Here is a 44042-nt window from a genome sequence, read left to right on the forward strand (position 1 = left end):
GCCTGGGGTGTCGAGCGTTTCGAGATCCGCTCCACCCGTGACGGCGTCATCAAGGTCGTCCTGGGATCGGTTCCGGGATGGCTGTGGCGCCGCCTGATCCGTTTCGCCCAGAGCCACGACTGCAGCGGGAACCCACCGGAGCGGCTCTCCTTCGACGCCGCGAGCGGCAGTTTGAAGCCCTACACACCCGAGATCGGCCCGACCCTGGACAGCGGCTATCACGCGTTCATCAGCGCAGACGAAATCGATCACGATGCTTCCTCCGTCGACCTGATCTGGGATCTCATAGGCGTCGAGGACGGAACCCCATTCTCTTCCCGCGGCCTCTGGACCTGCGGGATGACTTTCAACTGGCTGCGGGACGAATTGATGCGCGCAGCGCTACCGGGCCGACAGCGCCGCTGGTGGCAGTTTCACGCACCTCGGGAGGGCATCGACATGTCGGACCTGCTGACCGACCGCAGGTCTCCGGACCTGCGCGCTCTCCTCCACATCACGGACCTGGACGAGTTCAAGATTCTGATCGACGAAATCCAAAACCTCCTGAACCGGGCTTCCCTCAACAATCCGGTACTTTTCCCGGCCACGGACTACCGACGGGTTTTGAGTGTCATCGCGGACGCCACTGAGAATCTGAGGCCGGCACATGTGGGTTACGCCGCTTCAAGGACCGAGGTCGAAGTGGACGATCCAACAAACCCCGATACACTGACCGAGGCCATTGAAGGCAAGCCGGGGCAACTGGATGACGATCCCGTTACCTGCCGCGCCATTGACCTCGCTCTCTGCGCCTTATCGGACGTGATCCTCCAGGCGACGGTGGCGCCGCCGGCTACGATAGCCGAACGCCTGCGTACAGCGCTCACTCCACTCCTGCCTCGGTTCGAGGAGATCCAGTTCGTACTTCGTCACATGCCTGGGAAGCACTGATGGCAGGAGTGATCAACGAGCCCATCTGGTGTTCCTTGGCCAGCAGCCCCGACGCAAGCATTATCGCCCCCACCTGCCCAACGCTTTATCGCCCTATATCCACATCAGTCACGGCAATGACCCCAAAGCCGACACCGGGGCATGTGACGAACCGACCCGCTGGTTGCTAGCCCGACCAGATCCCGGCCCGGGCGCATTGCCCGTTGGCCGTAAACCACTGATATCTCTGGGAAAGGATGGTGGGCGCGACTGGGATTGAACCAGTGACCCCTACGATGTCAACGTAGTGCTCTCCCGCTGAGCTACGCGCCCATCCTTACTTCCGCGGGGCTTGCCTTGGCATCGCCCCGCCGCGGTGGATGCGGGGTTTACCATTGCCCGCCGGGGGCCGCAACAGCAAATTTCGACCCCGCGCCGAATTTTCCGGCAGCCCACCGGCGCACCGGCGCGTTCCACAGTTCTGCCGCGATCTCTCTGCATGGTCGCCCGCCGGATGGGCTGACAGCCGGCTCGCGCTCCGCTAAACCAGACCGGTCATGACGCATCACGCCGCAGCCGCAAACGCAGACGGGAACGACGAGGTCTACGAGATCCTCCGTCCGGCCGAACAGTCGCTCCCGCTCGTCCTCGCCTCGCCTCACAGCGGCACCCGCTACCCGCCCGACTTCCTGCAGGCGAGCCGGCTCGACGACCGGGCGCTGCGCAAGTCCGAAGACACCTATGTCGATGAGATCTTCGCCCAGGCGCCCGCCCTCGGCGCCCCGCTGCTGCGCGCCCTGTTCCCGCGCGCCTTCCTGGATGCCAACCGCGAGGCGTACGAGCTCGATCCCGCCATGTTCGCGGATCGTCTGCCGCCCTGGGCCAACACCCGCAGCCCCAGGGTCGCGGCGGGGCTCGGGACGATCGCGCGGGTCGTCGCCAGCGGCGAGGAGATCTACCGCGCCAAGCTCGACCTCGCCGACGCCTTCGCGCGCATCGACGGCTTCTACCACCCCTACCATGCGGCCCTGTCGGCGCTGATCGAGGACACCCGGCGCCGCTTCGGCTTCTGCATCCTGCTGGACTGCCATTCCATGCCCTCATCCAGCGGCCCGCCCGAGACCGGCGGCCGCCTGCACGTCGACTTCGTGCTCGGCGACTGCCATGGCAGCGCCTGCTCGCCCTTCCTGATCGACGCCGCCGACGACTACCTGCGCGGCCTGGGCTATCGCGTCAACCGCAATGCCCCCTACGCCGGCGGGTTCACGACGCGCCATTACGGCCAGCCGAAGACCGGGCGCCACGCGCTCCAGATCGAGATCAACCGGGCGCTCTACATGCATGAGGCGACCTACGAGCGCAAACCCCACCTGGAGGCGCTCGCCCGCCAGATGTCCGACCTGATAGCCCTGCTCGGCACGCTCGAACCGCGCTGATCCGCGCTGATCCGCGCGCAAAAAAAGGGGCCGGCACGAGGCCGGCCCGGAGTCTAGGGAGGAAACGCCCAAGAAGTGCGTTACGACACCGACCTTGTCGGAGACACCATCGATGTCGCACTGCACAATATGATCGCCGGACCGGGCCCTGGCAAGCGCAAAATCCAAAGACCTCAATCACAACAAATGCTTACAAACTCGGCAGCCGCGCCCACAAAACGTTCAGACCCGCAGGTTTTGCTGCACAGCAGCAGGACGGATGCACCTCAATGGAAATTAAATTTTCTCCGAAGGAGATATTAAGAAATAATTTTCCGCTACCACCCCGCAATCCGCGTGGAACATGGCCGGCATGCCCATGACGCAATGCAGCAATCCGGAGCGGGCCCGGTGCCGCAGCCGTTCTCGACGGGTCCCACCGTGCCGGGCCTTCGCGTAAAGTGTTGGTCCGTGAAGACGAGACAACCGGAACGGAGACGTCATGCCGCCGCCCGCCCCGCTCACCGATCTGCCGCTCGACCGCCGGTGGGCGCTGTTCCTGGATTTCGACGGCACACTGGTGGACATCGCCCCGCGCCCCGACGCTGTCCGGGTCGCCGACGGGCTGCCGGACCTGCTGGCGGAACTGGGCGCGCGGCTGGGCGGCGCGCTGGCGCTCGTCTCGGGGCGGCCGATCGCCGAGCTGGACCGGTTCCTGGCGCCGGCCCTGCTGCCGGCCGGGGGCCAGCACGGCCTGGAATGGCGCGACGCCGACGGCGCGCGCCACGAGGCGGAGATCGACCGCGCCGCGCTGGCGGAGATCCGCGCCGAGCTGGAGGCCTTCGTCGAGGATGCGCCGGGCACGCGGCTCGAAGCCAAAAGCATGAGCGTCGCCCTCCACTACCGGCAGGCCCCGGAGTTCGAGGCGGCCGCGCTGGAGGTGGTGGAGCGGCTCGCGACGCGCTACGCCGAGGGCTTCCACGTCCAGGGCGGCAAGATGGTGCTGGAGGTCAAGCCCCGCGGCGCCGACAAGGGCACGGTCGTCGAACGGTTCCTGGCCGCGCCGCCCTTCGCCGGCCGCGTCCCCGTCTATGTCGGCGACGACCTGACCGACGAGCACGGCTTCGTCGCGGTGGAAGGGCGCGGCGGCATCGCGATCCAGGTCGGCGCGCGCGAGCCGACGGTGGCGCGCTGGCGCACCCCCACGGTCGGGGACCTGCATCTCTGGCTCGGCAGCCTCGCCGCGCATCTGCGCGAGAGCTGACGCGATGGGCAACCTGGACCTCGCGCTGATCGGCAACTGCAGCTTCGCGGCCCTCATCGATCCCAAGGCGCGGATCTGCTGGACCTGCCTGCCCCGCTTCGACGGCGATCCGGTCTTCCACTCGCTGCTCGGCGGCGGGGACGAGGCGGAAACCGGCTTCTACGACGTGCGGATCGAGGACTTCGAGCGCGCGGAGCAGCGCTACGTCGACAACACCGCCGTGGTCGAGACCGTGCTGCACGACCGCCACGGCAACTCGGTCGCGATCCTCGACTTCGCGCCGCGCTACATCCACTACCGCCGGTCCTACCGCCCGACCACGATCGTGCGGGTGCTGCGCCCGCGCTCGGGCAGCCCGCGCATCCGCGTCCTGCTGCGGCCGCGCTTCGGCTGGGGCGCGATCGAGCCGCAGGTGACCCGCGGCAGCAACCACGTCCGCTGGGTCTCGCCGGAAATGGTGCTGCGCCTGACGACCGACGTCCCTATCGCCTACCTGCGCGAGGAGATCCCCTTCGTGCTGGAAGAACCGAGGACCCTGCTGCTCGGCCCGGACGAGCCGCTGCGCGACGCGGTCGGGGAGGAGGGCGAGCGCCTGCTCCGCCTCACGCTCGACTATTGGCGCGACTTCTCGCGCTACCTGGCACTGCCCTTCGAATGGCAGGACGCCGTGATCCGCGCCGCGATCACGCTGAAGCTCTGCACCTTCGAGGAGACGGGCGCGGTGATCGCGGCCGTCACGACCTCGATCCCCGAGGCGCCGGACACCCAGCGCAACTGGGACTACCGGTTCTGCTGGCTGCGCGACGCCTGGTTCGTGATCAACGCGCTGAACCGCCTCGGCGCGACGCGGACCATGGAGGACTATCTCGACTACATCATCAACATCGTGTCGGCCGCCCCGGACGGCTACCTGCAGCCCGTCTACGGCATCGCCCTGGAACGGCGCCTGCACGAGCGCGTGGTCGACACCCTGCCCGGCTACCGCGGCATGGGGCCGGTCCGCGCCGGCAACGACGCTTGGCGCCAGGTCCAGAACGACAGCTACGGCGCCGTCGTGCTCGCGGTGGCGCAGACCTTCTTCGACCACCGCCTCCAGCATCGCGGCGACGAGCGCCTGTTCGCGCGGCTCGAGCGCCTCGGCGAGCAGGCGGTCCGGCGCTACGCCGAGCCGGACGCCGGGCTGTGGGAGTTCCGCGGCATGGCGCGCCCGCACACCTTCTCCGCGGCGATGTGCTGGGCCGCCTGCGACCGCCTGGCCCGCATCGCCGCCGGCCTCGGCCTGGGCGAGCGCGGCCGCTACTGGGCCGGGCACGCGCGGCGCATCCACGGCGAGGTCCTGGAGCGCGCCTGGAACCCCGGGCTCGGCAGCTTCGTCAGCAGCCTGGACGGCGACGACGTCGACGCCAGCCTGCTCCTCCTCCAGACGCTGGGCTTCGTCGCCGCCGACGACCCCCGGTTCCACGGCACGATCGCGGCCGTCGAGCGCCGGCTGAAGCGCGGCGACCTGCTGTTCCGCTATGCCGAAACCGATGATTTCGGTATCCCGGAAACGGCATTTACCATATGTACCTTCTGGTACATAGAAGCGCTGGCCGCGGTGGGAAGACGCGACGAGGCCCGATCCCTGTTCGAGCGCATGCTCGCGCGCCGCAACCCGCTCGGCCTGCTCTCGGAGGACGTCGACCCGTCCTCCGGCTCCCTGTGGGGCAACTTCCCGCAGACTTATTCGATGGTTGGCCTGATCCACGCGGCGATGCGGCTGAGCACATCCTGGGAGGAGGCGTTTTGACGAGACTGGTCGTAGTGTCCAACCGCGTCGCACCGATCGACGAGGGCAAGCAGGCGGCGGGCGGCCTCGCGGTCGCAGTCCTCTCGGCCCTCAAGAAAAGCGGCGGGATCTGGTTCGGCTGGAGCGGTGAGGTCGTCGCGACCCCGCCCGGCGACCCCGAACTGACGGAAGCGGGCAGGCTGACCTACGCCACGCTCCACCTCACGCGCCGGGACTTCGAGGAGTACTACAACGGCTTCGCCAACTCGACCCTGTGGCCGCTGTTCCACTACCGCCTCGGCCTCACGAACTTCTCGCGCAGGACCTGCGAGGGCTACGAGCGCGTGAACGCCCTCTTCGCGCGCAAGCTGGCGCCGCTGCTGCATTCCGAGGACATGATCTGGGTCCACGACTACCACCTGATCCCGATGGCGGAGGAACTGCGCCTGATGGGCCACGGCCAGCGCATGGGCTTCTTCCTGCACACCCCCTTCCCGTCGCCCGAGATCCTGGTGGCGCTGCCGAACCATGGCAAGCTGATGCGCGGCCTGTGCGCCTACGACGTCGTCGGCTTCCACACCGAGGTCGACCTGCGCTGCTTCGCCAACTACATCCACTACGAGGCCGGCGGCCGGATCGAGGACCGCGGCCCCGGGCGCGGCATCATCGTCGAGGCCTACGGGCGCCGCCTGCTCGCCCGCGCCTTCCCGATCAGCATCGACACCGACAGCCTGACGGCGCTCGCCCAGTCGGCGGCGAACGCGCGCCAGACCGAGCGGCTGAGGGAAAGCCTGGTCGGGCGCGACCTGATCATCGGCGTCGACCGGCTCGACTATTCCAAGGGCCTGCCCCAGCGCTTCGAGGCGTTCCACTGCCTGCTGGAGACCTATCCCGCCAACCGCGGCCACGTCTCGTTCATGCAGATCGCGCCGCCGTCGCGCACCGACGTCCCGGAATACCAGGCGATCCGCAAGGAGCTGGAGGCGTCTTCCGGCCATACCAACGGCCGCTTCGCGGAGTTCGACTGGGTGCCGATCCGCTACCTCAACAAGAGCTTCACCCGCCGTACCCTGGCGGGGTTCTTCCGCGTCAGCCGGATCGGCCTCGTGACGCCCCTGCGCGACGGCATGAACCTCGTCGCCAAGGAATACGTTGCCTGCCAGGACCCGGAAGACCCCGGCGTGCTCGTGCTGTCGCGCTTCGCCGGCGCCGCGCAGGAACTGTCGGCCGCCCTGATCGTGAACCCGTACGACGTCGAGGGGGTCGCCGAGGCGCTGCAGCGCGGCCTGTCCATGCCGCTGGAGGAGCGCCGGGAGCGCTACCACGCCAACATGGAGGTGCTCAGGACGCACGACATCGCGAAATGGCGCGACGACTTCGTGGGCTCGCTGACCGCGGCGCCCTACGACGCTTGAGAACCGAAGCAGCGAGCGAGGGGACATGACCGGACCGGACGCGCTCGTCGCCGACATCGGCGCCACCAATGCCCGTTTCGGCCTGCTGGACCGGGACGGCACCGTGCTTCACCACCAGACCCTGGCCTGCGCGGACTACCGCAGCCTGGAGGACGCGGCCGAGGCCTATCTCGGCATGGCGGCGCCGGCGACGGCGCCGGCGCGCGCCGCGGTCGCCATCGCCGGGCCGGTGACCGGCGACGTCATCCGCATGACCAACCATCCCTGGGTCTTCTCGGTCGAGCGCGCGCGCGAGCGGCTCGGCTTGGACCGGCTCGTCGCGGTCAACGACTTCACCGCGGTCGCGATGGCGGTGCCCCTGCTCGCCCCGGCCGACCGGCTGCAGGTCGGCGACGGCGCCCCCGTCCCCGGCGAGGTGATCGGCGTGCTCGGCCCCGGTACCGGGCTCGGCGTGTCCGGCCTGGTGCCCGGGCGCAACGGCGGCTGGCGGGCGCTGTCGGGCGAGGGCGGGCACATCACCATGGCCCCGGTCTCCGACCGCGAGGGCGCCGTGCTCGCGCAGCTCCGCAAGCAGTACGACCACGTCTCGGCCGAGCGCATGCTGTCGGGCATGGGGCTGGTCAACCTCTACCGGGCGGTCTGCCTGCTCGACGGCCGCGAACCCGAGGACCTGCGCCCGCGCGACGTCACGGCGCAGGCGCAGGACGCCGGCAACCCGCATTGCGTCGAGGCGGTGGAGACGTTCTGCGCCATGCTCGGCACCGTGGCCGGCAACCTCGCCCTGACGCTGGGGGCGCGGGGCGGCGTCTTCGTGGCCGGCGGCATCGTGCCCCGCCTCGGCGGCACCTTCGTCCATTCGCGGTTCCGCAAGCGCTTCGTCGAGAAGGGCCGCATGCGCGACTACCTGGCGCCCATCCCGACATATGTCGTGACCCACGCGCTGCCCGCCTTCCTGGGGCTGAAGGGCGTCCTCGACCAGCCGGCGGACTGAGGGAGGCGGAATGACCGAAGAGACGCTGCATTTCCGGGTCCAGGCGCTGCGGCGCGTCGCCGAGCGCGGCGTCGCGACCGCCGCCATCCGGCAGATCCTCGCCGGCGGGGACGCCGTCGTCGCGTTCCCCGAGGAGGGTGAGCGCATCGTGCTCGGCTGGGCGGGCGGGTGCCCGCTGCACGTCCAGGCGGCCGACCAGGCCGGGGCCACGCTGGTGCTGTCGGTCTACGAGCCGCAGGCCCGGTCCTGGACCGGCGGCTTCCGCTGGAGGGCCGGGGGATGAACTGCGCGATCTGCCGCCTCGGCGAGACCGCGCCCGGCACGGCTACCGTGACCCTGGAGCAGGACGGGGCCATCCTCGTGGTCCGCGGGGTCCCGGCCGAGGTATGCGCGAACTGCGGCGAGGAATACATCGCCGAGCCGGTCGCCGCCCGCCTGCTGGACGCGGTCGCCCGCACGGCGCGGGACGGCGGCCGGTTCGCGCTCTCGGACTGGCGGGAGGAGGAACCGGGACCTTAGGTGCGGGAGGCTAGCGGCGCTCGACGCCCAGGCGTTCCCCCGGGCCGTCCGGCCGCTTGGCCCGCGCGGCGACCCGGCGCAGGCGGAGCATCAGCTGGTCGAGCTCGGCCCGGTCGACGCGCAGGTCGCCATGCACGAGGTGGACGGCGCTCGCGACCAGCGGCGGGACGTCGAGGCGCGCCAGGCGCTCGCAGCCCTGCACCGCCTCAGTCACGGCGCGGATCGCGGTCGCGACCGCCGCCGGGCTGGGCTTGGTCGAGACGGCGGCGAGCTGGAGCACGGCGTGGCAGCGCGCGGTGCCCTGGGGCGTTCCGGTCATCACCGGCTTGGCGCCTTCGCGGCGCTGGAGGTCGGCGAGCTCGCGCGCGGTGGCGAGGCCGTCGGCGCACAGCGTCGACAGTCGCCGGGACACCTCCCGGTCGCCGACCACCGCCGCGGCCGCTTCGCAGACGGCGGCGGTGTCGAGGACGAAGGAGATCAGGCGGTTCAGCACCCAGTGCGTCATGGTGCCCCGGTCGGGATGTGTCGGCGGTTTTTCAACGGAATTTCAACGCCGCGTTCGCCGCGAAGGTTCCTGCTCTCGGATGGGGAGGGGCCGTTTACCCGTTGTTGCCGGGACGGTCCTGGGCTATGTCCGGACCGTCGCCACAGCAGCCCCAGGTGGAGCATGACGATCGACGTCGCCCGAGCCCGGGCGGAGACCCCGGGAACCGCCCACGTGGCCCATTTCAACAATGCCGGGTCGAGCCTGCCGCCCTCGCCGGTGCTCGACGCCGTGCACGGCCATCTCGACCTCGAGGCCAGGATCGGCGGCTACGAGGCGGAGGCGGAGGCCGCTCCCCGGCTGGCGCGGACCCGCGCCGCGGTGGCCGAGATGCTGAACTGCGGCACCGACGAGGTGGCGCTGGTCGAGAACGCGACCGTCGGCTGGGACATGGCGTTCCATTCCCTCTCCTTCGGCCCCGGCGACCGCATCCTGACCAGCGTCTCGGAATACGCGAGCAACTACATCGCCTTCCTCCAGGTGGCGCGGCGCACCGGTGTCGTGGTCGAAGCGGTGCCCAACGACGCCGACGGCCAGCTCGACCCGGAGGCGCTGGAGCGCATGATCGACGGCCGGGTCCGGCTGATCGCCGTGACCCATGTCCCGACCAATGGCGGGCTCGTCAACCCCGCGCGCGAGATCGGCCGCGTCGCGCGCGCCCATGGCATCGTCTACCTGCTGGACGCCTGCCAGTCCGCGGGCCAGATGCCGCTCGACGTCGAGGAGATCGGCTGCGACCTGCTGTCGGCGACCGGACGCAAATACCTGCGCGGCCCGCGGGGCACCGGCTTCCTCTACGTCCGCCGCACGCTGCTCGACCGGCTGGAGCCGCCCTTCGTCGACCTGCACGCGGCGACCTGGGTCGCGCCCGACCGCTACGAGCTGCGCCCCGACGCCCGCCGCTTCGAGAACTGGGAGAGCAACGTCGCGGGCCTGGTCGGCCTCGGCGTCGCCGTGGACTACGCCCTGTCCTGGGGCCTGGACGCGATCCGCGACCGGGTCGTCCTGCTGGCCGAACACCTGCGCGGCCGCCTGGAAAGCGTGCCCGGCGTCGTCGTCCGCGACCTCGGCCGCGAGCGCTGCGGCATCGTCGGCTTCACGGCCGACGGCCGGCCCGCCGACGCGGTCAAGGCGGCGCTCGCCGCGCGCGGCATCAACGTCTCGATCTCGACCGCGGGCAGCACGCGCCTCGACATGGAGGCGCGCGGCCTGGACGAGCTCGTGCGCGCCTCGGTCCACTACTACAACACCGAGGAGGAGATCGAGCGCCTGGTCAGCGCTCTCCGGTAGGTCGCGGACGCAGCTCCGCGCTTGCCGTCATCGCGAGCGCGCCGTCCGGGCCGGCGGCCCACAGCTCCACCCGCCCGTCCGGGCCGGGGCGCCCCGCGAGCGTGAAGGGCGCGGTGTCGAACAGCGTGCCGACCGAGCGGAACTCGAACCTAGCCAGGGTGCCGCCGGCGTGCTGGCGCGCCAGGTCGAGCAGCAGGGTCGCCAGCAGCGGGCCGTGCACGACCAGGCCGGGATAGCCCTCGACCCCGGTCGCGTAGGTGCGGTCGTAGTGGATGCGGTGGCCGTTGAAGGTCAGCGCCGAGTAGCGGAACAGCAGCACCGGGTCCGGCGTCACCGTCCGCGACCAGGCGGCTCCCTCCGGCGCCGGCCTCGGCTGCGGCCCGGCCTCGCCCGGTGCGCGATCGCCCCGGTAGACGATGTCGTGCTCCTCGACCAGGGCCGGGCCGTCGCCGGTCGACACCGTGTGGCGCACCGTCACGAAGACGAGCGGGCCGGTGCGTCCGTCGCGAAGGCGGATGTCGGCGACCTCCGACACGCGCTCGGCCTCCTCGCCGATCCGCAGCGGCCGCTCGAAGGACAGCCGCCCGCCGGCCCACATGCGCCGCGGCAGCGGCACGGGCGGCAGGAAGCCGCCGCGCCGGGGATGGCCGTCGCGCCCGAGCTCGCCGGCCGGGGCCGCGGTCAGGAAGCAGGCCCAGTGCCAGCCCTCCGGCAGCGCCTCGCCCGGACCGGGCGCCGCGCGCTCCCAGCCGAGCGTCGCCGCCAGTGCCTGTGCCGCCCAGGGCCCGATCGTGTCGGCGCGCCGCTCCGTGCGCCCGAGCCAGCCCCGCAGATGATCGAGGTCGATGCCGTCCGCCCGCTCCATGCCGCCCTCTGCGCCCCGGTGACCGGCCCCCACTCTGCCGGCCGGACGGAAGGGAGCGCAACCCGGCTTTGCGCTGTTTGCGACGGAACCACTCAAGGGAGCCGCGCGCCATGCTGCCCTTCGTCGACTACGAGCTTCCGACCGAACCGCCGCCGGGCCCGCCGATCGCGATCGTCGGCGAGGCGCCGGGCAGCGACGAGGTGCGCCAGGGCCGGCCCTTCGCCGGGCGCAGCGGCAAGCTGCTGGACGAGACGCTGCGGACCGCCGGGCTGGACCGCCGTACCTGCCTCGTCGCGAACACCTTCCGCTTCCAGCCGCCCGGCAACAAGGTCGCCCATTTCTTCGCGAGCCGGGGCCGCGCCCGCAAGGAGGGGGTCGGGATCGTCGAGGACTGGGGGCCGTTCGGCAGCTCGGACTACGTCCGGGCCGAGTTCGCGCCGGACCTGGACCATCTGCGCGATACGCTGCGCAGGCTTGCCCCCGCGGTGGTGCTGGCCCTCGGCCGCACCCCGACCTGGGCGCTGACGGGGCGCAACGGCATTCTCGGCCTGCGCGGCCAGGTACTGGAGTGCCGCATGGTCCCGGGGGCCAAGGTGGTGCCGACCTTCCATCCCTCCTACGTCCTGCGCGGACAGCTGCGCGACGAGCCCCTGTTCCTGGCCGATGTCCGCCTCGCGATGGCCGAGGCCGGCCGGTAGGGCGCTTCTCCTTCGCGCATTTCGGCACCGGTCCGGGAACCTTCCGCCGGTCGGACGGTATTCGCTGGAGCGGCGCGACCGCCGACGCGGCCGGCCGGCTCCCCGCCCATTGCGGCATTCGTGCCCGACCAGCGGATCGCCGCCCCGTCACGAGGTGCCATGCATCGCTTGCGTCGTCTGGAAATCCTTTTCCTGCTGGGGGCCATCCTGTTCGTGGTCGCCGTCGTCGGGATCCGACTGTTCTTCCTCTGGCGCGACCACGGCGAGGCGATGGAGAGCGCGCGGGAGACCGTCGCCGACGTGGCCTCGGTCCTCGAGCAGTATGCCGTGCGCACGCTGGAGGTCAGCGACATCACGACCCGGATGGTCAACCTCCACATCGGGAACGAAGGCGGCATCCTGGCGCTCGCCGACCGGTACCGGACACACCGGTTCCTCGACGAGATCGCGGACAAGCTGCCGGCGAACGGGATCATCTGGATCGTCGACCGGTTCGGGCGCCTGGTCGCGGCCTCCGACCGGTATCCCGGCCTCGAGGTCGAGGTGACGGAGTACCCGTGGTGGCGGGCGCATGCGCTCGGCGGGGAGCAGACCTATGTCGGGCGGGCGGCGCCCATGCCCGCGGACGGGGAGATCCGCTTCACCTTCAGCCGGAAGGTGCCCGACGAGCAGGGGGAGTTCCACGGCGTCATCCTGATCTTCTTCGAGCCGGACCTGGTCCAGGGCCGGTTCTTCTCGGACGAGCTGGCCGGGAACGCCATCACCGGCATGTATCTCAGGAACGGCCACATCGTCGCCCGCAGCCCGCTGAGGGAGGACCAGGTCGGCCGCGAGCTGTCCCGCGCGCCCCTGTTCTCCGCGATCGGGCGGTCCGCGGGCACGTACAGGGCGGAGTCCGCCGTCGACGGGGTCGACCGGCTCGTCTCCTTCCGCCGCCTGGACGAATGGCCGGTCGTCGTGGCGGCCGGCGTCCCCGTGCGCGACGTGCTGTCCCGATGGCGCTCGGAAGCCTGGCTCAGCGCGGTTCCCCTCTCCGTCGCCCTCCTGGCGTTCGCGGTGCTGACCTGGGTCGCGCTTCGGTCCGGCCGGCGGGAAAGGGCGAAATACGTGGCCCTCCAGAGCGCCAAGCACGAGCTGGAACAAGCGCTCGCCGACAGGCAGATCCTGTTCCAGGAGGTCCATCACCGGGTGAAGAACAACCTCCAGGTCACGTCCAGCCTGCTTCAGATGCAGGCCGCCAGGTTCGAGGACCCCGCGGTCCGTTCCGCCTTCCGCGAGACCCAGGACCGGCTGCGCTCGATAGGCCTGATCCACGAGACCCTCTACCAGGCGAACAAGGCAACGAACGTCGAGCTGTCGTCCTACCTCCAGCGTCTCGTCGAGGGGCTGAGCGCAACCTACGGCGCCGCCGACAGGGGGATAGACGTCCAGACGGACTTCGCTCCCGTCACCGTCAAGCTGGACGAGGCCGTCCCCCTCGCGCTCCTGGTGAACGAGGTGCTGACGAACGCGTTCAAGCATGCGTTCCCGGCGGGCCGGCGGGGAACGGTCAAGGTGTCGGCCCGCCGCGCCGGCGGCAACCTCCACGTGACGGTGCGCGACGACGGCCCCGGCATGCCCGAGAGCACGAAGAAGAACTCGCTGGGCCTGGGCCTGATAGACGCGCTGGTCCAGCAGCTCGACGGGCGCTACCGGTTCGAGACGCGCGACGGGACGATGTTCCACCTGGAAGTACCGGGAAGGCAGTGAATGGACGCCGTCGCGAAACGGGACGCCGGGAGTGGAGAGGCGCGCGGGCGCGCCGTCCTCCGGCGGATGCGGGCCCGCAACAGCGAGCTGGTCCTCCTGGTCGTCGCCGCCCTGGTCGGCGGCGGCGCGGGCCTCGTCGTGTCGGTGCTGGACGACCTGCTCCGCCTGTTCCAGGCGGCGGCTTTCGGCCTCGGTACGGGCGAGCATCTGAGCGGCAACCGCTCGCTCGACCCGATGCGGGCCCTGGTCGTCCTCGGCCTCGGCGGGCTGGCCGTGGGCCTGGCGCTGCGCTGGGTGCGCCGGTTGCGTCCGCGCGACGTCGTCGACCCGGTCGAGGCGAACGCCCTCTATGGCGGCCGCATGTCCCTGGTCGACAGCCTCCGGCTGGCGGCTGCGACGTTCCTCTCCGCGGGGTGCGGCGCCTCGGTGGGGATGGAGGCCGCCTACGGCCAGCTCGGCTCCTGCCTCGGGTCCAAGACCGGCCAGTTCCTCCGGCTGCGCCGCAAGGACCTGCGGCTCCTGGTCGGCTGCGGCGCCGGCGCCTCCCTCGCCGCCGCCTTCAACGCCCCCTTTGCCGGGGCCTTCTACGCCTTCGAGCTGGTCATCGGCAGCTACGCGCCGGCCGTCCTCGCGCCGGTGATGGTGGCGGTCCTCGCCGGCACCTTCGCGGCCCGCGGCACCCTCGGGGCGACCCCGCTGTTCTCGGCCAGCGGCGACGTCCATCTCGCCGTCTCCGACTTCGGGCTGTTCGCCGTGCTCGGCCTCGCCGCCGCCCTCGTGGGGGTGCTGACGATGCGCCTGGTGCCGGCGATCGAACGGCGCTCGAAGCGCGTCCTGCCCGCGGACTGGATGCGGCCGGCCGCCGGGGGCCTGCTGGTCGGCCTGATCGCCTGGGAGTTCCCGGAGGTGCTGGGCAGCGGCCAGGGCGCGATCCAGGATATCCTCGACACCGGTCTCGATACCGGCCTGGACGCCGGCCACGGCGCCGGACTGCCGCTCGCCCTGCTGGCGGGCATGCTGGCGGCCAAGGCCGCGGCCTCCGCGATCTCCGTCGGCATGGGCTTTCGCGGCGGCCTCTTCAGCTCGTCCCTGCTGCTGGGCGCGTTGCTGGGCACCGCCTTCGTCGCCGTCGTCCAGGCGCTGGCCCCGGGCCTCGGGATCGACCGCGTCTCCTACACCCTGGTCGGCATGGGCGCGGTCGGCGCGGCCATCGTCGGCGCCCCGGTCACGATGATCCTGCTGGTCCTCGAGCTGACGGCCGATTTCCCGGTCACGGCCGGCACCATGATCGCCGTGGTGATCGCCTCGTCCGTGGTGAACCAGGCCTTCGGCTACAGCTTCTCGACCTGGCGCTTCCACCTGCGCGGGGTCCCCATCCGCAGCGCCCATGACGTCGGCTGGCTGCGCGACCTGTCGGTGGGGCGGCTGATGCGCGAGGACCCGCAGACCGCGGAGTGCGACACTCCCGTGGGCGAGCTCCGGCGCCGGTTCCCGCTCGGCTCGACCAAGCAGGTCTTCCTGGTCGACCGGTCCGGGCACTATGCCGGCATCCTCGCCCTCGCGAGGATCCACGACCCCGACCTGGACCAGAAGGACGGCTCGGTCCGCGCGCAGGACCTCTGCCAGGACGCGTCCTCGTTCCTCACGCCCGACCAGAACGTCCGGGCCGCCCTCGGCCTGTTCGCCGCGAGCGAGACGGAAGCCCTGCCCGTCCTGGCCGGCCCGAAGGACCGCCGCATCCTCGGCTATCTCACCGAGGCCTACGCGCTGCGCCGCTACAGCGACGAGCTGGAACGCGCCCGGAGCATGGAGTTGGGCGACAGCCCCCTGTTCGGCCCCTCCTAGAGCCATTCCGGATGAACCGGAAAGGCTCGGGGATTTCGTGTTCCTCAAGCGCCGGCGCCGCATCCGCGGCTTTGCTTCCGCCCCTGACGGGGCGGGGGGGCGGTCGCGCCCCTGAAGCGTTCCCGCAGAACCGGAAACTCTCGGGAATTCGTGTTCCTCAAGCGCCGGCCCCGCATCCGCGGCTTTGCTTTCGCCCCTGGCGGGGCTCAGGCCGCGATCAGCTCGAAGCGGTCGACGTCGACGAGGCCGAGATCGGTGATCTTCAGGTGCGGGATCACCGGCAGCGGCAGGAAGGCGAGCTGGAGGAACGGCTCCGCGAGCGTGCAGCCCATGCCCCGCACCGCGGCGCGCAGGCCGGAGAGCGCGTGCTCCACCTCCTCGAACGCGCGGTCGCTGATCAGGCCGGCGACCGGCAGCGGCAGCTCGGCGACCACCACCCCGTCGCGCACGGCGACGAAGCCGCCCTGCAGCTCGATCAGCCGGTTGACCGCGACCGCCATGTCGGCGTCGGAGGCGCCGACCACGGCGACGTTGTGGCTGTCGTGGCCGACGCTCGACGCGAGCGCGCCCGAGCGCAGGCCGAAGCCGCGCACGAAGCCCCGGCCGACATTGCGGTTGATGCCGTGGCGCGCCAGCACGCAGACCTTCAGCACGTCGGCCTCGGGGTCGGGCAGCCGCTCGCCGTTCCGGTACGGCAACGACATCGTCAGGTGCTCGGTCAGGATCTTGCCGGGCAGGATGCCGATCACCGGCCCGCCTGGCCCCGCGGCCGGCACGCGGAAGACCTCCGCCCCGACGGGCTCCAGCTTCACCGAGCCCAGGCCCACCGGCCGCACCGTGGGCCGGCCGGCGAAGGTTTCCGGCCCGACCCGGCGGCCGTTGCGGATCACGCCTGCGACGCGGCAGTCCTCCAGATCCTCCAGCAGGACGATGTCGGCCCGGTAGCCCGGCGCGAGCAGGCCGCGGTCGTTCAGGCCGAAGCCGCGCGCCGCCGACCAGGTCGCGGCCCGGTAGACGGCGTCCACCGGCGCGCCGAGCGCGATCGAGCGCCGGATCAGGTGGTCGAGATGCCCTTCCTCGGCGATGTCCAGGGGATTGCGGTCGTCGGTGCAGAAGCCCAGGAACGGCGCGGTGACCGCGTCGATCACCGGGGCCAGCGCCTGCACGTCCTTCGACACGCTGCCGTCCCGGATCAGCACCTGCATGCCCTTGCGCAGCTTCTCGCGCGCCTCCTCGATCGAGGTCGTCTCATGGCAGTTGCGGATGCCGCAGGAGAGATAGGCGTTCAGCTCGCGCCCGGTCACCAGCGGGCTGTGCCCGTCGATGTGGCGGCCCTGGAAGGCCGCGAGCTTGTCCAGCACTTCCGGGTCCTTGGCCAGCACGCCGGGGAAGTTCATGAACTCCGCGAGGCCGAGCGTGCGGGGATGGTCGCGGTAGCGGTGCAGGTCCGCGGCGTCGAGCCGCGCGCCCGAGGTCTCCAGCCCGGTCGCGGGGACGCAGGAGGAGAGCTGCACGCGCAGGTCCATCGCCAGGTTGCCGGACGCCTCCAGGAAATAGTCGAGCCCGGCCGTGCCCAGCACGTTGCAGATCTCGTGCGGGTCGCAGATCGCGGTCGTCGTGCCGCGCGGCAGCACGCAGCGGTCGAACTCCTCGGGCGTGACCAGCGTGCTCTCGCAGTGGACATGGGTGTCCACGAAGCCCGGCACCGCGATCAGCCCATGGGCGTCCACGACCGTTTCGCCATCGTAATCGTCGTAGGTGCCGACGATCCGGTCGCCGCAGACGGCGATGTCGCTCTTCGCCAGCTCGCCCGTCGCGACGTTCAGGAAACGTCCGCCCTTGACGACGAGATCGGCCCTGGTCCGCCCCAGGGCCTGATCGATCCGCCGTTCCAGCTCTTCGCGCATCGAAGCCAACCGTCCCTCCGCCGCTTCCCGGGGAAAGCGTCCAGGGTAGCAGCCCCCGGGCGCGGTTTCACCCCCACAGGTCCGGCTCGGGCGGATACAGGGTGGCACCCTCGTAGCGCAGGGCGGGCGTCCTGTCCTGCGCCAGCAGCAGCGGCGCGTCCAGGTCGACGAAGCGCGCGCCCTGGGCGAGGAACATCGCCGGCGCCATGGCGAGAGAGGAGCCGACCATGCAGCCGATCATCAGCTCGAAGCCCGCGGCCAGCGCCTCGCGCCTGAGGTCCAGCGCCTCGGTCAGGCCGCCGGTCTTGTCGAGCTTGATGTTGATCACCTGGTACTTGCCCCGGACGCGCTCGAGGCCGGCCCGGTCGTGGCAGGACTCGTCCGCCCCGATCGGCACCGGCGAGCGGAAGCCCAGCAGCCCGTCGTCGTCCTTCTCGTGGAAGGGCTGCTCGATCATCTCGACGCCGAGATCGGCGAAAGCCGGGGCGAACGCCTCCAGATGCGCCCGCGTCCAGGCCTCGTTCGCATCGGCGATCAGCCGGGTCGAGGGAGCGGCCGCGCGCACCGCGTGCATGCGCTCCAGGTCGCCCTCGCCGCTCAGCTTCACCTTGAGCAGCGGCTTGCCGGCCGCGGCGCGCGTCGCCTCGGCCATCGCCTCGGGCGTGTCGACGCTGATCGTGTAGGCGGTGACGACCGGCTCGGGCGGCGCGTCCAGCCCGGCGAGCTGCCAGACCGGCACGCCGGTCAGCTTCGCCTCCAGGTCCCACAGCGCGCAGTCCACGGCGTTGCGCGCGGCTCCCGGCGGTATCGCCCGGCGCAACGCCTCGCGGTCCAGCCCGGCGGCGACCGCGTCCGCCATGGCGGCGATGTCGGCCATCACCTGCTCGACGCTCTCGCCGTAGCGCGGATAGGGCACGCATTCGCCCCGGCCGGTCACCGACCCGTCGGCGATCTCCGCCACGACGGTGTTCGCGACGGTGCGCGCCCCGCGCGAGATGCGGAAGACGCCGCGGATCGGGAAGGACTCGTGCCGGACGGCCAGCGTCCGTTTCGCCTCCGGAATGGTCATGGCCGGCTCAGCGCAGGATGTCGACGATCGGGCCGACGCCGGTGCGTACCGGGTCGACGCAGGGCATCGAGAACTCGTCGGACACCCGTTTCATCATGTCGAGCGCGCCGGCCTCGTCGAGGGCGGAGGTGTTGAAGGCGAAGCCGATCACCCTGGCCGCGGGGTTGGTCAGGCGGGCGGCCCGTTCGTGCGCCTCGATGCAGGTCCGCAGGTCGGGGACCTTGCGGTTGGGCAGGCCGCGCATGTGGGGGCGCATGGGCTCGTGGCACATCACCATCGCGTCGGGCTGGCTGCCGTGGACGAGGCCGAGCGTGACGCCGCCATAGCTGGGGTGCAGCACCGAGGCCTGCCCCTCGACGACGTCCCAGTGGTCGGGATCGTTGGCGGGGCAGAGATACTCGACCGCTCCCGAAATGAAGTCCGAGACGACGGCGTCGATCGCCACGCCGTCGCCCGCGATCAGGATGCCGGTCTGGCCGGTGGCGCGGAAATCGGCCTTCATGCCGCGCGCGCGCATCTCCTTCTCGATCGCGAGCGCCGTGAACATCTTGCCGATCGAGCAGTCGGTGCCGACGGCCAGCAGGCGCTTGCCCGGCCGCTTCTCGCCGGTGCCGATCTCGAAGCTGCGGGTGGGATGCCGGACGTCGGAGATGCGCCGCCCCAGCGCCCGTGCCTTGTCGCGCACGGCGGGGATGTCGGCGACCTTGCCGTGCAGGCCGCTGGCGACGTCCATGCCGAGGTCGAGCGCCGCCAGGATCGTCTCGATCCAGGCCTCGGAGATCCGCCCGCCGCGGTTGGCGACGCCGATGATCAGCGTCTTCGCCCCAGCCGCGGCCGCCTCCTCCAGCGTCCGGTCGGGCAGGCCGACATCGGCCACGCAGCCCGGCAGGCGGAACTGGCCGACGCACCACTCGCGCCGCCAGCGCGCGACCCCGTCCGCGACCTTCGCGGCCAACTGGTCCGGCGCGTCGCCGAGGAAGAGCAGGTAGGGATGCGCGATCGACAAGGCCGTCTCCGTGGGTTCGGGGTCTCTCGCGCGCAGTCTAGTCATTTGCCGGGCGCGCGCCAGGGGTTGCTCACGACCGTTTCCGGAAAACGAGCCCGTAACCTACCGGTGGCGACCCTTCGAACATTGGCTCGGACGGCAGGCAACGTGACGACGATGTGCTCGCAGTCGGCGGGATACGCGCAGCGCGGCGCGCATCCGCAATTTTAAGTAAACACAAAGCGCCATCAACATTTCCGACAAGAAAGCTACATGCGACGGCAGTAAATATTCTTGACGGACGGCGAAATGTCCCGCCAGATGTCGCAATAGCGGATGCACTCTCTTCCCGAACCTGCATGCCGCTGCATCAACGGGCAACCGCCATAGTCCTGGCGCAGGGTGCACGAATGAGCCAGTTTCGAACCTGCTTGCCTAACATGGTACCCGCATGTCTCGCGCCCGCTTCTCCACGATCGCATCCAGATCATCGCGCACCTCAGAACACCTGTTGTGGCGATCAAAGGCCGTTCTAAAATGACAGCTGCTTCAATCACCGCTCAGCCGAACTTTCAGGCATTTCAAAAAATCATGAATAATACTGAGAACTACCGGATCTGAGGCGGAAATAATATTGGGAAACCCTACCCCCGACATTGCCTTCGCCTCTTACCCGGCCGGTGCGGACTTCTGGTCGGGGCGCTTCGAAGACCCCCTCGGTTATCGAGAGCTTTCGACTTACGATATGCTGGGCTCACCTTCTCCGAGCCGGCAATCGAAAATCGACACGATGTCTCCGCTCTCCACCACTCTCGAAAAGGACGCACGAATCAAGTAATTTCAAATAACGAGCTTTGATGTGAACTGGAATTCACCCAAGAAAATTTCGTTTTTCGCGCTTCCTGCTTCTCCAACGGGCAAACCCATCATGACCTTCAGCCTCTGGTCCATCTTTGCCGCATCCTATCTCGTCACGACGCTCTCGCCGGGTCCGAACGTACTCCTGGTGCTCAACCAAGCGCTAAAATACGGCTGGAGAAGCATCTACGTGACGATCCTCGGCAATCTTTTTTGCCAGCTTCTCATCATTGCAGCGATTGCCTTGGGCATCGGAGCGCTCGTTGCAAGGAATCCCTACCTTTACGAGATCATGAAAATGATCGGGGGCACCTACCTGATATACTATGGGATGCGCATTCTCTATCGGCTCGTGCGCGGCGAAAACGGAAATTTGCCGTTGCCCCTCGACGGAACACAAGTACGCGAGCAGCAAACTTTCGTCGCCGGCTTTCGGGAAGCTTTTTTTGTTTCGGCCAGCAATCCCAAGACTGTCATCTTCCTCTCGGCTTTCCTTCCGCAGTTCGTTGACAGTCAACGCTCCATCCCGCTGCAGTTTGCCATCATGTTCGTGACTATCGCCCTGATCGTAGCGAGCATACATACCCTCTATGCGCTTTCCGCGTCGGAGCTGAAGAGACGCATCGTCAATCGGCGCACGAACCAAGCTCTCTCCGTCGTCACGGGTGCGCTCTTTGCCGTTCTGGGCATCGGCATCGTCGTCAGCTAAAAATCATGAACGAAATGCACGCGTCTTCCGCCTCCCATGGCAGCGGACAAGTACCGAAGATCCGGGTTGACGGCGCTGCTGATCGTCGCCGCCGGGCTCGTATCAATCCACCTGGGGTACTTTACAGGTATAATATCCCGCCCGGCTCATCCGTTGAGCAGCTGACATGTGACCCCCATCGAGAGGACCAGGGCTCGTCACCCGGACCTGCCTGCGGGAGGGGATGGATGCCGGTTGCAACCAGGCCGCGGCGGGAGTATCGAGGACTGCGGAACGACCGAGGCCACCACCCGTGCCCAACCTGCCGACTTTCCTGACCTTCTACGCCGCGGTGCTGGCCTTGCAGCTCGCCCCGGGGCCGGACATGGCGCTCGTGATCGCCCGCGGGGTCGGCCAGGGCCGGCGCACGGCGTTCCTGTCGGCCGTCGGCATGACCGCGCTCGCCGGCATGGTCCAGCTTCCCCTGCTGGCGTTCGGCGTCGCCTCCCTCGTGCAGGCGTCGCCCCTCGCCTTCGATCTGCTGCGCTGGACGGGCGCCGCCTACCTGGCCTGGCTCGGCGTCCGGCTCCTCCTGCGCGCGGGCCGGCACCGCGTCGCGGCGGCGGGGACGGCATCCCGGGTGTCGGACGCGGCGGCGCTGCGCGAAGGCATGATCAGCAACCTCGCGAACCCCAAGCCCATGGTGTTCATGCTCGCCTTCCTGCCGCAGTTCGTCGACCCCGCGAACGGCTGGCCGGTGACGGCGCAGATGCTCGCCCTCGGCGCGGTGCAGAAGGCGTCCGGCCTCGTGATCCTGGGCTCGATCGCGCTCGGCGTCGGGACGCTCGGCGGCTGGCTGGCGCGCCGCCCGGGCCTGCTCGCCTGGCAGGAGCGTCTGGCCGGCCTCGCGATGATGGTCCTCGGCCTGCACCTCGCCCTCACGGGCGACGGGCGGTCCGTCCGCTCCTGAACCCCTGCCCCCAGGCCAGTTCCCGGGCCCGCCCCCAGGAGAGACCGCCGCAGTGCTCCCGATCCTGCTGGTCATCGTCGGTGCGGCAGCGGCCGGCTTCGTGCAGGGGCTCTCCGGCTTCGCCTTCGGGCTCGTGGCGATGGCGTTCTGGGTCTGGGCCGTCCCGCCCCAGCTCCTGGGCCCCATGGTCGTCTTCGGTTCCCTGGTCGGGCAGCTGATCGGGATGGGGAAGGTCCGGCGCGGCTTCGATCTGGCCCGCGCGTCGCCCTTCATCCTCGGCGGCATGGCGGGCATCCCGCTGGGCGTGGCGATCCTGGGCTACATCGACCCGGACTGGTTCAAGTTCTGCGTCGGGCTGCTGCTCGTCGTCTATTGCCCGGTCATGCTCTTCATGTCGGGATTGCCGCACATTTCGGCGGGCGGGCGCGTGGCCGACGGTCTCGTCGGCGCCATCGGCGGCGTCATGGGCGGGCTGGGCGGGCTGACCGGACCGGCTCCGACCCTGTGGTGCAGCCTGCGCGGCTGGCCGAAGGACCAGCAGCGCGCGGTGTTCCAATCCTTCAACCTGACCATGCACGTGCTGACCCTGGCCGCCTACGCCGCGGCAGGCATGCTGACGGCGCAGGCGGGGCACATGTTCCTGATCGTCGCGTCGGCGATGGTCGTTCCGACATTGGCCGGGGCCTGGCTCTACGGCAAGGCGGACGACCGGCAGTTCCGGACGCTCGTCCTCGCCCTGCTGGGTGCTTCGGGCCTGGCGATGCTGGCGGCGGCGCTGCCCGGGATCGCCTGAGCCGCTGCCCGTCGGATCAGAGCAACGCCGCCAGGACGAGGACGATGCCCGCCGTGGCCACGTTCCAGACCAGCGACCGGACGACCGGTATGCCGGAGGCGTAGGCGAACAGGTATGCCACGCGGCCCCAGAAATAGAGCTGCGCGCCCCAGGCCGTCATCCAGCCCTGCCGGTCCGCGGCATGGGCGATCAGGATGGCGGCCGCGAACAGGGGGAACGTCTCCAGGAAGTTCCGCAGGGCGCGCTCGAACCGCCCGGCGACGCCCTGGAGCGGGGGAACCGGTTCGTCCCTGGCGCTCGCGGCCCAGCGGTAGCCCCGCTGCCGGCTCACCGTATGCGCGCTGAGGATGATGTGGACCAGCCCGAGCACGACGCCCAGGGCCAGCATTCGAAGTTCGGTGTCGATGGCGCCGCCCGGCCGTCCGGCCGCCCCTTCGTCAAGTTACGACTGGCGGTCAGCTTTAGCCGCATGTCCGTCGGGAAGCAACTTCCGCGCGGCAGCCGGGTGCCCGTCTTCTCACGCCGCTCCTCACGCCGCCGCGACGGCCTCGATCTCGATCAGCCAGGCCTCGTCGAAGATGCCGGCCACGACGACCGTCAGCGCCGGCTCCCGCCCGGCCAGCACCTCGTTGCGCACCGCGCGGTTGACCATGGCATGGCTCCGGTCGGCGAGATAGGTCCTGTGCATCACCAGATTGTCCAGGGACATGCCCGCCGCCGCGAGCTGCGCCTCGACGTTCCGCCACGCGAGCCGGCATTGCGCCTCGAAGCCCTCCGGCACGGTGCCGTCGGCGGCGACTGGGGTCTGGCCGCTGACGAAGAGCAGGCGTTCGTGGCCGCGGACCTCCAGCGCCTGCGAATAACCCGTGGTCGGCACCGGCGCCGCCTCGGCGTTGATGCGGGTGATCTTCATGCGAGCCTCCATCGTTGGTACTGGCATTGGTACTGGCATTGGTACCGGCCGGTTTCTGCGCCCGCGCCCGCCGCGGCTCAAACGATTGTTTCTCGACACCGGGAATAGATTTTCTATTGTCAGTACCCGGCCCAGCCGTGGAAGGGAGTACCTATGAGTTACCGCCTGCCGTCCCTGAACGGCCTTCGCGCATTCGAGGCCGCGGGCCGCCATCTCAGCTTCAAGCGGGCGGCGGAGGAGCTGTCGGTGACGCCCGGCGCGGTCAGCCAGCAGGTCAAGCACCTCGAGACCACCCTCGGCGTGCCGCTGTTCCACCGCCTGCACCGCAGCCTGGTGCTGACGGGGTTCGGGGAAACCCTCCTGCCGACGGTCAGCGACGCCTTCGAGCGCCTGTCCGCGGCGAGCGACGCGGTCGCCCGCACGCTGGAGACGCGGGCGCTGAGGCTCGGCGTGTCGCCGCGCCTGGCGGCCGACCCCGAAGCCCTGCTGGCGGCCGTCGCGGGGGGCGGGCGGGCGCCCGACTTCATCCGGGTCAGCCGGACCGACGAGGTCGCCGATCTCCTGAACGGGAGCCTGGACGCCCTGCTGCGCCCCGGCCCCGGGCCCTATCCCGGGCTCCATGCCGAGCACGTGGCCCTGAACGACGCGTTCGCCCCCCACCGCGAGGCCTCGCTCGTGGTCTGGCCGGGGCTCGCCCGGTGCCGGGAACTCCTCAAGGTGAAGGCGCTCCTCGGTCGCGGCTGACCGCCGCCCCCAGGGGCGGCAACCCCAATATCACGAGAACTGCCGAGACGGCCGACGGCACGACGATAAGCATTTTCCCCTCGCCATGCCGAATTTTTGGGCAGACCTGAAAGACTCGCCCTATCCTTCATGAAGGATTACGCTGGAACCCGGGACACAGCCGGCGGCGAATCCTGGCACGCTCCTTGCTGGTCCCGACGGCGGAAACCAGCCTGACGGGGGATCGTGAGAACTCGTTTCTTCGACGAGATGGGGCAGGACGGCGACGCCCGCCCCCAATACGCAGCCATCCGGGAATGGCTCGGGTCCACCCCTTTCGACGCGCTGTCGCTCAAGCGCCGGGAGGCGGAGGTGCTGTTCCGCAAGGTCGGGATCACCTTCTCCGTCTATGCCGAAGGCGGCGATCCCGAACGCCTGATCCCGTTCGACATCGTGCCTCGCGTCCTCGACGCGCGGGAATGGCGCTTCCTGTCCCGCGGGCTGGAGCAGCGCGTCGCGGCGCTGAACGCGTTCCTGCGCGACGTCTACGGCGAGCGCGAGATCCTGCGCGCGGGGATCGTTCCCGAGGCGCTGATCCTGCTCAACCCCAGCTTCCGCGCCGAGATGCAGGGGCTCGCCCCGGCCGGCGGCGTCTACACCCATGTCGCCGGCATCGACGTCGTCCGCGTCGGCCCGGACGACTTCCACGTCCTGGAGGACAACTGCCGGACGCCCTCCGGCGTGTCCTACATGCTCGAGAACCGCGAGGCGATGATGCGCCTGTTCCCGGACCTGTTCGAGCGGCTGCCGATCGCCCCGGTGTCCCACTACCCCGAGGAACTGCGCGAGACCCTCAAATCCGTGGCCCCGGCGCGCTGCGACGGCGAGCCCACCGTCGTCCTGCTGACCCCCGGCTCCTACAACAGCGCCTATTACGAGCACTCCTTCCTCGCGGACGAGATGGGCATCGAACTCGTCGAGGGCGCCGACCTCTTCACCGACGAGAACCTCGTCTACATGCGCACGACCCAGGGCCCGCGGCGGGTCGACGTCGTCTACCGCCGCATCGACGACGACTATCTCGACCCCCTCACCTTCCGGCCCGACAGCGCGCTGGGCGTCCCCGGCCTGCACGCCGCCTACCGCGCCGGCAACGTGACGATCGCCAACGCGGTCGGCGCGGGCATCGCCGACGACAAGAGCGTCTATCCCTACGTGCCGGAGATGATCCGCTTCTATCTCGGCGAGGAGCCGCTCCTGAAGAACGTCCCGACCTATTGCTGCGGCCGGCCGGACGACCTCGCCTTCGTGCTCGACCGCCTCGACGAGCTGGTCGTCAAGGAGACGCGCGGCAGCGGCGGTTACGGCATGCTGGTCGGCCCGCATGCGAGCCGGGAGGAACGCGCGGAGTTCGCGGCCAAGCTGCGCGCCCGGCCCGACGACTTCATCGCCCAGCCGACCCTGGCGCTGTCGACCTGCCCGACCTTCGTCGACAGCGGCATCGCGCCCCGCCACGTCGACCTGCGGCCCTTCGTGCTGGTCGGCCGCGAGGTGCGCATCGTCCCGGGCGGGCTGACCCGCGTGGCGCTGCGCGAGGGCTCGCTCGTCGTCAACTCCAGCCAGGGCGGGGGAACCAAGGATACATGGGTCCTGGAAAGCGATGCTGAGCAGAACCGCTGACAACCTCTTCTGGATGGCCCGCTACGTCGAGCGGTCGGAGAACCTGGCCCGGCTGCTCCTCGTCGGCCACCGCATGTCGAGCATGGCCCGCTCCCTCGGCAACCCCGGCAACGAGTGGCAGTCCACCCTGACCGCCTCGGGCTGCGCGTCGTCGTTCTTCGAGAAGCATGCGGAGGCCGTCGGCCCGGCGGTGGTCGAGTTCCTGGTGACCGACGCCGGCAACCCGTCCAGCATCGTGTCCTGCATCGACACCGCCCGCCGGAATGCCCGCAGCGTCCGCACCGCGCTCACCACCGACGCCTGGGAGGCGCTGAACCAGACCTGGCAGCAGGCCCGCAGGCTGCAGCCCGGCTCGCTGAAGACGGAACGCCTGCCCGAGCTGCTGGAATGGGTGAAGGAACGCTCGCTGCTGTTCGGCGGCGCCTGCACGAACACCATGCTCTACAACGACGCCTATTTCTTCACCCGGCTCGGCACGCTGCTGGAACGCGCGGACAGCACGGCGCGCATCCTCGACGTCAAGCATCACGTCCTGCTGCCCGGGACGGAGGGCGGCGGCGGGACGCTCGACCATTACCAATGGCAATCGATCCTGCGCTCGGCCTCGGCGCTGCGCAGCTACCACTGGCTCTACCACGACCGCCTGGAGCCGTCGCGGATCGCCGAGCTGCTGATCCTGCGCGCCGAGCATCCGCGCTCGCTCGTCGCCTGCCTCCAGCAGGTGGCGCAGATCCTGGACCAGCTCGCCTCGCGCTACGGCGGGCCGCGCGGCGAATGCCACCGGCTGGCCGGCGAGATGCATTCGCGGCTGCGCTACGGGCGGATCGAGGACGTGTTCCGGTCGGGGCTGCCGGGGTTCCTCTCCGGCTTCCTCGAAGACCTCGGGCGTCTCGGCGACGAGATCAGCCGGTTCTACCTGCGCTGAGGAGACGTCCCTTGCTGCTGCGCGTCAGGCACCAGACGACCTACCGGTACGACGCCCCGATCGACTACTCGATCCAGGCGCTGCGCATGACGCCGCTGCCCTACGAAGGGCAGCAGGTGCGCCACTGGTCGATCTCGGTCAACGGCAGGACCGGCCCCGGCGGCATCCCGGACGGCTACGGCAACCTCACCACCGTCGTCACGACGCCGCGCCGGCACCGCGAGCTGGTCGTGACGGTCGAGGGCGAGGTCCGCACCACCGACACCGGCGGCGTCGTCCGCGGCGTGCGGGAGACCCTGCCGCCGGCCTTCTACCTGCGCCCGACCGAGCTGACGGCCGCCGACGAGGCGATCGACGCGCTCGCAGCCGGGAACGGGCCGGGGGATGCGCAGGGGGATGCGCAGGGGGACGGGACGGTGCTGGAGCGCCTGCACCTCCTGATGGCCACGCTGCGCGGGCGCATCGCCTACACGACCGGCGTCACCGGCGCCGCGACGACCGCCGCGCAGGCGCTGCGCCAGGGCTCCGGCGTCTGCCAGGACCACGCCCATGCCTTCATCGCGGTCGCGCGGCGCATGGGCGTCCCGGCCCGCTACGTCAGCGGCTACCTGCTGACCCCGGGCGCGCCGTCCGAGGCCGACGCCGCCCATGCCTGGGCGGAGGCCCATGTCGACGGCCTGGGCTGGGTCGGGTTCGACGCGGCCAACGGGGTCTGCCCGACCGGAAGCTACGTCCGCACCGCCATCGGGCTCGACTACTGGTCGGCGGCGCCGGTCCGCGGTATATGGAGGGGCAACGCCGCCGAGGACCTTTCGGTCCGCGTCCGGGTCGAGGATCTCGGCCAGGAACAGTAACCCCAGCCAACCCGGGCTCGTCTCATGACCTACTGCGTGGGCCTCGACCTGAAGGACGGGCTCGTGATGCTCTCGGACACCCGGACCAACGCGGGCGTCGACCACATCTCGACCTTCGGCAAGATGCACGTCGTCGAGGTGCCCGGCGAGCGGGTGATCGTGCTGGTCACCGCCGGGAACCTGGCCGTGTCCCAGGCGGTGGTCAACCTGCTCCACGAAGGGGTCGAGCACGACGGCGGTACGGACACGCTGCTGAGCGTCCCGTCGATGTTCCGCGCGGCCCAGCTCGTCGGTGCGGCCGTGCGGCGGGTGTTCGAGATCGACGGGCCGGGCATGGCGGCCCAGAGCGTGCCGTTCGACGTGTCGATCCTGATCGGCGGCCAGATCGCCGCGCGCAGTCTGCGCCTGTTCCAGGTCTATGCCGCGGGCAACTTCATCGAGGCGACGCCGGACACGCCCTTCCTCCAGATCGGCGAGCACAAATACGGCAAGCCGATCCTGGACCGCGCCGTGACCTACGACACGCCGCTGGCCGACGGCGTCAAGCTGGCGCTGATCTCGATGGACTCGACCCTGCGCAGCAACCTGACCGTCGGCATGCCGGTCGACCTGCTGGTCTACCGGCGCGACGCGCTGGCGGTCGAGCTGCGGCGCAGGATCACCGAGGAGGACGAGTATTTCCGCGCCATCCGCCAGCGCTGGTCGGATGCGCTGCGCGAAGCCTACCGCACAATCCCGCTGCCGGACTGGGGCTGACGCTCCGCGGCCTACGGCACCAGCACCACCTTGCCGCTCGTGCGCCGGTCCTTGACGGCTTGGTGCGCCTGCGCCGCGTGCTCGAGCGGGTAGGAGCCGCCGCGCATCACCCGCAGCTCGCCCCGGGACGCCCGGCCGAACAGGTCCGCGACGTCCCTCCCCGCCCGGGCCGGGTCCAGCAGCGCCAGCAGCACGAAGCCCCTCAGCGCCTGGCTCCTGGCGAACGCCCGCTCCAGCCCGGCGGCGGCGACCTCGAACCGCCCCAGCGCCCCGAATACCAGCTCGCCGCCCGGCGCCAGCGCGTCGAGGCAGGCCGAGGTCAGGCCGCCGCCGACGAAGTCGTAGACGACGTCCACGCCGGCGTCGCCGGTCGCGGCCCGCACGCGGCCCGCCCAGTCCGGCGCCGTGTAGTCGACGGCGACGTCGGCGCCGAGCGAACGCGCCAGGTCGCGCTTGTCCTGCGACCCGGCGGCGGCGATCACCATGCCCGCCCCGGCGGCCCTGGCGAGCTGCACCAGCAGCGTCCCGACGCCGCCGCCCGCCGCGGTCACGAGCACGGCCTTGCCCTCCGGCGGGCTGCGCCGCAGCGCATGCAGCGCGGTCAGCCCCTGCACGAGCAGGGCGGCCGCGTCCTCGAACGCCAAGTCGTCGGGCAGCGGTACGGCCGATCCCGCGTCGACGGCCACGTATTCGGCATACCCGCCATAGGGGCGGCCGGTCGCGAACAGCGGCACCGCGACCCGCGCGCCGACCCGCGGTTCGGCGACCCCGGCGCCGTGCGCCTCGACGACGCCGGCGACCTCGACCCCCGGGGCCGCGGGCAGCTCGGGCGTGACCGCGTAGCGGTCGTCGAGCATCAGGGTCTCGAAGAAGTTGATGCCCGCGGCACGCACCCGGACCAGGATCTCGCCCTCCGCGGGAACGGGCGTCGGGACGTCCACGACTTCGAGGGCGTCGGGGCCGCCGAAGCGGGTCAGTCGAACGGTCTTCATGGAGCACCTCGCGGTTCGATATGGCGGAGGCACCACTTTTCACGTATGCCCCGGATCGGGACTACACACACTTCCGTGCCATACTTACCTCGAGGTGACTATGGCCGAACCGACGAAGCGCCTGCCCGCCCTGCCGGCCGAGCGCGCCCTGAAGGTGATTTCGGGCCGCTGGAAGGCGGTCATCCTCTACCACCTGTTCGACGGGCCCAGGCGGCTGTCGGAGCTGAGGCGGCTGGTGCCGGACATCAGCCAGAAGGTGCTGATCCAGCAGCTCCGCGAGATGGAGGAGCACGGCCTCCTCACCCGCGAGATCTTCCGGCAGGTCCCGCCCCGCGTCGACTATTCCGCCACGCCGCTGGGCCTGAGCCTCGAACCCGTGCTGCTCGCGCTGTGCGACTGGGGGCAGCGCCACGCCGCCGAGCTGAACGAGCTGGACCGGGTCGCCGCCTGCGTGATCAGGCCGCGGCGCCGGGAAGCGGCCCGCGCGGGCTGAACTCCGGGCCCGCGCCGGCCTCCTCGCGCAGCCACTGCGCGAACGCGGCCGGCCGCGGCTCCTCCAGCCGCGCCGGCGGGGCGACCAGCCAGTGCGCGTACTCGGTCCGCAGCGTCCGGTCCGTCAGGCGCAGGAGCGCGCCCGTGTCCAGATACGCCGCCGCCAGCGAGCGGCGGACCAGCGCGATCCCGTGGCCGAGCAGTGCTGCCTGCAGCACGGTCGCCGCGTCGGGCAGATGGATCATGCTTCCTTCGGCCGGCGCGCCATCGAGCCACGCCGTCCAGGCCAGGCTCGGCTCGTCGGGGCCCAGGCCGGCATCGTGCAGCAGCGGATGCGCGCGCAGCTCCGCCGGCCGGCGCGGCGCGCTCGCTCCGCGCAGCAGGGCCGGGCTGCAGGCCGGGAACGCCTCGTCCGCCATCAGCAGTTCGGCCGGGAGCCCGGGCCAGCGGCCCGGGCCGAAGCGTACCGCCAGGTCCGCCTCCCCGCCGCGCAGGTCCGCCAGGCGCGCGTCGGCCAGCAGGCGCAGGTCGATCCCGGGATGGCGGTCGCGGAACCGGGGCAGGCGCGGCAGCAGCCAATGGGTCGCGAACGACGGCGGCACCGCGACGCGCAGGACCCCTTCCCCGCCCGGCCGCACCAGCCGTTCCGTCGCGCGGTCGATCGCGGCCAGCGCATGCGCGACCTCGGCGCGGTAGCCGCGCCCGGCGACGGTCAGCGACAGCCCCCGCGCGTGCCGCTCGAACAGCGCCGTCCCCAGCACGTCCTCGAGCGCGCGCATCTGCTGGCTGACGGCCGCCGGGGTCACGTGCAGTTCCTCCGCAGCGCGGCGGAAGCTCTCGTGCCGCGCCGCCGCCTCGAAGGCGCGCAGCATCGGCAGGGGTGGCCGGCGGCCCATGGAACACCTCGGAGGGAAAGCTGTAGTTACCCTAAGATCAAGAATTGGTCGTTTGTGCGCAAGCTGATCTTAGCCGATGATCCGGAAACGACGAACCGGAGCAAGACCATGACCGACCTGCCTTTCGTGACCCTGGACGTCTTCACCGAGACGCCGTTCACCGGCAACCCGCTGGCGGTGTTCCCGGCGGGCGAGCACGTGCCGGAAGCCCTGATGCCCAGGATCGCCGCCGAGCTGAACCTCAGCGAGACGGTGTTCGTCCTGCCGGCGGTGCGGCCGGGCAGTGCCGCGCGGCTGCGCATCTTCACGCCGACGATCGAGATGCCCTTCGCCGGCCATCCCGTCGTCGGCACCACGGTGGCGCTGGCGCAGGCCGGCCGGTTCGGCCCCTTCGCGGATCGCGTCGAGGTGGTCCTGGACCTGGAGGCCGGCCCGGCGCCGGTCACGGTCGAGCGGGTGCCCGGCGGCCTCGTCCGGGCGACGCTGACGACGCCGCGCCAGCCGGTCCCGTTGCCGGCCACGACCGACCGCGCCGTCCTGGCCGCCCTGCTCGGCCTTCCGGCCGAGGCGCTGGCCGCCGAGGTGGAGCCCGGCGGCTTCGGCGCCGGCGTGCCGTTCACGATCATCCCGCTGGCGAGCGCCGAGGCGCTGGCCGCGGCCCGCCTCGATCTGGGCGTCTGGCGCGACCGGATCGCCGGGACCGCCGCCCCGCACGTCCACGTCGTGTTCATGGAGGACTGGCGGACGGGCCGGGATATCCGCGCCCGCATGTTCGCCCCTGCCATGGGCATCGCGGAGGACCCGGCCACCGGCGCGGCGGCCGCCGCCCTGGCCGGCTGGCTGGCCGACCGGCAGCGGCACGACGCGGGCACCGCCTCGTGGACGATCCGCCAGGGCGTCGAGATGGGCCGGCCCAGCACGATCGGGCTGTCGGCCGACCTGCGGGACGGCCGGACCACGGCGGTCCGCATCGGCGGCACGGCCGTGGCGGTCGGCCGGGGCGCGGTCCTTGCAGCGGCGGTTCAGAACACCGCGATGTAGGCGAGGACGATCAGGGCCACGATGATCAGCGTGACGATCCAGGCGATCGGCATCGTCCAGCGCCTGGGCGCCACCGGGTCGGGCAGCGGCGGCCGGGCGGCGTCCCGGCGCTCTTCGGCGGTGTGCTGCTCGAACTCGCGGCGCACGTCGCCGCGCGTCGCGCCGCCCCCTTCGTCACGGCGTCGTTCGGCCATGTCCTTCTCCCTTGCAGTAGTCCGGTACAGGAATCGCAACTGGCGCGGGGCGATAGGGTTCCGGGAAACCATCGGCGCCCGCGCCCGTTTCCCTGACGACATCGGAGAAGGAATCCCCATTGCCGCGCCCGATCGTGATGGCCCTGCTGGCGCTGTGCGCCTGCGATGCGCAGCCGCAGCTCCGCCACATGGTCGCCATGGGCGACGCCGAGCGCGGCCGGGCGGCGATCGAACGGTACGAATGCGTGGCCTGCCACGCGATCCCAGGCGTCGACGGGCCGGACGGCATCGTCGGGCCGCCGCTGACCGCCTTCAGCCGGCGCACCTACATCGCCGGCTCCCTGCCCAACGCGCCGGGCACCCTCGTCGCGTGGCTGCGGGACCCGCCGGCGATCCTGCCCGGGACCGGCATGCCCGACCTCGGCGTCGGCGAGGCGGAGGCGCGGGACATGGCGGCGTATCTCTACACGCTCGGCAGCCCGGGAGACCCCGACGCCCCCATCCCCCGGCGCGCCTCCGTGCCGCCCGAGGACCGGCTGGCCGCCGAAAGGGCCGCGGCGGCGCTGCTGGAGGGAGGCGGCGGCCCCGGCATCCCGATCGAGCGCGCGATGGAGATCGTGGCCTCCCGGATCGCCGCGGCGGCTCAGCGCTGAACCCGGACCGGCCGGCCGGGCAGCGCGCGGGCGAACGCCGCCAGCCAGACCAGGCCGAGCGCCGTGGTCGCGACCGGATCGGTCCAGTGGATGCCGAGCCCGTCGGCGGACGGGCGGACCTGCCAGTAATGATGCGCGACGTGCTGCACCAGCAGCAGGCAGGACGCGGCGATCAGCACCGGCCGCCGACGCCGGCTGCGGCGGCGCAGCAGCAGCAGCACCGCGAGCCCCGCCGACGGCAGGATCAGGCCGATCATCAGCCACCGCCACTCGCCGCCGCGCTGCAGGTACCAGGCCACCTCGTCGGGCAGGTTGGCCGACCACACGACCAGGAACTGCATGAACCAGAGATAGCCCGCGGTCGCGACCAGGACCAGCAGCCCGCCCGCCAGCGACGCCACCCGGCCCGGAGGCTCCCGGTCGGGCCGGACGCTGGCGACCAGCACCGCGAGCGCCAGGGCGGCCGTGAGCTGGCTCGCCGCGAAGGCCAGCCCGAAGGCGCTGGACAGCCATTGCGGATGCAAGGACATGGCCCAGTCGGTGGCGGCCAGGGTCACGGTCGGCACGAACAGGACCAGGCCCACGGCCGAAGCCCGCTGGTGGTGCCGCCCCGGCCCGGTCACGATCCAGGCCAGGAGGCTCCATGCCGCCAGATAGGCGACCGTGCGCCCGACGAAGAACGGCGGCGACAGCCACTCCGCGCGGATCGTCGGGGCGAGTTCCGGCCGCAGTCCGCCCGACAGTCCGGCTGACGGTCCGGCTGACGGTCCGGGAGACGCCCAGGGATAGATCTCGCCCAGGCCGAGCAGGACCGGCACCGCGGCGACGGCCAGCAGGGGCAGGGTCAGCGCACCGGCCTCCAGCTCGGCGCGGACGGGGCCCAGCCAAGCCTCGCCGAGCAGGTGCCCGACCATCAGCAGGCCGAGGCAGCCGACCCCGATCCCGGTCCACAGCAGGAAGCCCGCCAGCCAGGCATGGAAGAACGCCCCGCTCGCCCCCCACCATCCCGCCGCCGCGACGGCCAGCATCAGCAGCGCCCCGGCCGCGGCGAGGCGGTGCAGGCGCAGGAAAGGCGCCGTCTCCGCGCACCCGCTCATGGCGCCATCTCCCCATCCGGCATCTGGCTGAGCTGGAGCGCCTTCACATAGGCCGCGATATGCCAGCGGTCCTCCGGCGCGATGCGGTCGGCATAGGAGGGCATGGCGCCCGGCCCCTCGGTCACGATCGCGACGATCGCCGCCAGGTCGAGCGCGCGCATGGCCGGTTCGTGGAAGGACGGCGGCTGCGGGAAGCCGTGCCGGACCACGATCCCGTCGCCCTGGCCGGCGATGCCGTGGCAGGGCGTGCAATGGATCGCGAAGCGCTCCCGGCCGCGCCAGGGATCGGGCGGGACGGGCGGCGCCAGCACCTCGGCGGCACGCTCGAGCATCCCGCGCGGGACCGTCCCGTCCGGGATCGGCTCGAACAGGGCCGAGCCCGGCTCGTCCGCCCGCTGATAGTCGGACTGGTCCTTCATGCCGCCGTCGCAGGCAGCCAGAGCCAACAGGAACAGCGCCGGCAGGACCGGCACGGCGAGGCGGCGGATCATCGCGCCACCTCGGTCAGCAGGCCCGGCTCCAGCCTGTCGAGCAGCCGCCGCGTGCGGCCGGGATCGTAGAGCGGGTCGTCCGCACGCACGCACAGGAAGAAGCCGTTCTCCGTGACGGCGTCGAATTCCGGGACGTCGAACAGCGGATGGTGCAGCCGGGGAAGGCGGGTCAGCACCAGCAGCCAGAACACCGCCGTCATGCTGGCGCCGAGGAAGGCGAGCGTGATCGAGGGCATCAGGAAGCTCGGCCAGCTGTGCAGCGGCCGGCCGCCGACATTGATGGGATAGTCGACGGTGCTGGTCCAGTACTGGAGCAGGTAGAAGCCCACGCCCAGCGTCACCGCGCCGGCCGCCGTGAGCAGCGGCAGCAGCAGGCGCGGCCACCGCGATGGCACCACGTCGTCCAGCTCGGCGATCGGGAACGGGCTGAACGCGTCGAACCGCCGGTAGCCGGCCTCCCGGACCGCCAGGGCCGCCTCGACCAGCCGCTCCGGCCCGTCGAAGCGCGCGAGCAGCCCGTACGCGGGGGCCGTCATCGGTCGTCCTCCCCGCTCCGGTCCCCGTCCTCGTCCCTGGCCTCGTCCCCGTCCTCGTCGCGCCGTCCGGCATGCACCTCGAACACCGGGATCACCGGCACGAACCGCAGGAACAGCAGGATCAGCGTGCCGTAGACCGCGATCGACCCGACCAGCAGCGGCCATTCCCACACGCTCGGCGAGTAGCCCTCCCATGCCGAGGGCAGGTAGTCGCCGAGCAGCCCGCCGACCACGATCATGAACCGGTCGAGCCAGATCCCGACCGCCACCAGCAGGCCGACGAGGATCAGCGCCGCCACGTTGCGGCGCATGCGCCGCCACCACAGGACCTGCGGGGCCAGCACCGCGCAGGCGACGGCGCCCCAGTACAGCCAGGCGAACTCGCCGGTCGCCCGCAACAGCCAGGACTGCAGCTCCACCTTGCTGGCGTACCAGGACGAGAAGGCCTCGAAGGCGTAGGACCAGGCGATGACGATGGCGTTGGCGATCAGCAGCGAGGAGACGACGTCGAGGTGGCGCTGCGTGATGAAGCCGTGCAGCTCGAAGAAATGGCGGGCCAGCAGCGCCACGACCAGCACCATGCCGATCCCCGAGATCAGCCCGCTGACGACGAAGTAGAGGGGGTAGCGGGGCTGGTGCCATTCCGGCACCAGGGTCACCGCGAACTCCGTGGAGACCGTGCTCTGCATGAACACGGCCATCGCGACCAGCAGCCCCGCCAGCGTGTGGTAGGCGCGCTGGTGGTTGCGCCAGTGCCGGGCGGAGCCCCGCCAGCCGAGCGCCAGGACCCCGAAGACCTTGCGGGCCAGGGCGCCGCGGGCGCGGTCGCGCAGATGGGCCAAGTCCGGGATCAGGCCGACATACCAGAAGGAGGCCGTGACCACGAGATGGGTCAGGATCGTGAAGAAGTCCCAGACCAGGGGGCTGCGGAACTGCGGCCAGACGCCGAAGGTGGCCGGGTACGGGAACACCCAGTGGAACAGCCACGGGCGGCCCAGATGCAGGATCGGGAACAGGCCGGCGCAGATCACCGAGAACAGCGCCACCGATTCCGCGAAGCGGTTGAGGGCGCTGCGCCAGGGCGCCCGGCGCACGGTGAACGCCGCCGCCATCAGGCTCGCGGCGTTCGCGATGCCGATCCACCAGGCGTAGTTGATGATGTCGAAGCCCCAGACATGGGGAATGTTGGTCCCCCATACCCCGACGCCGCGCACGACCAGCACGACGGTCGCGTAGACGAACAGCAGGCTTCCCGCGACCGCGGCGGCGAACGCCGCCAGCCAGCGCCAGCCGAACCGCTGGCGGAGCACCACTCCGCCGATCGCCCCGTGCGGGGGGTGCGGGGCTTCGGCGCCGGCATCCGCCATCAGGAAGCCTCCTCCGGCGCGGGCGGATCGTCGATGCGGGCGAGATATGTCGTGCGCGGCCGGGTGTTCAACTCCTCCAGCAGCCCGTAGTTCAGCGGGCTCGCCTTGGCCCGGCTGACGGCGGAGGCCGGATCGGTGATGTCGCCGAAGGTGAAGGCCCGGGTCGGGCAGGCCTGCTGGCAGGCGGTGACCACCTCGCCGTCCGCGATCGGCCTGTCCTCGAGCTTGGCCTGGATGCGCGCCTTCTGGATGCGCTGCACGCAGTAGGTGCATTTTTCCATGACGCCGCGCTCGCGCAGCGTGACGTCGGGATTGGCGGTGACCTCGGGCCGGCCGCCCTCGTCGGCATAGTCGAACCAGTTGAAGCGCCGGACCTTGTAGGGGCAGTTGTTCGAGCAGTACCGCGTGCCGATGCAGCGGTTGTAGACCATCACGTTCAGCCCTTCGGAATCGTGCACCGTCGCGTTCACCGGGCACACCACCTCGCAGGGCGCCTTCTCGCAATGCATGCACAGGACCGGCTGGAAATGGATCCGCGGGTCGGCCGGGTCGCCTTCCCAGTAGCGGTCGATGCGTAGCCAGTGCATCTCGCGCCCGCGGGCGACCTCCTCCTTGCCGACGGCGGGCACGTTGTTCTCGACCTGGCAGGCGATGACGCAGGCGTTGCAGCCGATGCAGGCGTTCAGGTCGACCGCCATGCCCCAGGCCGGGCCGGAATAGTCGTATTCGGGATAGATCGATGGCAGGTCCTCCCCGGCCACCTCGGTTTCCTCTCCGGCCTCTTCCCCGGCCGCCTCCCCGCCCGCCTCTCCGCCCAGCGCGGCCATGGCCGCGAGGCGCGCCAGCGGGACGCTGCGCACGAGGTCGCGCCCGACCATCGTGCCGTGGTCCTGCGTCGTCGCCAGCAGGTGGCGGCGGCCCGACGGCTGCAGCACGGCGCCGCCGTCGACCCAGGGCGCTTCGGACCGGCGCACCGAATACGCATCGAACCCCAGCCCCCGCGCGACGTCGCCGCGCCGGTGGCCGTAGCCGAGCGGCAGCGTCACGCAGTCCGGCGCATGTCCCGGCAGCAGCCAGACCGGCGCTTCGAGCGCGCGGCCGTGCAGCTCCAGCACCGCGCCGTCGCCGTTGGCGAGGCCGAGCCGCGCGGCCGTGGCCGGCGCGATCAGGATCGCGTTGTCCCAGACCAGCTTGGTCAGCGGCTTGGGCAGTTCCTGGAGCCAGGCGTTGTCGGCGAACTGGCCGTCCCAGACCGACGGGTCGGGCGCGAACAGGACCGTCAGCCCCTCGCCTTGCGCCGGGACGGGCGGCGGCACCTCCCATCCCGGCGCGAGGCGCACCGGAATCTCCTCGAACGCCGTGCCTTCCACCACCCCGTCGTGGAGCGTCCGGAGCCAGGCCGCCTCGAACTCGCCCGGCGGGAAGGCCTGCTCCCAGTAGCCGCGCACCAGCTCGCGGGCCGGAGCCTCGGACCCGGCCAGTCGGGCCACCAGCTCCAGCGCGGTCATCGTCCCGGCCGGCGGCGCCAGGGCCGGCTGCATCAGCCCGACCGTGCCGTTGGGCGCGCGCAGGTCGCCCCAGCTCTCCAGCGGATGGGCCAGGGGCAGGGTCCACAGGCATTCCGCCGCCGTCTCGTCGAGGCGCGAAGCCAGGCAGAGGGAGAACGGAACCCGCCGGATGCGCCGCGCGAGATCGAGGTCGGCCGGCGCGTCGTAGGCGGGGTTCGCGTCGATCACGACGAGGCGGGAGACCGCCCCGGCGTCGATCTCGGCCGCCAGCGCCGCCAGCGCCGCCACGCCCGACGGCGCCCCGGCCAGCACGGGCCGGGTATGATGGACGGTCGTGCCCACCGCGCCCAGGGCGAGGTTGACGGCGTGGACGAGCGCGTGGACCTCCGGGGGCGCCCGGCGGCCCGCGGTCACGACCGCCGCCGGCCCGGCCCGGCGCAGGTCCTCGACCAGTCCCGGCGGCAGCTCGACCCCGTCGTCGGCGGGCGGCACGACGCCGAGTGCCGCGGCCACGGCCCGGGCGATCGCCGGCACCGCGCGCGGGGACACGGGGAAGCGCCGGTCGGCCCTGGCCCCGGTCAGGCTCGGACAGGCCTCGAACACCCACAGCCGGCTGAAGCGGGCCGGATCGCGCCGGCCGGCAATGAAGCCGGCGCCGTTGGCAACCTGGTTCGGCCCGGGGCCGAGCGGATCGTCGTCGATCGCGACGATGACCGACGCCCGCGCGAGGTCGAGCCGCGTCTCCAGCCGTTCCCCGAAGGCGAGCGCCGCGCCGTCCAGCCGGTTCCCGTCGCCGACCGGGCTCCATTGCAGCCACCGTGCCTCCGGCAGCCGGTCCAGCAGGGAAGCGATCCCGGCCGTCAGGCTGGGCGAGGAGACGGGGCCGGTCAGCAGGCGCAGACCGGCTCCCCCGTCGGCGGCGAACTCGGCCGCAAGCTGCGCGAGCGTGCCGTCCAGGCGCCGTCGGCCCCCGCCGCGGCGCAGCGCCGCCCGCAGCCGGTCCGGGGCGTACAGCGACAGGATCGCGGCCTGGGCGAAGGCGTCGGTCGCGCCCAGGCTGGCGGGATGCAGGGGGTTGCCCTCGATCTTGGTCGGCCGGCCTTCGTGGCTCTCGACCAGGACGCCGCGCCCGTAGCCTTCGAGCGGCAGGCTGGTCGCGAAGAACAGCGGCTCGCCCGGCACGTGCCCCGGCGTCGCCCCCGCCCGCGACACGATCGGGTCGGCGGGCGCTTCCGCCGGCAGCCGCTCGCAGCCGGCCGTCCCCGCCAGCGCCACCGAGGCGCCCATCAGCTTCAGCAGGCTGCGCCGGCCGGTCGCGGTCGCGCGGGCGAGGTCGGGGAACTCGCCGTCGCGCCAGCGCAGCGCCCCCGCGTCGCCGTCCAGCGCCTCCAGGCTGCGCCAGGTCGCCTCCGGCCTGTCTTCGTCGCGCTCCGTCATCAGCGATGGCACCTCGAGCAGTCCGTGAGCGGATGGAGCAGGCCGCCGTCGCCGTCCGTCACCGGCGGGCCCACGGGCTCCACCTCGCGATGGCAGTCGAGGCACCAGCTCATGGAAAGGGTCCCGGCCTTGGCGATGCGGGGCATCTCCTCGACCGGGCCATGGCAGGTGGCGCAGCCGACGCCGGAGGAGACGTGGATGCCGTGATGGAACAGGGCGTGGTCGGGCACGCGGTGGACCCGGTTCCACAGGAACGGCTCCCCGGTGTCGAAGGCCGTGCGCAGCGGGCCGAGCGCGGCGCCGCCGACCGGTAGGCCGTCATGGCACCCCAGGCAGGTCTGCGCGGGCGGGATGCCGGCGAGCGCCGAGCGCTCGACGGTGGTGTGGCAGTACCGGCAGTCGAGGCCGAGGTCGCCGGCATGGAGCAGATGGCTGAACGGGACCGGCTGCGGCTCCGCCTTCCCCACCCGCCAGTACCAGTCGCTGCGCGTCACGACGTAGCCCCCCACGGCTGCGACCAGCACCGCGGCGACGATCCCGGCGAGGATGCTGCGCGCGATCGTGGTCGAGCGGGGCGGGAAGATCTGTGCCATTACAAAGGTCGTTTCGCCCGGCTGCCAAGGGACGGGTCGCGCGCCGTTCCGATAGCGGCTTCCGGGAAACGAGGCAGCGCATCAAGTGTTCCAAGGCGGGCGGGCGTTCCGAGAGGCGGGCTTGACCGCCCCCGCGCGGTTCCGCCATGGTTGAGGGCGGGAGGGGACCAGATGGCGAACCAGGACGGGGATGCACCGCCGATCGCGGCACGCGTGAAGGCGCTGGAACAGGTGCTGGTCGAGAAGGGGCTCGTCGACCCGGCCACGCTCGACCTGCTGATCGACACCTACGAGACCAAGGTCGGGCCGCGCAACGGCGCGCGCGTCGTCGCGCGCGCCTGGACCGATCCGGACTACCGGCGGCGCCTGCTGGACGACGCCACCTCGGCGATCGCCGAGCTGGGCTACACCGGGCGCCAGGGCGAACACATGCTGGTGGTGGAGAACACGCCGGCCGTCCACAACATGGTCGTCTGCACGCTGTGCTCCTGCTATCCCTGGCCGGTCCTCGGACTGCCGCCGGTGTGGTACAAGTCCGCCCCCTACCGCTCGCGCGCCGTGCTCGACCCGCGCGGCGTCCTGCGCGAGTTCGGGCTCGAGCTGCCCGAGGAGGTCGAGGTGCGGGTCTGGGACAGCACCGCCGAGCTGCGCTACCTCGTCCTGCCGGAGCGCCCGGCCGGGACCGACGGCCTGTCGGAGGAGGAACTCGCCGCCCTGGTCACCCGCGACGCGATGATCGGCGTCGCGCGCGTCGGGCCGCCGGGAGCCCGGCCGTGAACGGCGGCCACGACCTCGGCGGCATGCACGGCCTGGGGCCGGTCGAGGCGGAGCCGGGAGAGCCGCCCTTCCACGAGGAATGGGAGCGCCGCGCCTTCGCGCTGACGCTCGCCATGGGCTTCCACGGCGCCTGGAACATCGACGCCTCGCGCCACGCGCGCGAGAACCGCCACCCCGTCGACTACCTGTCATCCAGCTATTACGAGCTGTGGCTGAAGGGGCTGGAGCGGCTGCTGGCCGAGCGCGGCATCGTCGACCCGGCCGAGATCGGGCACGGTCACGCCGCCGGCCCGCGTCCCGAGGGGATGCGCCCCGCCCACGACCCGGAAACGGCCGCCGCGATCCTCGCGCGCGGCGGCGATGCCCGGCGCGACGGCGCCGCCCCGCCCCGCTTCCGCCCCGGCGACCGGGTCCTGGTGCGCGAGCGGGCGGTGCCCGGCCACACCCGCGCCCCGCGCTACTGCCGGGGCCGGGTCGGGACCGTGGACCGCGACCACGGCGGTTTCGTGCTGCCCGACACGAACGCCCACGGGCTCGGCGAGGCGCCGCAGCACTGCTACAGCGTCCGCTTCGCGGCGCGCACGCTGTGGGGCGAGGCCGCCTCGCCCCACGACGCCGTCTACGTCGACCTCTGGGACGGCTACCTGGAGCCGGCGCCGTGACGCCCTCCCTTCCTGCGCCACTGCCCGCGTCGCTGCCGGACGGCATCCCGCGCGACGCCGAGGGGCCGGTGTTCCGCGAGCCCTGGGAGGCGCAGGTCTTTGCGCTGACAGTGCGCCTGCACGAGGCCTGCTGCTTCACCTGGACCGAATGGGCCGACGCGCTCTCGGCCGAGATCCGCGCCGCGCGCGAGGCCGGCGACCCCGATCTCGGCGACGGCTACTACCGGCACTGGCTGCGCGCCCTGGAGGCGCTTCTGGACCGCAAGGGGATCGTGGCCCCCGCCCTCCTCGCGGAGCGCGCGTCCGGCATCGCCGCGGCGACCCTGCGCGATCATGATCACGATCACGATCACGGCCATGAACACGATCATGGCCACGACCACGACCACGACCACCCGGGCTGACCCGCCCGACCCCATGCGAAGAAGACCGAAGGGAGACACGCGATGACCGCAGCCGCGTCCAGGGCGGACTGGGAGGCCCGTGCCGCCGCGCTCGATTTCCGCCACCAGGCCTTCATCGGCGGCCGGGCGGTGCCCGCCGCCTCCGGCGAGACCTTCGACTGCCTCAGCCCGGCGACCGGCAGGCTCCTGACCCGGGTCGCCGCCTGCGGGCCGGAGGACGTCGACCGGGCCGTGCGCTCGGCCCGCCAGGCGTTCGAAGCCGGGGTCTGGCGCGACGCCGCGCCCAAGCACCGCAAGAAGGTGCTGAAGCGCTTCGCCGAGCTGATCCGCGCCAACCGCGACGAACTGGCGCTGCTGGAGACGCTCGACATGGGCAAGCCGATCCGCGACAGCCTCGCGATCGACGTCCAGTCGACCGCCAACTGCATCGAGTATTACGGCGAGGCCTGCGACAAGCTCTATGACGAGATCGCGCCGACCGCGCCCTCGACGATGGCGCTGGTCCTGCGCGAGCCGCTCGGCGTCATCGGCGCCGTCGTGCCGTGGAACTTCCCGATGATCATGGCGGCCTGGAAGCTCGGCCCGGCGCTGGCGGCCGGCAACTCCGTCGTCCTGAAGCCGGCCGAGCAGTCGCCGCTGACCGCGCTGCGCCTGGCGGAGCTGGCGGTGGAGGCCGGCCTGCCCGAAGGCGTGCTGAACGTCGTCCCCGGCCTGGGCGAGACGGCCGGGCGCGCGCTCGGCCTGCACATGGACGTCGACATGGTCGCCTTCACCGGCTCGACGGAGGTCGGCAAGTACTTCCTGCGCTATGCCGGCGAAAGCAACATGAAGCGGGTCGCGCTCGAATGCGGCGGCAAGACCCCGCACATCGTGATGCCGGACTGCCCCGACATGGAGGCGGCGGCCAAGGCGGCGGCCTTCGGCATCTTCTTCAATCAGGGGGAGATGTGCACGGCGGGCTCGCGCCTGCTCGTCCACGAGGCGATCCACGACGACTTCCTCGACCTCGTGATCGGCCACGCCCGGACGATGCAGCCCGGCGACCCGCTGGACCCGGCGACCTCCATGGGCGCGATCGTCGACGAGCGCCAGATGGAGCGCGTGCTCGGCTATGTCGAGGCCGGGCGCGCCGAGGGCGCGGAGCTGCGCTTCGGCGGGCGGCGGGCGCGCGCCGAAAGCGGCGGCTGGTATGTCGAGCCGACGGTGTTCGACCGGGTGTCGCCCGAGATGACGATCGCGCGCGAGGAGATCTTCGGCCCCGTCCTCTCGACCTTGACCTTCCGCGACGCGGCCGAGGCGCTACGGATCGCGAACGGCACGATCTACGGGCTTGCGGCGGCGATCTGGACGACCGACATCAACACGGCGATGAAGGCGGCACGGGCGATCCGCTCGGGCATGGTCTGGGTCAACTGTTTCGACGCCGACGACATCACGGTGCCGTTCGGCGGGTTCAAGCAGTCCGGCTTCGGGCGCGACAAGAGTCTGCACGCGGTCGAGAAATACACCGACCTCAAGACCGTGTGGATCGAGCTGCGCTAGGTTGAACCGGGCCGGGAAACCGGCTATGCACGGTCTTCGAGACATCGAGGGTGCCGGGGGGCGGACGCCCGGCGCGAACTCCGAGGAGACGTTTATGTACTGGGTCATGGACGACGACGACCGGGACGACGAGCGCGAGAACGATCAGCCGAAGGCCGCCGTCGGCGCACCTTTCGTCACGGTGCAGCAGAACCTGTTCAAGTCCCGCACCATCATGCTGTTCGGCGAGATCAACATGAAGGTGGCCGAGACGGCCGTCGCCCAGATGATCGCGCTGGCGGTCGAGAGCGACGACCCGATCCGCCTGATCATCAACTCGCCGGGCGGCCACGTCGAATCCGGCGACACGATCCACGACATGATCCGGTCCGTCGGGCCGGAGGTGAAGGTGGTCGGCACGGGCTGGGTCGCGTCGGCGGGCGCGCACATCTATCTGTCGGCGAAGAAGGAGAACCGCTTCTGCCTGCCGAACACGCGCTTCATGATCCACCAGCCGCTGGGCGGCGCCGGCGGCCGCGCCACCGACATCGCGATCGAGGCGAAGGAAATCATCAAGATGCGCCGCCGCATCAACGAGACGATCGCCCGCGAGACCGGCCAGCCGCTGGAGCGGGTCGAGAAGGACACCGACCGGAACTTCTGGATGTCCGCCGAGGAAGCCCGCGACTACGGCATCGTCGGCCGCGTCGTCTCCTCGCTGGCCGAGGCCCGCTGAGCCTCCGCTGACTGCCCCGGCCGGGCGGGACCACCGCCCGGCCGCGCCGGCGGGACGAGAGTTACTCCGTCCGCGCCCCACCCCCCATCGCGTATTGGTCCCACTGGCGGACAGGCTTGTTTACGGGATGAACCCGAAACGGCTTGTCCGACAGGAACGACCTCGCATGCGCCATCTACCCGCCAAGGCTGCCTCCATCGGCTTCGCCGCCTCGCTGCTCGCCTCGACCATCCTCGTGTCGCCGGCGGCCGG

At 71.3% G+C, this 44042-nt stretch carries 44 protein-coding genes and 1 tRNA gene; 28 read left to right on the plus strand and 17 right to left on the minus strand.

Annotation, left to right across the window (positions count from 1 at the left end; all coding sequences use genetic code 11):
* Positions 1-930, plus strand: a 930-nt coding sequence (locus VGO20_RS06260) for a hypothetical protein (protein WP_327501447.1), incomplete at its 5' end; no start/stop codon positions are given.
* 237 nt (positions 931-1167) lie between these two features.
* Here the strand turns inward: VGO20_RS06260 and VGO20_RS06265 are convergent.
* Positions 1168-1242, minus strand: a tRNA-Val gene (locus tag VGO20_RS06265).
* Between the two features lie 224 nt (positions 1243-1466).
* Here VGO20_RS06265 and VGO20_RS06270 point away from each other — a divergent pair.
* The 7 genes from VGO20_RS06270 (at position 1467) to VGO20_RS06300 (ending at position 8281) form a co-directional block, all read left to right on the plus strand.
* Positions 1467-2345: an N-formylglutamate amidohydrolase gene (locus VGO20_RS06270; RefSeq protein WP_327501448.1), complete on the plus strand. Its 879-nt coding sequence runs from the start codon at positions 1467-1469 to the stop codon at positions 2343-2345.
* 481 nt (positions 2346-2826) lie between these two features.
* Positions 2827-3588: a trehalose-phosphatase gene (gene otsB / locus VGO20_RS06275; protein WP_327501449.1), complete on the plus strand. Its 762-nt coding sequence runs from the start codon at positions 2827-2829 to the stop codon at positions 3586-3588.
* A 4-nt stretch (positions 3589-3592) separates the two neighbouring features.
* Positions 3593-5377 (plus strand): glycoside hydrolase family 15 protein, encoded by a 1785-nt coding sequence (locus VGO20_RS06280; protein ID WP_327501450.1) that lies wholly within the window; start codon positions 3593-3595, stop codon positions 5375-5377.
* Positions 5374-6771 (plus strand): alpha,alpha-trehalose-phosphate synthase (UDP-forming), encoded by a 1398-nt coding sequence (gene otsA, locus VGO20_RS06285; RefSeq protein ID WP_327501451.1) that lies wholly within the window; start codon positions 5374-5376, stop codon positions 6769-6771. Before VGO20_RS06280 ends, otsA begins: the two co-directional genes overlap by 4 nt.
* Positions 6772-6796: 25 nt before the next feature.
* The gene (locus VGO20_RS06290) at positions 6797-7762 is read left to right on the plus strand and encodes a glucokinase (protein WP_327501452.1); all 966 of its coding nucleotides are present in this window, start codon (positions 6797-6799) and stop codon (positions 7760-7762) included.
* 10 nt (positions 7763-7772) lie between these two features.
* On the plus strand, positions 7773-8045 hold the full coding sequence (locus tag VGO20_RS06295) for a DUF4258 domain-containing protein (protein WP_327501453.1): 273 nt from the start codon (positions 7773-7775) through the stop codon (positions 8043-8045).
* Positions 8042-8281 (plus strand): type II toxin-antitoxin system MqsA family antitoxin, encoded by a 240-nt coding sequence (locus tag VGO20_RS06300; RefSeq protein WP_327501454.1) that lies wholly within the window; start codon positions 8042-8044, stop codon positions 8279-8281. The genes VGO20_RS06295 and VGO20_RS06300 overlap by 4 nt, the downstream gene beginning before the upstream one ends.
* A gap of 10 nt (positions 8282-8291) precedes the next feature.
* Here the strand turns inward: VGO20_RS06300 and VGO20_RS06305 are convergent, their stop codons facing one another.
* Positions 8292-8786 (minus strand): hypothetical protein, encoded by a 495-nt coding sequence (locus tag VGO20_RS06305; RefSeq protein ID WP_327501455.1) that lies wholly within the window; start codon positions 8784-8786, stop codon positions 8292-8294.
* 162 nt (positions 8787-8948) lie between these two features.
* Between VGO20_RS06305 and VGO20_RS06310 the strand changes: the two genes are divergently transcribed.
* Positions 8949-10115 carry an aminotransferase class V-fold PLP-dependent enzyme gene (locus tag VGO20_RS06310; RefSeq protein WP_327501456.1) on the plus strand — a complete coding sequence of 389 codons (1167 nt, stop codon included), beginning with the start codon at positions 8949-8951 and terminating at the stop codon, positions 10113-10115.
* On the opposite strand, the gene VGO20_RS06315 is transcribed toward VGO20_RS06310, so the two are convergent.
* On the minus strand, positions 10099-10980 hold the full coding sequence (locus tag VGO20_RS06315; protein WP_327501457.1) for an HTD2 family dehydratase: 882 nt from the start codon (positions 10978-10980) through the stop codon (positions 10099-10101). The genes VGO20_RS06310 and VGO20_RS06315 overlap by 17 nt on opposite strands.
* 110 nt (positions 10981-11090) lie before the next feature.
* On the opposite strand from VGO20_RS06315, the gene VGO20_RS06320 reads away from it, so the two are divergent.
* The 3 genes from VGO20_RS06320 (at position 11091) to VGO20_RS06330 (ending at position 15272) form a co-directional block, all read left to right on the plus strand.
* A complete protein-coding gene (locus VGO20_RS06320; RefSeq protein WP_327501458.1) occupies positions 11091-11678 on the plus strand; it encodes a uracil-DNA glycosylase in 588 nt (195 codons plus the stop codon).
* Positions 11679-11837: 159 nt separating this feature from the next.
* Entirely contained in the window at positions 11838-13427 is a 1590-nt protein-coding gene (locus VGO20_RS06325; protein ID WP_327501459.1) for a sensor histidine kinase, read from the plus strand.
* Positions 13428-15272: a chloride channel protein gene (locus tag VGO20_RS06330; RefSeq protein ID WP_327501460.1), complete on the plus strand. Its 1845-nt coding sequence runs from the start codon at positions 13428-13430 to the stop codon at positions 15270-15272.
* A gap of 206 nt (positions 15273-15478) precedes the next feature.
* Here VGO20_RS06330 and ade read toward each other — a convergent pair whose 3' ends face one another.
* The 3 genes from ade to dgcN form a co-directional block, all read right to left on the minus strand.
* Positions 15479-17179: an adenine deaminase gene (ade, locus tag VGO20_RS06335; protein WP_327501461.1), complete on the minus strand. Its 1701-nt coding sequence runs from the start codon at positions 17177-17179 to the stop codon at positions 15479-15481.
* A gap of 67 nt (positions 17180-17246) precedes the next feature.
* The gene (dgcA, locus tag VGO20_RS06340) at positions 17247-18248 is read right to left on the minus strand and encodes an N-acetyl-D-Glu racemase DgcA (protein ID WP_327501462.1); all 1002 of its coding nucleotides are present in this window, start codon (positions 18246-18248) and stop codon (positions 17247-17249) included.
* Positions 18249-18255: 7 nt separating this feature from the next.
* Complete coding sequence (gene dgcN / locus VGO20_RS06345) at positions 18256-19254, minus strand: N-acetyltransferase DgcN (RefSeq protein ID WP_327501463.1); 999 nt, start codon at positions 19252-19254, stop codon at positions 18256-18258.
* Between the two features lie 838 nt (positions 19255-20092).
* Here dgcN and VGO20_RS06350 point away from each other — a divergent pair.
* The 3 genes from VGO20_RS06350 to VGO20_RS06360 all read left to right on the plus strand — a co-directional run bounded on the left by VGO20_RS06350 (position 20093) and on the right by VGO20_RS06360 (position 22542).
* Positions 20093-20800: a LysE family translocator gene (locus tag VGO20_RS06350; protein ID WP_327501464.1), complete on the plus strand. Its 708-nt coding sequence runs from the start codon at positions 20093-20095 to the stop codon at positions 20798-20800.
* Between the two features lie 292 nt (positions 20801-21092).
* A complete protein-coding gene (locus tag VGO20_RS06355) occupies positions 21093-21749 on the plus strand; it encodes a LysE family translocator (protein WP_327501465.1) in 657 nt (218 codons plus the stop codon).
* 52 nt (positions 21750-21801) lie between these two features.
* A complete protein-coding gene (locus tag VGO20_RS06360; protein ID WP_327501466.1) occupies positions 21802-22542 on the plus strand; it encodes a sulfite exporter TauE/SafE family protein in 741 nt (246 codons plus the stop codon).
* A gap of 16 nt (positions 22543-22558) precedes the next feature.
* Here the strand turns inward: VGO20_RS06360 and VGO20_RS06365 are convergent, their stop codons facing one another.
* Positions 22559-22930 carry an MAPEG family protein gene (locus tag VGO20_RS06365; protein WP_327501467.1) on the minus strand — a complete coding sequence of 124 codons (372 nt, stop codon included), beginning with the start codon at positions 22928-22930 and terminating at the stop codon, positions 22559-22561.
* A 141-nt stretch (positions 22931-23071) separates the two neighbouring features.
* Positions 23072-23455: a RidA family protein gene (locus VGO20_RS06370; RefSeq protein WP_327501468.1), complete on the minus strand. Its 384-nt coding sequence runs from the start codon at positions 23453-23455 to the stop codon at positions 23072-23074.
* Positions 23456-23608: 153 nt separating this feature from the next.
* Here VGO20_RS06370 and VGO20_RS06375 point away from each other — a divergent pair, with 153 nt between their 5' ends.
* From VGO20_RS06375 to VGO20_RS06395, 5 genes are all read left to right on the plus strand, one after another.
* Positions 23609-24199 carry a LysR family transcriptional regulator gene (locus tag VGO20_RS06375; protein ID WP_327501469.1) on the plus strand — a complete coding sequence of 197 codons (591 nt, stop codon included), beginning with the start codon at positions 23609-23611 and terminating at the stop codon, positions 24197-24199.
* A gap of 225 nt (positions 24200-24424) precedes the next feature.
* Positions 24425-25858, plus strand: a complete 1434-nt coding sequence (locus tag VGO20_RS06380; protein WP_473964855.1) for a circularly permuted type 2 ATP-grasp protein — start codon at positions 24425-24427, stop codon at positions 25856-25858.
* On the plus strand, positions 25839-26783 hold the full coding sequence (locus tag VGO20_RS06385) for an alpha-E domain-containing protein (RefSeq protein WP_327501470.1): 945 nt from the start codon (positions 25839-25841) through the stop codon (positions 26781-26783). Before VGO20_RS06380 ends, VGO20_RS06385 begins: the two co-directional genes overlap by 20 nt.
* A gap of 11 nt (positions 26784-26794) precedes the next feature.
* Positions 26795-27637: a transglutaminase family protein gene (locus tag VGO20_RS06390; protein ID WP_327501471.1), complete on the plus strand. Its 843-nt coding sequence runs from the start codon at positions 26795-26797 to the stop codon at positions 27635-27637.
* Between the two features lie 24 nt (positions 27638-27661).
* Entirely contained in the window at positions 27662-28393 is a 732-nt protein-coding gene (locus VGO20_RS06395; RefSeq protein WP_327501472.1) for a proteasome-type protease, read from the plus strand.
* Positions 28394-28404: 11 nt separating this feature from the next.
* Here VGO20_RS06395 and VGO20_RS06400 read toward each other — a convergent pair whose 3' ends face one another.
* Positions 28405-29385, minus strand: coding sequence for a quinone oxidoreductase family protein (locus VGO20_RS06400; RefSeq protein ID WP_327501473.1), 981 nt, complete (start codon positions 29383-29385; stop codon positions 28405-28407).
* A 100-nt stretch (positions 29386-29485) separates the two neighbouring features.
* Between VGO20_RS06400 and VGO20_RS06405 the strand changes: the two genes are divergently transcribed.
* Positions 29486-29878, plus strand: coding sequence for a winged helix-turn-helix transcriptional regulator (locus VGO20_RS06405; RefSeq protein WP_327501474.1), 393 nt, complete (start codon positions 29486-29488; stop codon positions 29876-29878).
* On the opposite strand, the gene gcvA is transcribed toward VGO20_RS06405, so the two are convergent.
* On the minus strand, positions 29841-30773 hold the full coding sequence (gcvA, locus tag VGO20_RS06410; RefSeq protein WP_327501475.1) for a transcriptional regulator GcvA: 933 nt from the start codon (positions 30771-30773) through the stop codon (positions 29841-29843). The two genes, VGO20_RS06405 and gcvA, sit on opposite strands and share 38 nt — an antisense overlap.
* A gap of 108 nt (positions 30774-30881) precedes the next feature.
* Between gcvA and VGO20_RS06415 the strand changes: the two genes are divergently transcribed.
* Positions 30882-31814, plus strand: coding sequence for a PhzF family phenazine biosynthesis protein (locus VGO20_RS06415; RefSeq protein ID WP_327501476.1), 933 nt, complete (start codon positions 30882-30884; stop codon positions 31812-31814).
* Here VGO20_RS06415 and VGO20_RS06420 read toward each other — a convergent pair.
* Positions 31796-32008 (minus strand): hypothetical protein, encoded by a 213-nt coding sequence (locus tag VGO20_RS06420; RefSeq protein WP_327501477.1) that lies wholly within the window; start codon positions 32006-32008, stop codon positions 31796-31798. The genes VGO20_RS06415 and VGO20_RS06420 overlap by 19 nt on opposite strands.
* A gap of 119 nt (positions 32009-32127) precedes the next feature.
* Here VGO20_RS06420 and VGO20_RS06425 point away from each other — a divergent pair, with 119 nt between their 5' ends.
* Entirely contained in the window at positions 32128-32661 is a 534-nt protein-coding gene (locus VGO20_RS06425; protein WP_327501478.1) for a c-type cytochrome, read from the plus strand.
* On the opposite strand, the gene VGO20_RS06430 is transcribed toward VGO20_RS06425, so the two are convergent.
* The 6 genes from VGO20_RS06430 to VGO20_RS06455 are packed head-to-tail and all read right to left on the minus strand — an operon-like array spanning position 32652 to position 39690.
* Positions 32652-33758: a hypothetical protein gene (locus tag VGO20_RS06430; protein WP_327501479.1), complete on the minus strand. Its 1107-nt coding sequence runs from the start codon at positions 33756-33758 to the stop codon at positions 32652-32654. The two genes, VGO20_RS06425 and VGO20_RS06430, sit on opposite strands and share 10 nt — an antisense overlap.
* Positions 33755-34249: a c-type cytochrome gene (locus tag VGO20_RS06435; RefSeq protein WP_327501480.1), complete on the minus strand. Its 495-nt coding sequence runs from the start codon at positions 34247-34249 to the stop codon at positions 33755-33757. Before VGO20_RS06435 ends, VGO20_RS06430 begins: the two co-directional genes overlap by 4 nt.
* Complete coding sequence (locus tag VGO20_RS06440; protein ID WP_327501481.1) at positions 34246-34785, minus strand: DUF3341 domain-containing protein; 540 nt, start codon at positions 34783-34785, stop codon at positions 34246-34248. The genes VGO20_RS06435 and VGO20_RS06440 overlap by 4 nt, the downstream gene beginning before the upstream one ends.
* On the minus strand, positions 34782-36152 hold the full coding sequence (nrfD, locus tag VGO20_RS06445) for an NrfD/PsrC family molybdoenzyme membrane anchor subunit (protein ID WP_327501482.1): 1371 nt from the start codon (positions 36150-36152) through the stop codon (positions 34782-34784). Before nrfD ends, VGO20_RS06440 begins: the two co-directional genes overlap by 4 nt.
* The gene (locus tag VGO20_RS06450; RefSeq protein WP_327501483.1) at positions 36152-39097 is read right to left on the minus strand and encodes a Fe-S-cluster-containing hydrogenase; all 2946 of its coding nucleotides are present in this window, start codon (positions 39095-39097) and stop codon (positions 36152-36154) included. The genes nrfD and VGO20_RS06450 overlap by 1 nt, the downstream gene beginning before the upstream one ends.
* A complete protein-coding gene (locus VGO20_RS06455) occupies positions 39097-39690 on the minus strand; it encodes a cytochrome c3 family protein (protein WP_327501484.1) in 594 nt (197 codons plus the stop codon). The genes VGO20_RS06450 and VGO20_RS06455 overlap by 1 nt, the downstream gene beginning before the upstream one ends.
* A 171-nt stretch (positions 39691-39861) precedes the next feature.
* Here VGO20_RS06455 and nthA point away from each other — a divergent pair, with 171 nt between their 5' ends.
* The 5 genes from nthA to VGO20_RS06480 all read left to right on the plus strand — a co-directional run bounded on the left by nthA (position 39862) and on the right by VGO20_RS06480 (position 43790).
* Entirely contained in the window at positions 39862-40467 is a 606-nt protein-coding gene (gene nthA / locus VGO20_RS06460; protein ID WP_327501485.1) for a nitrile hydratase subunit alpha, read from the plus strand.
* Positions 40464-41129: a nitrile hydratase subunit beta gene (gene nthB / locus VGO20_RS06465; RefSeq protein ID WP_327501486.1), complete on the plus strand. Its 666-nt coding sequence runs from the start codon at positions 40464-40466 to the stop codon at positions 41127-41129. The genes nthA and nthB overlap by 4 nt, the downstream gene beginning before the upstream one ends.
* The gene (locus VGO20_RS06470) at positions 41126-41533 is read left to right on the plus strand and encodes a nitrile hydratase accessory protein (protein WP_327501487.1); all 408 of its coding nucleotides are present in this window, start codon (positions 41126-41128) and stop codon (positions 41531-41533) included. Before nthB ends, VGO20_RS06470 begins: the two co-directional genes overlap by 4 nt.
* Positions 41534-41575: 42 nt before the next feature.
* Entirely contained in the window at positions 41576-43075 is a 1500-nt protein-coding gene (locus tag VGO20_RS06475) for an aldehyde dehydrogenase (RefSeq protein ID WP_327501488.1), read from the plus strand.
* Between the two features lie 94 nt (positions 43076-43169).
* A complete protein-coding gene (locus VGO20_RS06480; RefSeq protein WP_327501489.1) occupies positions 43170-43790 on the plus strand; it encodes an ATP-dependent Clp protease proteolytic subunit in 621 nt (206 codons plus the stop codon).
* Positions 43791-44042: the final 252 nt, after the last annotated feature.

Origin of the sequence: Arenibaculum sp. (assembly GCF_035998295.1) — a bacterium.
Taxonomy (GTDB): Bacteria; Pseudomonadota; Alphaproteobacteria; order Azospirillales; family Azospirillaceae; genus DASYHS01.

Excerpts from the sequence above, each read along its gene's own strand:
- VGO20_RS06320 (WP_327501458.1), top strand. The coding sequence starts at position 11,091 with ATGCTGCCCTTCGTCGACTACGAGCTTCCGACCGAACCGCCGCCGGGC.
- gcvA (WP_327501475.1), bottom strand. The coding sequence starts at position 30,773 with ATGGGCCGCCGGCCACCCCTGCCGATGCTGCGCGCCTTCGAGGCGGCG.
- VGO20_RS06435 (WP_327501480.1), bottom strand. The coding sequence starts at position 34,249 with ATGATCCGCCGCCTCGCCGTGCCGGTCCTGCCGGCGCTGTTCCTGTTG.
- VGO20_RS06480 (WP_327501489.1), top strand. The coding sequence starts at position 43,170 with ATGTACTGGGTCATGGACGACGACGACCGGGACGACGAGCGCGAGAAC.
- VGO20_RS06400 (WP_327501473.1), bottom strand. The coding sequence starts at position 29,385 with ATGAAGACCGTTCGACTGACCCGCTTCGGCGGCCCCGACGCCCTCGAA.
- VGO20_RS06475 (WP_327501488.1), top strand. The coding sequence starts at position 41,576 with ATGACCGCAGCCGCGTCCAGGGCGGACTGGGAGGCCCGTGCCGCCGCG.
- nthA (WP_327501485.1), top strand. The coding sequence starts at position 39,862 with ATGGCGAACCAGGACGGGGATGCACCGCCGATCGCGGCACGCGTGAAG.
- ade (WP_327501461.1), bottom strand. The coding sequence starts at position 17,179 with ATGCGCGAAGAGCTGGAACGGCGGATCGATCAGGCCCTGGGGCGGACC.
- VGO20_RS06420 (WP_327501477.1), bottom strand. The coding sequence starts at position 32,008 with ATGGCCGAACGACGCCGTGACGAAGGGGGCGGCGCGACGCGCGGCGAC.
- VGO20_RS06305 (WP_327501455.1), bottom strand. The coding sequence starts at position 8,786 with ATGACGCACTGGGTGCTGAACCGCCTGATCTCCTTCGTCCTCGACACC.
- dgcA (WP_327501462.1), bottom strand. The coding sequence starts at position 18,248 with ATGACCATTCCGGAGGCGAAACGGACGCTGGCCGTCCGGCACGAGTCC.
- VGO20_RS06395 (WP_327501472.1), top strand. The coding sequence starts at position 27,662 with ATGACCTACTGCGTGGGCCTCGACCTGAAGGACGGGCTCGTGATGCTC.
- VGO20_RS06365 (WP_327501467.1), bottom strand. The coding sequence starts at position 22,930 with ATGCTGGCCCTGGGCGTCGTGCTCGGGCTGGTCCACATCATCCTCAGC.
- VGO20_RS06405 (WP_327501474.1), top strand. The coding sequence starts at position 29,486 with ATGGCCGAACCGACGAAGCGCCTGCCCGCCCTGCCGGCCGAGCGCGCC.
- VGO20_RS06430 (WP_327501479.1), bottom strand. The coding sequence starts at position 33,758 with ATGAGCGGGTGCGCGGAGACGGCGCCTTTCCTGCGCCTGCACCGCCTC.
- VGO20_RS06280 (WP_327501450.1), top strand. The coding sequence starts at position 3,593 with ATGGGCAACCTGGACCTCGCGCTGATCGGCAACTGCAGCTTCGCGGCC.
- VGO20_RS06295 (WP_327501453.1), top strand. The coding sequence starts at position 7,773 with ATGACCGAAGAGACGCTGCATTTCCGGGTCCAGGCGCTGCGGCGCGTC.
- VGO20_RS06375 (WP_327501469.1), top strand. The coding sequence starts at position 23,609 with ATGAGTTACCGCCTGCCGTCCCTGAACGGCCTTCGCGCATTCGAGGCC.
- nrfD (WP_327501482.1), bottom strand. The coding sequence starts at position 36,152 with ATGGCGGATGCCGGCGCCGAAGCCCCGCACCCCCCGCACGGGGCGATC.
- VGO20_RS06450 (WP_327501483.1), bottom strand. The coding sequence starts at position 39,097 with ATGACGGAGCGCGACGAAGACAGGCCGGAGGCGACCTGGCGCAGCCTG.
- VGO20_RS06270 (WP_327501448.1), top strand. The coding sequence starts at position 1,467 with ATGACGCATCACGCCGCAGCCGCAAACGCAGACGGGAACGACGAGGTC.
- VGO20_RS06290 (WP_327501452.1), top strand. The coding sequence starts at position 6,797 with ATGACCGGACCGGACGCGCTCGTCGCCGACATCGGCGCCACCAATGCC.
- VGO20_RS06385 (WP_327501470.1), top strand. The coding sequence starts at position 25,839 with ATGCTGAGCAGAACCGCTGACAACCTCTTCTGGATGGCCCGCTACGTC.
- VGO20_RS06325 (WP_327501459.1), top strand. The coding sequence starts at position 11,838 with ATGCATCGCTTGCGTCGTCTGGAAATCCTTTTCCTGCTGGGGGCCATC.
- VGO20_RS06440 (WP_327501481.1), bottom strand. The coding sequence starts at position 34,785 with ATGACGGCCCCCGCGTACGGGCTGCTCGCGCGCTTCGACGGGCCGGAG.
- VGO20_RS06370 (WP_327501468.1), bottom strand. The coding sequence starts at position 23,455 with ATGAAGATCACCCGCATCAACGCCGAGGCGGCGCCGGTGCCGACCACG.
- VGO20_RS06310 (WP_327501456.1), top strand. The coding sequence starts at position 8,949 with ATGACGATCGACGTCGCCCGAGCCCGGGCGGAGACCCCGGGAACCGCC.
- VGO20_RS06300 (WP_327501454.1), top strand. The coding sequence starts at position 8,042 with ATGAACTGCGCGATCTGCCGCCTCGGCGAGACCGCGCCCGGCACGGCT.
- VGO20_RS06330 (WP_327501460.1), top strand. The coding sequence starts at position 13,428 with ATGGACGCCGTCGCGAAACGGGACGCCGGGAGTGGAGAGGCGCGCGGG.
- VGO20_RS06315 (WP_327501457.1), bottom strand. The coding sequence starts at position 10,980 with ATGGAGCGGGCGGACGGCATCGACCTCGATCATCTGCGGGGCTGGCTC.
- VGO20_RS06455 (WP_327501484.1), bottom strand. The coding sequence starts at position 39,690 with ATGGCACAGATCTTCCCGCCCCGCTCGACCACGATCGCGCGCAGCATC.
- otsB (WP_327501449.1), top strand. The coding sequence starts at position 2,827 with ATGCCGCCGCCCGCCCCGCTCACCGATCTGCCGCTCGACCGCCGGTGG.
- VGO20_RS06415 (WP_327501476.1), top strand. The coding sequence starts at position 30,882 with ATGACCGACCTGCCTTTCGTGACCCTGGACGTCTTCACCGAGACGCCG.